Origin of the sequence: Microcoleus sp. Pol8_D6 (genome assembly GCF_036700965.1) — a bacterium.
Lineage (GTDB): Bacteria > Cyanobacteriota > Cyanobacteriia > Cyanobacteriales > Microcoleaceae > Microcoleus.
Genome location: NZ_JAUBPW010000037.1, coordinates 1 through 57671, shown reverse-complemented (window position 1 = coordinate 57671; position 57671 = coordinate 1). Strand labels below are relative to the sequence as shown.

Sequence of the window (57671 nt, the reverse complement as noted above, 5' to 3'; positions counted from 1 at the left end):
GACCAAAGAGGCAGATGATAACAGCCCAATCCCTACTATCACTATTTGCACGAAGTTACTCTCCGATTTTCTAGTGGGTATTTATATTACTGATAATGGGCCGGGCATAACCGAAGATATTCAACAACGCATATTTGAGCCATTTTTTACAACGAAGGAAGTAGGCAAAGGAAAGGGCTTGGGGTTATCGATTAGCTATGCTATTGTAGTGGACGACCACGGCGGGCAACTCCGTTGTTTTTCGATACCGGATCAAGGAGCGATATTAGCCATCGAAATTCCGATTCAATACTCTAAAAAATGTTTTGCTAAAGAAGATTGGGTCGGGTTATAAGCCACACTAAAATTCAAGTAGTTAAAAAGGGTGTAAAATTAGGAATCGTGTTTATTTATGAGTCAGTTTATTTGCAAGTTTTACACAAATTTCTATTAATCACAATTTGATACTCTTAGTCACAGAGTCCGAAACATTTTTCGGCAACGCTCCTTAAATTCCCAAAGCTCGCCGACTTGTTTTTTTTCCGTAGCTTATGCACGCACTCTCAAACCCAAAATAATGATGAATTTCTACCCTCATTGTTTTTCGGCAAAAACCCTAGCAATTGTTTGTGCAATTGCTGCGTTTGTTGTCCTTGCTAGCAAAGTCTTTGCCACAACAATCGATTATGCACCGCCATTTAAAGAAACTAGCTTTTACAGTACGACGATATCTGCTAATAACGATTTAGCTGACATTTATTATCCTAAACCATCGGATCTTAATTCGGGTAATTACTCTTTCCCCATTGTACTTTTATTGCAAGGTGCGCTTGTAGATAAATCATTTTATTCAGATTACGCTAGCCACGTGGCGCGGTACGGCTTTGTGGTAGTTGTTCCGAACCATTTGCGCCCTTCGCCCTTCAATCCCAGTTCACCCCCTAATTTGGCGTCTGAAACTTCGCAAATTGCGGCGGTTTTGTCGCAAATGGCGATCGAAAACACAAAGCCCACATCTCCGATCGCGTCTGTTATCGATACGCAGCGCCTTGGTTTATTAGGTCATTCTTTTGGTGGTGCAGTGGGGTTATCCGTGATTGCTAATAAATGCCTCCCAGAACTGTATTTGTGTCAAGAGCCATTTACGCGCCCGAAAGAATTATTAGCGGGTGCATTTTTTGGAGCTAACTTGCGGAATCCCATTGCTAATGAATTTGTACCCATCCCTAATGATGGCATTGCAGTGGCGTTGATTCAAGGCGATATCGATGGTGTCGCCCTGCCCGATCGATCTCAAAGCACCTTTGACCAAATTCAAACACCACCCAAAGCTTTGATTACTGTTATGGGTGCAAATCACTTCGGCATTACCAATGTTAATAACCCCCCTGGTGCGAACCTTGATCGCAATACTGCTACCTTAGAGCGATCCGTGGGTATTGAAACGATCGCCCGTTGGAGCGCGCTATTTTTGCGGGCAAATATGCTTAAAGATCGATCGGCATTTGATTATATTTACTCTCAAGGTGACGCCCTCGATCCGAATGTCCGTGTTACCACCGTTGCAGTTCCAAAACCATTTTCTAAGTAGCTCCACCTAAAAAAACGTAAGATAGATTAAGGCTAATAGATAGTGTGCCTACATTTTTATTATTTGGCATCACTTATCTGACAGATCGCGATCACTATATTGTTTTAAGCATCTATGTACAGTAATTCTATGTACACCTAAACGTTCAGCTACATCTGTAAGGCTTTGAATCGCTCAAGTTTTTAACCCATAAAGTGCCTAAATTTTTTCTTTATTAGGTAGAGTTAGCTGCTCTGAAAAAAATATTTTTAACTCGTCTGCTGTTAAATAAATTCTTTCTTAGTAGCTTACTTTTATAAAGAATTCCTCAAACTTGGTTCTTCATTTTAGGATTTCATTTGGTATAATATTATTATTAACTAAATTTCCCTTTTCAGTAACGTCAGCCTGCCGCTTAAAGACTAGCAACGTAATATCATCTAACACTTTCTGCTTACCAATATGTTGCCGCACATCTACAATCACCGCATCCTTAACTCCTGCTGCAGACTTGTGCCAATTTTGACTAATTACTTGACACAATTGCTTTAGTCCATACTGCTTTTTGCGGATGTTATAGGCTTCTGGAATCCCATCAGTATAAAGCACCACGCCATCTCCAGGTTCTAGCTCAATCAGGACGTGACTGATGAAGTCTGCGATATCATCATCTAAAGCGATCGGGAAGCCTAACTCCATCGTATCGATGCGCTCAACCTCTCCATTTTTTCGCACCACTAGCGTTTCTTCATGCTGACCGCTGATGCTGATCCGTCCTTCGGAGTAGTTCAAAATCGCCAGCGTCAGACTTTTCTCAGAATTCATGCGCTGCACGTTTTTGTAGAGGGTACGGTTGAGTACATCCAGGAATCGAACTGGATCTAGTCCACGAATCTCTTGCAGGGTGCGAACTGAGGTTTGCGCCATCAGCATGAGAATGCCGCTTTCGAGGCCGTGTCCGGTGACATCACCGATCGCCAGTGTGACAACACCATCGATCTGTAGCACGTCGTAGTAGTCCCCTCCTACTTCATCGGCGGGTTCCATGTATCCGGCGATATCTAGTCCGTCAATTTCCAGTTCATGAGGGTTGGGCAAAATCATTTGCTGGATCTGACGCGCCACATTCACTTCTGCACCTAAACGGAGGTTGTCTACTTTGAGTTTTTCGTTGAGGGTAATGATTTCCTGATTAGCATTAGCGAGTTCTGCTGTTCGTTCTTTAACTTTGTCTTCGAGGGTTTCAAAGGATTCTTGGATTTGCCTCGCCATGCTGTTGAAGGATCGTGCTAGCAGACCAATTTCGTCTCGCGATCGCATCTTCACACGCATATCTAAGTGACCCGCCGTAAACTGGGCAACCGCTTGGGTGAGGTAAATCAGAGGCTTGGTTAATAGTTGTGCGATCGCCAAAGCGATGATAGTTACAATTGTGGCGATGATTGCTAATAAAAGAAGTGCATCCTGTATTTGTTTTTCTACAGGTGCTAGGGCAACGGCAATGGGTTGTGCGAAAAGAACTGACCAAGGTTTATATTTCAGGCGGGCGATCGCTAAAAGGCTCAACTCATTATTACCCGTAGCTGACAATCGTGTGGTTAGATAGGGCTGCTTAGTGTCTAATACTTGCTTGAGGTCGGGCAAATTGATTGCAAGTTCTTTCGTTAAAGTCTTGGGCAAACGCCCTTCGCGTTGCAGTTTCGCTACAACATTGGGTGACAAAGGCACAATTGATTTGAAAAGAAGTTCATGTGTAGTGCTATGTGCCAGATAGATATAGTTCTCATCTAAAAGAACGGCTAACGATTTCGCACCTGCACGCTCAGTTTCCCGACTCACCAACTGCTGGACAGATGTGGCATTGTATGTCACCCGCAATACACCCAATATATTTCCCCTTGCATCGCGAACAGGACTGCTAAAGAAGAGCGTAACGAGGTTGGGAATTGTCGGCGATTGCCTAATACTAGAAACAAAAGATAGTTGAGTTTTGAGCGGTTCTTGGAAGTAATCTTGGTCGGATTCCTCTCGTCCAACATCCGGTGTATTCGTATCTAGTACATTCCGTCCATTTAAGTCGAGCAAGGCATAGGAGATAATATTAAGCATATCTTTGCGACTGAGCCTGGTTAAGGTTTCAGTCGCTAACCTCTCTTGGGGACTACCATTTCGCCGTTCTGGAGGTAGGCTCAGATAGGCGGCCAAACCTGGTAAAAGCGCTTCTACGCGCACGGCATTGAGATTCCCATCGATAAACCCATCTATTCTGTAAGCGGTTTCGTTAGCCGCCGCAGATAGGGCTTGTTGTGCGTTGTCGGTCAATGCCTTTTCAGTTGTCTGCTTGTTGATAAATGCTAACAACAGCAACGGAATCAGAGCAACGACGAGAAACGACACGATTAACTTTGTACGAATACTGTTGAAAAAGGAGCGCTTCATGGTTTCAGGCTAGCAGGGGGAGTTAAGAAAGAAGAATTGAACAAGGTTTCTAGATTGGGAAGGCGCGTCACATTGCCAGCGCGAATAAAAAAGTCCGCATATTTCTTGGCGTTTTTGTAGATATAATTAGGGTTGTCTGATTGAAATAAGTTTTGATTTTCTGCAAAGTCAGTGAGGTCTATTCCCTCGAAAGAAATTTTGTTGCTGGGAATATTCAACACTTTGCTCGCGATCTCGTTTCCTTCGGGAATATTTGTTTCCCAATAAGACAAGGCTTGAAGCCAGCCTCGCACAAAGGCGCGAATATCTTCGGGGCGATCACGTATCACCTCACCCCGAAACGCGACCAAATCCAAAATTAAGCCTGGGGTTTGTTTGCTTGTAAACAAAATTTTTGCTCCTAATTTTAATGATTCAGAAAGATACGGTTCCCAAGTGTGCCCTGCTTGGATAGCCTTGTTTTGTAGGCGATCTGGAACTTCTAAAGCATCGACTTTAACCAGGCTAACATCATCGCTCGTCAGCTTAGAGGTTTTCAACATCTCAGTAACGAAGACTTCGCTAAAGCTGCCTAGATTTGCACCAAGCTTTTTTCCTTTCAAGTTAAGAATTGTTTTAATATGCGATTCAGCGACTACCACATCTGCACCTGTCGATTCATCCACAACCATCACAGCTTGTATATCAGGATTTGTGGCACTCAATATAATCAAATTGCCCAAGGGCAATCCGATCCCATCGTACTTCCCTGCACTGAAATCCGCCTGTTGCATTGAGTAGTCTACATTGCTCAGTTCCACGTCTATCCCTTGCGCTTTGAAGAATCCTTTCTCTTGAGCAATGGTGACAGGTATATAGCCAATAAAAGGGACAAAACTTACTTTCAGGGGAGGACGTTTTACTTTTAGAGGTTCCGAAAAATGACAAGCAAACAGCAGCCAGCAGGTAATAATAAAGAGGCTGGTGAAAAAGGAGCGCTTCATGGTTTCAGACTAGGAGGGGGGGTTAAAAAAGAAGAATTGAACAAGGTTTCTAGATTGGGAAGGCGCGTCACATTGCCAGCGCTAATAAAAAAGTCCGCATATTTCTGGGCGGTTTTGTAGATATAATTAGGACTGTCTGATTGAAATAACTTTTGATTTTCTGCAATGTCAGTGAGGTCTATTCCCTCGAAAGAAATTGTCTTGATGGGAATATTCAACGCTTTACTCAGGATCTCGTTTCCTTCGGGAATATTTGCTTCCCAATATGACAAGCCTTGAAGCCAGCCTCGCACAAAGGCGCGAATATCTTCGGGGCGATCGCGTATGACCTCACCCCGAAACGCTACCAAATCCAAAATTAAGCCTGGGGTTTGTTTGCTTGTAAACAGGACATGCGCCCCTAATTTTAATGCTTCAGAAAGATACGGTTCCCAAGTGTGTCCTGCTTGGATAGCATTGTTTTGTAAGCGATTGGGAACTTCAAAAGCCTCGACTTTAACCAGTCTAACATCCTCGCTTGTCAGCTTAGAGGTTTTCAACATCTCAGTAACGAAAAACTCGCTAAAGTCGCCTAGATTTGCACCAAGCTTTTTTCCTTTCAAGTTAGGGATTGTTTTAATCTCTGATTGCGCGACTACCACATCTGCCCCTGTCGATTCATCCACAACCATCACAGCTTGCATATCAGGATCTGTGGCACTCAAAATCACAAAATCGCCCAAGGTCAATGCGATCGCATCATACTTCCCTGCACTGAAATCCGCGAAAAGCAATTGTGAGTCCTCTATATAGCTGAGTTCCACGTCTACCCCTTGCGCTTTGAAGAATCCTTTCTCTTGAGCAATGATGAGAGGTGTATAGCCAACAAAAGGAACACAAGATACTTTTAGGGGAGGAAGTTTTACTTTTAAAGGTTGCGAAGACTGACAAGCAAACAGCAGCCAGCAGGTAATAATAAATATACAGATGTAATTGAGTAGTTTATACATACTAGCTATAGCATTCCTGGTGTAGAAAAGGCGACTGATATTTTCTGGAACCCGATCGACCTAAGTGCATTCTCCGCAATCGCCGCTAAACCTGTTCCGGTGGCTATATCTAGAACTTGCTGGCCGTATCGCACTTTTGCCAATTTTACTAACCAAGTTGCAGCTTGGTTAGTAAAATTTAATCTCGTAGTCGAGGCGGTTGTTGAAGTCATTGAGAATCTGCGGTTTGTAGGCACTTAGCGACTCAGTCATGCCGAATTCTGGTTGAACTTTCTACATTGTGGCAGTTAAGGTCGATCGCGACTCTCGGCGCAGGTGACATCAGCCGGCAATCTCTACAATGCCCGCCCATGTATGCAAAACCGCTACCGAGTATCAACTCTTCGGCAACAAACACCCACCCAATTGGGATCGCGAAGCTGTAATCCGCTACAATCTGTGTTTGGTAAAGAATTTTTACAAGTTCACAGCCCATTACAGCCTTTGCGGCTTGTACTACCCAACCTGCCTGAAAATATGGATTTTGCTACTCTTGCTGCCCAGCTAAATGCTGGAACTATCTTGCCAGAGGGAATTGTCATCATCACCCTCTTGGTGGTTCTCGTCGGCGATTTAATCGTAGGCCGCAGTTCCTCGGGTTGGACTCCCTACGTTGCCGTTGCGGGTTTGTTGGCCGCCGTCGCTGCCTTGTGTTTGCAGTGGGATAACGTTGATACCATCTCGTTTCTAGGCGGTTTTAACAGCGATGCCTTGAGTTTAGTGTTTCGTGGCATTATCGCTTTGACTGCGGCTGTCACTATTTTGATATCCGTCCGCTATGTACTGCAAACTGGTACTGCTTTAGCGGAATTCATCGGCATTTTACTCACCGCTACTTTGGGGGGAATGTTCCTCAGCGGCGCTGATGAATTGGTGATGATTTTTATTTCGTTGGAAACTCTGAGTATCTCGTCTTATTTGCTGACGGGTTACACAAAACGCGACCCGCGTTCCAATGAAGCTGCTTTGAAATATTTGTTAATTGGGGCTTCTTCTTCGGCAGTGTTTCTCTACGGGCTTTCGCTGCTGTACGGGTTGTCGGGCGGCGAAACTCAGTTAAGTGCGATCGCGGCTAACCTTTCTACTGTGAATGAAGGTCAATCTCTCGGTTTGGTGATTGCTTTGGTTTTTGCGATCGCCGGCATCGCCTTCAAAATCTCTGCGGTTCCTTTCCACCAGTGGACTCCTGACGTTTACGAAGGTTCTCCTACACCCGTTGTTGCCTTTCTTTCTGTCGGTTCCAAAGCAGCAGGTTTTGCCCTAGCAATCCGCTTGTTAACAACTGCTTTCCCCGCACTTATCGAACAGTGGCACTTCGTATTCACGGCCTTAGCCATTCTCAGCATGGTGTTAGGAAATGTGGTTGCCCTCGCCCAGACTAGCATGAAGCGGCTTTTGGCTTATTCGTCGATCGCCCAAGCCGGTTTTGTGATGCTGGGTTTGATTGCAGGAACAGAAGCCGGTTACTCCAGCATGATATTTTATCTGTTGGTTTACCTGTTTATGAACTTGGGTGCTTTCGCCTGCATCATCCTGTTCTCGCTGCGGACTGGAACCGACCAAATTAGCGAATACTCAGGTTTGTACCAAAAAGACCCGCTGTTAACTTTGGCCTTAAGTATTTGCCTGCTTTCTCTCGGTGGAATTCCGCCCCTGGCTGGATTTTTCGGCAAAATCTATCTGTTCTGGGCCGGCTGGCAAGCAGGACTTTACGGCCTAGTTATTCTGGGATTAATTACCAGCGTAGTTTCGATTTACTACTACATCCGCGTTGTCAAGATGATGGTAGTAAAAGAACCTCAAGAAATGTCAGACGCGGTAAAAAATTATCCCGAAGTTCGCTGGAACCTTCAGGGAATGCGGCCTTTGCAAGTCAGCGTTGTACTCACTTTAATTGCGACAACTTTGGCGGGAGTTTTATCGAATCCTTTGTTTAATTTGGCAAATGATGCTATTACCAAAACTCCCATCTTGCAGTCGGCATTGAGTCATGTGCAACCTGTTGCGGGTGCGAAAATAGAATCGAATTTGGTGTCTCGCCGGGATTAATTTTTCCTGGTTTTGAAATAGTGGAAAACGCCTGACTCTTTGAAGTTGGGCGTTTCTTTTTTGTTGTGATATACTGTTAATTATGATTTTTAACCCAGATGTAGGCAGATTAACGCAGATTAACGCAGATAAAAGTTAGTACAGAGGCAACAATGTTAGTACAAAGTAAGGAAAAGTTTTATACTCCAGATGAGTACCGGGACTTAGAGGAAACTGCTGAGTTTAGAAATGAATACCGGGATGGAGAAATTGTACAAATGAGTGGTGGCAGTATTAATCACAGCCGGATTATCCGAAATTTGAGTAGAGTCTTGGGAAATTTGCTTGAGGGGCAGCCCTATGAGCTTTTTCACAACGATTTGCGGTTGTGGATTCCTCGGTATCGACGGGGAACTTACCCGGATGTGATGGTGATTGAAGGGGAGCCAGTTTTTACCGAGGGGCGCAGTGATGAGATCCTCAATCCGATGCTCATCGTGGAAGTGCTTTCTAAGTCTACCAAAGATTTTGATCGAGAGGATAAGTTTCGGTTTTATCGATCTATCCCTGAATTCTGTGAATATGTGTTAGTCAATCAATCTGAGTTTTTAGTGGCACAATATATTAAAACAGAATCGAATGAATGGTTATTTCGGGAATATGAGGGAGAGACAGCAACAGTTTCTTTTGCTTCCTTGGGAGTGCAAATGTCGATGAGCGAGATTTATGCCAAAGTGGTATTTGAAAGCCAGGAAACGGAAGTGCAGCAGTAAAATTCATGCTATGGGGTGATGCAATGTCTAGCTTGGTAACAGTAAAACAATAATAATTTGGTTGGTGGTAAGGACTTTAGTCTTCTAATTTTTATGAGGGAAGATATGGATAACTACCGAATTGTCGAAACTTTGACCGAAAGCCAGGTTTCCGACTTGATGGATTTGTACAAAAACGAGTTTTGGAGCGACAAGCGGACGCGGGAAGATGTGGTGAAAATGCTGGCTTCTACTGATGTTACCATTGGTTTTGTCGATGAGTGCGATCGACTAATTGGCATTTCCCGCGTCATTACCGATTTTGTCTACAGAGCCATGATTTTTGATGTCATCATCAAGCCGACACACAGAAAGATGGGACTGGGTGCGAAGTTGATGGATGCAGTTTTAAGTCATCCCCAACTGCAAGCTGTCGAGCATTTTTATCTTAATTGTTTGCCGAACATGATGCCGTTTTACGAGCGTTGGGGTTTCACTGATGATATGGGCGAACTTAAGTTTTTGCGGCGAACAACAGGCTGAACTCAGGTTGTTGAAAGCTCCAGTTTTTCTCTAATTGCGTCTTCTTTGAAACCTACTAAAACAGCCGTTCCATCTTTAACGAAAAGAGGACGTTTCAGCAGCATAGCATCCTTAGCAAAAGCCTCTACCCACTGTTCGCTAGTCCAATCTTTCTTGTCATCGCCCAAAGCGCGGTAAGATTGACCAGAAGTATTTCGCATGGGTTGAAAACCCAAAGCAGCTACCCAGCTTTGAATTGTTTCGCGAGTAGGTGGCTGTTCTTTAGTGTTAATGAACTCGTAATTAACATCGCTATCTTTGAGCCACTGGAAAGCTTTTTTGCAGGTTCCGCAATTGGGGATTCCGTAAACTTGAATTGACATAATGACTGTTGACTGCTGACTGTTGGCTAATAACAACTAACAACTGACTACTGACTACTGACTACTGACTACTGACTAATCTAGCTTGTTGAACCCATTTTTGCACGCGATCGACTGAAGGAGTCAAGTCATTGCGCTGCATTGTCGCTACGTGCAGCCTTAAAACTTGTTGGTGTAATCTCTCCACGGGCATTTGAGCCAATTGAGCCGGCGAAGCAACACCCGCGTGCAGTAACAGCCCGCAATACTGACAGCCTACACTCGGAATTCGAGCTAAATTTGCCATCGCTACCCATTTATTAACATATTGAATGTTAATCTGTAATTGATGGGCTAGCAACACTTTCGCCGCCTGCGTTTTCGTCATGCGAATTAGTTGTCCGGTTGTGGTGATGCTGCACTCTTCCAGTTGAGATTGGTTTTCCTTGCTCAATCCCGGTAAATGTGAGATCGGCCAGTCGCGTACTTGCACACAAGTTTGAGGAGCTTTATGAGAAATTTTCATGTTTTTTCAGTTAATTTTACTTATACTTTAAAGTCTCATATATCAAACAGTCAATAGAGGATGTCGCTCACGTCACCCAATCAACAAAAACCAGACCAAGGAATTTGACTAATTGCGGGTGTTGTGACATTTCTGCTAATTGCTTGCAGAGTAGCACTTTCAGCCTGTTTTTACTGAGTGAGGATCAGGCTTACTGCTTAACCAAATCAAATCATCCCGGCGATGACGAGAAATACTATAAAAAAGACAGCCTATAAATGCTAGCAAAAAAGAAGTGACCGATGAGGATTTTATCAAAAATGCCTGCCAAGTTGGCAGTCCGAATTTTAGTTCTTTAATGCTGAGAATGCAAAAACTTGTGGCTGACTGCAAACCCAACTCAAAATTATAGGTTTTTACCCATGAAAATTACACAAGGTGATGATTTGTTAACTAATACTTTACAGCAACGGCGGCAAAAACTGGCTAGTTTAATTAATTTTCCGGTAATTTTATGGTCGGGGCGCAGCATTCCTCGCAATTATCCGGCACTTACTTATCCATTTCGTGCCAGCAGTCACTTTTTATATTTTGCTGGTTTGCCCTTAGAAAATGCTGCCATTCGCTTAGAATCGGGCAAATTAGAATTGTTCTTAGATGACGCACCTGCTAGCAGCACGCTTTGGCACGGAGAAATGCCGAAAAGAGCAGAAATTGCCGAACTAATTGGGGCTGATGCTGCTTTCCCAATGGCCGCATTGAAATCGCGATCTACAAATGCAGCAACGATCGCAGTTCAGGATTCTTGGACTCAGTTGCAACAGTCTCAAATTCTAGATCGCCCTCTGGCACTGCCCAATTCGTCAACCGGAATCGACCTAGAATTAACCAAGGCGATCGTATCTCTGCGCCTGAGCCACGACGCAGCCAGTTTGGTCGAATTGCGTCAAGCTGCCGCTGTTACTGTAGAAGCTCATAAAGCGGGTATGGCGGCAACTCGAAATGCTCAAATTGAAGCAGGGGTGCGTGCTGCAATGGAAAGTGTCATCATCTCCAAAAATATGACCTATGCCTATCCCAGTATCGTTACAGTACATGGAGAAGTCCTGCACAGCGAACATTATCACAATCCCCTACAAACCGGAGATTTGCTGTTAGCAGATGTTGGTGCCGAAACATCAACGGGATGGGCGGCTGATGTGACTCGCACTTGGCCGGTTTCTGGCAAGTTTTCAGCTACTCAAAGAGCGATTTATGATGTAGTTTTGGCCGTTCATGATGCGTGTATTGATAAAATTAGTCCCGGTGTGGAATATCAAGATATTCACCTGTTAGCTGCTAGAATTATGGCGGAAGGATTAGTTGATTTGGGCATCTTGCGCGGCAATGTTGAAGATTTGGTAGAGATGGATGCTCACGCGCTGTTTTTTGTACATGGTATCGGACATTTAATCGGTTTGGATGTTCACGATATGGAAGATTTAGGCGATTTGGCTGGCTATGAAGAAGGAAGAACCAGAAGCAGTCGGTTTGGGTTGGGATTTTTGCGGTTGAATCGAGTTTTGCGTCCCGGAATGCTGGTCTCGATTGAACCGGGATTTTATCAAGTTCCGGCAATCTTAAATAACCCAGAAAACCTCGCCAAATATGAAGATTTTGTTAATTGGGAGGATTTGGAAAAATTTGCAGATGTGCGGGGGATACGCATAGAAGATGATATACTTGTCATCAATGACGGTAGAGAAGTATTGACAGGGAAATTGCCCACAAAAGCTCCGGAGATTGAGGAGTTAGTTGCGGTAAATACGTAAGTATAGCCTACTTAGATCACACATACGCAGTTCCATCAGGGGTGAAAAACAATAAATAAAGATGAATAAAGATTGGCCAACAAGTCTTTTGATATTAGTTAAAAAAGTGCTCTCGCAAGTCAGAAAAATCGCAGCAATAATACTTCCACGCAGTGTTCGTAAACCTATATCCTCGCGGCCTCCCATGCAAGCTGCACCTTTGCCCAGCAACGAAGAAGAGAGGCTAGAAGCACTTCACCGCTACAACATTCTCGACACAGAAGCCGAAGCCGCTTTTGATGATCTAACAGCTTTAGCATCTTATATTTGTGGCACTCCTATTGCTTTAGTAAGCTTAATAGATTCTAACCGACAGTGGTTTAAATCCAAAGTGGGTCTGGAAGCGCCCGAAACTCCGAGAGAGTCAGCTTTTTGCGCCCACGCTATTTTAAATCCCAACGAATTGCTAGTTGTACCCAATGCTCTAGATGACGATCGCTTTGCCGCCAATCCGCTAGTAACTTCCAATCCAAATATTCGGTTTTATGCTGGCGCGCCGCTAGTAACTCCTGATGGTTATCCGATTGGCACTTTGTGCGCGATAGATACAATCCCTCGTAATCTCGCCCCAGAACAGCTAGAAGCGCTGCGGACTTTAGGACGGCAAATTATCAACCACATGGAGTTGCGAATCAATCTGACTAAATTAAAGCGGGCACAGATCAGGAACAAACAAGTAGAAGAAAAACTCCGTTCTACCGACGAGCAAATTGTCAATTTTTTAGAAGGAATGAGCGATGCTTTTTTTGCTTTCGACACCCAGTGGCGATTTACTTACGTCAATTACAAAGGAGCACAATTTTTGAAGCGATCCCAGGAAGAACTTTATGGTAAAAATTTTTGGGAAGAGTTTCCCGAATTCGCAAATTCGGATTTTTATAAAGAGTATCATGAAGCTGTCGCTAAACAAATTGGAGTGGCTTTTGAAAAATATTATCGTCCCTTAAAAGTGTGGTTGGAAGTCCGGGTTTTTCCTTCTTACGACGGCATTTCTGTGTTTTTTCACGACATAACCAAGCGCAGGCAGATGGAATCTGCACTCAGAAAAGAACAGAAAACAACTGAAAGGTTACTGTTAAATATTTTGCCCGAACCGATCGCCCACAGGTTGAAGTATAAACCGGGGGTGATAGCTGACAAGTTTGAAAAAGCAACAATTCTTTTTGCTGACTTGGTGAATTTTACCCAAATTTCTACTACCATGTCCGCCACTAAATTAGTATACTTACTAAATGAAATTTTCTCAACTTTTGACCAACTGAGTGAGAAGCACGGCTTAGAAAAAATCAAGACGATCGGGGATGCTTACATGGTAGCAGCAGGTATTCCCATTGAACGTCCAGACCACGCAGAGGCGATCGCCGAAATGGCGCTGGATATGCTAGCAGCAATTAAGGAATTAAATGTGAAGCTAGATACGAAATTTGACCTCCGCATCGGGATTAATAGCGGGCCGGTGGTAGCGGGGGTAATCGGCACTAAAAAATTCATTTACGATTTGTGGGGAAATGCAGTGAATACAGCCAGCCGCATGGAATCTCACGGCATACCAGGTCGCATTCAAGTCAGCCACTATACTTATGAGTTGCTCGAGGATAAATATGAATTTGAAGATCGTGGCGAGATCCAGATTAAAGGTAAAGGGGAAATGCAGACTTATTTGCTGACAGGTAGAAAAATAGCAAGCGAGCTCAAAATCTCAGAGTAAATAAAACTAAGACTTGAAAGTACCTAATTGTTGAGGGAAACTCCGGAGGCTGCGATTAATCGCCTCTTCGGCGCGATCGCCCTGTGGCAGAACGGCTGCTGCAGATCAACCAAATAAGATTATGCTATAGACAGAGATATCGGAGCAATCCTAGGCGCGGTACTCGACGTTATAAAAATACTAAGTTGAAGTCGTCGGAGCCTTTAATAATGGTTCAATTTCATATTCAAACAGATAGCGATATTCCAGCATCCACCCAACTATTTAATCAAATCAGGTTTGCGATCGCCTCGCGACAATTTCCGCCCGGACACCGCTTGCCCAGCACCAGACAGCTAGCCATGCAGACGGGTTTGCACCGCAACACCATCAGCAAAGTATACCGCCAGCTCGAAAATACCGGACTCGTAGAAGCGCAAGCAGGATCGGGCATTTACGTCCGCGCCCTAGGCAACGAACACGGCAACAAACTCAAATCTCCGATCCTCGAAGAATATCCCCTTGCCAACAAAATAGTGCAAGGAAGTATCGATCAACTGCTGGGACAGGGCTGTACGCTCAACCAAGCGAGGGAATTATTTTTGGCCGAAATTGACTGGCGGCTCAGGTGCAGCGCCCGCGTCGTCGTCACAGCCCCCACAGAAGACATCGGCGTGGGTGAACTGATGGCGAAAGAACTCGAACAAGCTCTTCGCATTCCCATACAGTTAGTGCCGATGGAACAGCTAGGTACTTTTTTGGATCAAATCTCTTCAGGAACTGTGATCACGAGTCGATATTTTATCGGAGAAGCAGAATCGATTTCGGCACCGCGTTCTGTGCGAGTTATTCCCGTAGACATCTACGACTACAGCCAGGAAATCCAGCTAGTGGGGAGTTTGCCCAAAGACAGTTATTTGGGTCTCGTCAGCCTGAGTCCGGGAATGCTACGATCGACCGAAGTCATCATCCACAGCATCCGGGGAGAGGATTTGCTGGTGATGACGGCCTTGGTGTCAGACGAGTACAAGATTAACTCGATCGTGCGATCGGCCAGAACAATTTTTTGCGACCAACCGAGTTTTGCTACAGTAAAAGCTGCCATCAATGCGGCTAGAGAAGATATTATTCGTCCCCCGCAACTGATATGCTCCGAAAATTACATCGGCTCTAAGTCGATTAATTTGCTCAAGCGCGAGTTGGGCTTGGGATGACGAAGGCAGAAGGAAGAAGGCAGAAGGCAGAGGGAAGAAGGAAGAAGGAAGAAGGAAGAAAAACAATTCAACTTTTTTAAGTTACCAATCCCCATGCCCAATCCCAATGCCCAATGCCCAATGCCCAATGCCCAATGCCCAATTACCAATTACCCATTAGAATTATCCATGACAATTGAAATCCAACCTTCAATTAATGTTAAAACGGCGATCGAAAGCCGCCGCGCCGCCCGCAGCTTCAAACCCGATCCGATTCCCCCAGCCATATTGGCAGAGATTTTGCGGTTGGGAGTGCGATCGCCCTCTGGTTACAACTTGCAGCCTTGGCGGTTTATCGTACTTCAAGACCCAGCCAGCAAACAAAAATTAAAAGCTTGCGCCTTCGATCAGCGCCAAGTGGTAGAAGCCCCAACAGTATTAATTTGCTGTGGCGATCGACGCGCCGCCGGCCCCGAAAATACCGAAGCCGTCATCGAATTGGGCAAAGCAGCAGGCGCAATGAATGACAATTTAGCCGGTTATATGCGACAAGCAATCCCGCAATTATTCGAGAACCGTCCCTGCTTCGATTCCCTAGAAACTTGGACAAACAGACATACAATGCTCGCCGTAGCTCACTTAATGATTGCAGCTAAAAGTTTTGGGCTAGATAGTTGTCCGATGGAAGGTTTTGTCAGCGCTAAGGTGAAAGAAGCCTTTCAAATTCCGGAAGAAGTAGATGTTTGCTGTTTGCTGCCGCTTGGTTATGCAGCAGAACCTTTCAAACAATATGGCGGACGTTTTGACGTGACTCAAGTTTATTACAGCGAAAGTTATGGACAGGCTTTGCAAGCTGAGATTTGAGAGTTAAGATTTTGTTGCAACTTTAATTTTTAGAGTTAAGAATTGGAACGAATCGGTGCTCAAGTTCAAACAAATCAAAAAAGCCGACTGTTCTCCAATCTAATATCTAAAATTCCCAATCTAAAATCGCAAGTGGTGAGATCAGACAGAGGAAAAAATATGACAATAGCAACGCGACAAAGCAACGCACAAATTCTAGAAGTAAAATTGCAGCAACACTTGCAAGCAGCCGGATTTAAAAACTTACCGCTTTATATTAGTTGCGATTTTCGAGATGAATCTTTAACGGTTGTGGGAGAACACCCGCGCAGTTTAGTTCTCAAAGCCAAACCGACTTTTGCGGTGCTAGAAGCAGCAATTCTTGAAATAGAACCAGAATCTATTCAACAGATTGGACTTTGCCTAAAAATTACCGGGCAAAAACAGCCTTATGCTTTCCATTCTTTTACCATGCACAACCCTGTTTTGTCAAGACCAAAAACAGTGCAGTTGTTCAAAAAAACCGAGAATATCCCCGCAGAAGAAACCGGGATAGTCTTAACAGAAAATGTTGCCGAGACGGCAGATGTACAGGAGGAAATACCGTTAGAAACAGATGGGAAAGATGCGTGGGATGAAGAATATTTCCCCAATTTGTCTGAAAGTTCCAGCAATTCCGATCCGATCGCCTTTAGGGTAGCTGCAATCCCGGCAGATATTGGAGACAATCCCTTCAATCCGCTGGATATGGAAGCGGTAACAGTTGCCCAAAAACCCAAGCATTCACCGTTTGCGATGCTGGCTGCTGCAGGAATTATCAGTGTCGCCGCGCTAGTTTTGGCAGGCGGTTATTATATGCTGAGTCGGCCCTGCGTCATCGGAGGATGTAGTGCTTTAGCTAATGCCAAACAGTTGAGCGAGAATTCGACGAAGACTCTAAAAACGTCAAAAGTTGCCAACAGTCCCCAAGAAGCCCAGCGACAGTTAAAACAGGCGATCGCCCTTTTGGAACCGATTCCCTCCTGGTCAATTCATCGCGGTGAAGCTCAAAGCGCTCTGGAAAGCTATCGGAAGCAAAATCAGAATTTAAACTCTGCGATCGATGCAGCGCGCCTCGCACAGTCAGCAGCCCAAAAAACCCAAAATCCGCCTTATTCGGCTGAGAACGGGCAGGAAGCGCAAGCTCTGTGGCAAAGTGCGATCGCCGAACTCCGAGAAATCCCCACAGACAGTCCAGTTTATCCGTTTGCTCAGAGAAAAGCGAAGGAATACCGGAAGAATGTAGCAACTGGAAATCGGCAGTTAAGCACAGAGAAAAAAGCGGAAAAAACGCTGCTCGCCGCCAAAAGTAGAGCCCAAATAGCAGAAGCTCGCGAAGCCGTAGCTCAGACCGCCGAGACTTGGGATCAAGTGCAATCAGGTTGGGAAGAATCCCTCGAAATCCTATCAGAAATTCCCACGAATACGACATCTTACCAACAAGCTAAACTGCTAGTTCCCAAATACGAAACCAAACTTTCAGAAGCTCGCGAGCGCAAAAATGTCGAAGGAATTTCGGAAAATGCGTATACTCAAGCTGTGACTTTAGCAGCGGAAGCTCAAATTTTTGAGGGCAAAAACGCCTGGTTTAAAGCATCAGAATCCTGGCGAAGAGCTTTGAGTTACGCGGAGCAAGTGCCGGCAGCAACTGCATATTCCCAGAAAGTCCAACCGCTGATTGCTTCCTACAAAACTTCTTTGCAGCAAGCAGAAGTAAAGTTGCAGGAAGAAAGGAACCTGCAAAAAGCCCGCACCGATTTAGATAGAACTTGCAAAGGCAACCCCAAGATTTGCGACTATACTGTTAGCAAAGATTTGATTGCGGTGCAGATGACTCCCGGTTACGTGCAGAAATTGCAACAAACTTTCATTCAAGCAAACAACAACAATGCTGTGAAGTCTCGCCAAGCTGTAGAAAAGCACGTTCAAACGTTGCAAAAAGCTTTGGAGGCGATCGCCGAAAACGCCAAAATCCCGATGCAGGTGTACGATGGTGAAGGCAAGCGGATTGGGAGTCACGAACCAAAGTAGTTGTAGTTGTAGGGTGCGTGAGGGCAAAAAATCTGTCTGAACGATCAAAATATTTACACTCACGCATCGCCAGCAATTTCATCCGTAGTCAATCCAGCTTGAAAAACTTGTTGCGCCGTTAATTTCAACTCCGGAAAAGTGGGCGACTCGATTGTCTCATCTCCCCGAAATTGACTAACTTCATACTCACCATCAACCAACTGATAAATCGAAATAGTCGGTTGCTTGGGATTCCCGATAAACCTGCGGCCACCCAAACCGAGATAATCCACAATCCAATATTCGGGAATTCCGATTAGTTCATATTCGCCCACTTTCCTGATGTAGTCATTTTGCCAATTCGTGCTAACGACTTCAACAACGAGCGGAATTGATGCGCCTTGAGTCACAGTTGAGAACTTTTGCCACAGAGGTTCTGATGCTAAATTTGGGCGGTTTAATATCAAAATATCTGGAGAATAAGCAGAGAGGTTTTCGATATTTTTAACTAAGGCTTGTTTGGGGAAAATGTACGGAAGTTTTCGCCTTCTGGACTCAGCATTTAACTCTGAACCTAAAAAACTGATAACTTCTTCATGCTCTCCTAATAGCTGTGACATTTCAACAATCTCTCCATTGTGCAGTTCATAACGTGCATTTTCGGGCTTCCATTCCGCAAATTCTTCAAAAGTTAGCGGTTTACTTGCTATTTGAATCATGGCTATTCTCCTTAGTGATGACTGGGGCGGGCTATTCGGCTCACCCCACAAGATAACTCACTCTGTGCGGAACAGGCCGGAAAGCCTGTTCAATAAAATAAGGCTAAATGCAAATTCCTACCTACGTTATATTACCAATTATCAATGCCCAATGCCCAATTACCAATGCCCAATTACCAATGCCCAATTACCATTTGATCAATTGTGCATCTTGATTAAAAAACTTCCGGGACAATCCCTCAGTCAAAAGCAGAGTTGCAATTACAGTTGCCAGCGCTAACACAAACATAATCAAAATCTGGTAAGATGCTGCATCTAGAGGACGGACACCGCTCAGCATTTGACCTGTCATCATCCCTGGTAAAGTTACGATTCCTACCACTGTCATTGTATTTAAGAGCGGGATTAATCCAGCTTTGATCGCGTCTTTGCGGTACTGCTTTACTGCTTGCTGCGGCGTCGAACCTAAACTTAAATGGGTTTCTATTTCTAACTGGCTGCTATTAACTGTACTGACAAGTCTTTCCCCGGCGATCGCCCCGGAGTTCATCGCATTGCCCAAAATCATACCCGCTAAGGGAATCAGGTATTGCGGTTCGTACCAAGGGTCCGGCTGCAAAATTAGCAAGTTTGTATAGGCGAGAGTCAAGGCTGTACTGATAAAAATTGAACCCCAAACTAAGGGCAGTAAGTTCTTGATTTTTTTGCTGATGCGGTTGCTGGCAACCATGCTAGCTGTTGTCAGCATGATTGCTAAAACTGCTAAAACCAGCCAAGGATTTTTCCCCTCCGGGTCAAATACGACTGCGAGCACGTATCCGACTAAGATTAGCTGGATCAGGGTGCGCCCCGCCGCGATCGCGATCGCCCCCTCCAGCCCCAATCCCTGCCACGCCGAAAGCCCGATCGCGATCGCCACCATCCCCAAAGCCCAACCCAAATCTGTCAAATCTAGCAGAATTAACACCGGCCCACCCTTTCGATAATGTGATTGTTTGCCTGTCCAAATATAAGATATTGCAATAAAGGTTTCTGAGAAACAGTTTTGCTGCAAGAATTTGCTTTGATAATGCTTGAAATTTATGGTGTGAAGAGTGAATAATGTTCCCCCCCTCGACTTAACCCGCCAATACGCGCAGATTGGCGACGAGATAACCGCTGCAGTGCAAAAAGTGCTTGCCTCTGGCGGCTACGTAGGCGGCCCAGCCGTAAAGAGTTTTGAACGAGAGTTCGCCGACTACATCGGCGTTTCCGAGTGCGTGGGCTGCAACTCCGGCACCGATGCCCTGATTTTGGCTTTGCGAGCTCTCAAAATTGGCCCTGGCGATGAAGTGATTACCACTCCTTTTACCTTTTTTGCTTCCGCTGAGACAATTAGCGCCGTCGGTGCGACTCCAGTATTTGTCGATATTGACAGCGAGACTTTTAATCTGGATGTCGAACTCCTCGAAGCGGCAATTACCGACAAAACCAAGGCAATTATGCCAGTGCACATCTTCGGCCAACCGGTAGACATGACTCGGTTGATGGAAATTGCGACTCGGCACAATTTAGCCGTAATTGAAGATTGCGCCCAATCTGTCGGGGCCGAGTGGCAGTCTCGAAAAGTCGGCAGCATTGGTCATGTCGGCTGCTTCAGTTTTTATCCAACCAAAAACTTAGGCGCTTGCGGTGACGGTGGCGCGGTGACGACAAATGATCCTGCCCTGGCAGCTTCGATGCGAGTGCTCAAAGAACACGGACAGTCTTCTAGGTATTTCTACGAAGAAATCGGCTACAACAGCCGTTTAGATGCCCTGCAAGCGGTGATTCTCAGCATTAAATTGCGGTATCTCGACAGTTGGAACGCCCAGCGACGTTCTCACGCCACACTTTACAGCGAATTTCTCTCCCGCGTGCCCGGAGTTGCCGTCCCCAAAGAATTGCCATTCGCAAAAGGAGTTTGGAATCAATACACGATCCGGCTGACAAGTCCAGAAAACGCGCAAAATCCCTCTGGCGATTTTCGAGATTGGATGCGGGCTCAGTTGCAGGAAGCTGGCATCGGTTCGATGGTTTACTATCCGTTACCTTTGCACCTGCAACCTGTTTACAAATCTTTGGGCTATGCTGCCGGTCAATTGCCAAAGGCTGAGCAAGTTTGTCGCGAAGTCTTGTCTTTGCCGATGTTCCCGGAACTGTCGAGGGATCAACAAGAGCGGACGATTTATGGTCTGAAAGATTGCTTGGCAAAGGCCGATCGCATCCGGTAGCTTTGGCGCGATGGCATCAGCGAGGGAAATGCAGGAGGAGAAAAGAATTGCAGGGTTGCAGTGCTGTGAGAATGTGCAGGGTTGAGGGAGAGCTGTTAAGTATTTTGACCGATCACTTGTACTTTTATGTACTATATTTAATGAAAAGAAACAAATTTAGGCTAGCAATCCGCCTCGAACGGGTGCATTTTCCGCTCGCCTAAAACTTGCAGTGCGATCGGTCAATGATGAAGAAGGAAGAAGGAAGAGGGAAGAGGGAAGAACGAAGAAGGAAGAACGAAGAAGAAAGAATAAATAATATTTGAACTTTCGACTTCCATCCCCGATGCCCGATGCCCGATGCCCGATGCCCGATGCCCGATGCCCGATGCCCGATGCCCAATTCCCAATTCTCAATTTAACCTGTAATTTTCAGAAGATAAGAGGAAAATAAACGAGTGCCTCAGTATCAATTCACTCAGGCTAGACGCTACGATCCACAAGCGATCGCTCAGTATTACCGCAACCGTCCTTGGAAAGCAATTTGGCGCGCAATTACCGTTATTTGGTCTTTTGCGGGCTTTGTGCTGGGGATGCTGTGGGACAGTTGGCAGCACGAAGTCGCAGCACACCAGCCGGAACGGGCCGCCCACCTGCGACAAATACTCACTCGCTTGGGCCCCACTTTCATTAAAGTCGGTCAAGCCCTTTCTACCAGACCAGATTTGATCCGCAAAGACTTTCTCGAAGAATTGATCAAACTTCAGGATCAATTGCCACCGTTTGACTCGGTGCGCGCTTTCGAGATTATTGAAGCGGAACTCGATCGCAAAATTAGCGAAACCTATAGCGAAATCTCTCCCGAACCTGTCGCCGCGGCAAGTCTCGGTCAAGTCTACCGAGCTCGCCTCCTCACCGGGGAAGCAGTAGCAGTCAAGGTGCAGCGACCGAATTTGCTGCCAGTCTTGAGCCTTGACCTTTACTTAATGCGCTGGGCCGCTGGATGGTTGGGCCCCTTGTTGCCGCTGAATCTCGGTCACGACCTTTGTTTAATAGTCGATGAATTCGGTATCAAATTGTTCGAGGAAATTGATTATATCAATGAAGGACGCAACGCCGAGAAATTTGCTACAAATTTTGCCGACGACCCGACAGTAAAAGTTCCGAGCATTTACTGGCGTTATACTTCAAATTGCGTTCTGACTCTTGAATGGATTGACGGCATCAAGCTGACAGATATGGCAAGTGTTAAAGCCGCAGGTTTGGATACCGATAGTTTAATTGAAGTCGGAGTCCGCAGCGGTTTGCGACAGTTGCTGGAACATGGATTTTTTCATGCTGACCCCCATCCGGGAAATCTGTTTGCCTTAGCGGACGGCCGCATGGCTTACATTGATTTTGGGATGATGGATCAGATGGAAGAAACAACTAAAGAAACTTTGGTTGATTCTGTCGTTCATTTGATCAACAAAGATTACTTACAATTAGCCAAGGATTTTGTCAAACTTGGCTTTTTAACGCCAGATACAGATATTATGCCGATCGTCCCGGCGTTGGAATCTGTACTGGGTGATATCGTCGGGGAAAAGGTGTCAGATTTTAACTTCAAGACGATTACAGACCAGTTTTCGGAGTTGATGTACGATTATCCTTTCCGGGTGCCGGCGAAATTTGCCTTAATTATTCGCTCTCTGGTGACAGAAGAAGGTTTGGCCCTGACGCTGAATCCGAATTTCAAGATAGTCGAGGTAGCGTATCCTTATGTAGCGCGGCGTTTGTTGAATGGAGAATCTCCGGCACTGCGGCGGCGTCTGATTGAGGTATTATTCAAAGATGGCAAATTCCAGTGGAACAGGTTAGAGGACATGATCGCGATCGCCAGATCCGATCGTAGTTTCGACTTGCTCCCCACAGCACAACTAGGCTTGCAATTTTTGCTGTCAGAGGAAGGGTCGTTTTTGAGACGCCAGCTAATGTTAGCTTTGATTGAGGACGATCGAATCCACACCGAAGAAGTTCGCAGCCTGTGGAACTTAGTCAAGGAAGATTTGCAGCCCGGTCGCCTTTTCAACGTTGCTCTAGGCGCTTTGACGGAGTTTTCCACAGCAGGAGCAGCCGCGCTAACTCGATTTTAGTCATTAGTCATTGGTCATTAGTCATTAGTCATTGGTTATTTGTTGCTTGTTAGTTGTGGGTTCTAATAACTAATTCCCCATAGCCAATGCCCAATGCCCAATGCCCAATGCCCAATTTCCAATTCCCATTTCCAATTACCCAAATTAAGGAATTATTCGTGTATTATTTTCCAGAACCTCCCTATTTTTTAATGTCGGCTGGACTGCTAGCAGGGATGGCCTCCGGTGTAGCATTTGAAGCAACTCTCAAACAATCCGTACAACAGTGGTCTAAAAATCGTTCTACTCGCACCTTGGCTAACCTGCCAAGGCTGCAATTGGTCATACCTTTTCTGGGAATGGCTGGCGGTATTTGCGTATTTTTAGCTTCTGGAATGGAGATTTTTGGCTTCCCAAAACTACTGTGTTATGCCCTAGCTTTGCCACTGACGCTACTCACAGGCTGGCTAGTTTGGACTCAGTTAGGTAAGCTTTTGATCGAGTTAGAACGCGGAGGTTCCCAAGCACTGGATTTAGATTCTTTTGAACAATGAAAGTTAACTATCAACCTCTTTTGTGAGAAGCAAGGGGGTTGATAGTGATCGAGGATTATCCTAATTTGATGCTTTTTGAACCGCAGAGAACGCAGAGAACGCAGAGGAAGAGAAAGAAGAAGATGACAGCTTAGGCAATAATTTGTGTATTTTTTTTACAATCTAAAATCTAAAATCTAAAATCGAATGAGTATTTTAATTGTTACGGGCGCGGCGGGATTTATTGGATCTAACTTAGTAGAAACTCTTTTAAATAGAGGCGAGACGGTGATTGGTGTTGATGAGTTCAACGATTATTACGATCCGGCTCTCAAGCGAAAAAATATTGCACGATTTGAAAAGTATCCGGGTTTTGAATTGGTGGAAGGCGATATTTTGTCTCTAAATTGGCGATCGCTTTTATCCGATGCTAAGGTAATATTTCATCAGGCGGCGCAAGCAGGAGTTCGTGCTAGCTGGGGCGACGGTTTTCGCAGCTATACCGAACGCAATATTAACAGCACTCAAGTATTGTTAGAAGCGGCAAAAGATGCGCCCAGATTGAAAAAGTTTGTCTATGCTTCTTCTTCTTCAATTTACGGCAATGCTGAATCTTTTCCCACGAATGAAAACGCTTGTCCCCAGCCAGTTTCTCCCTACGGAATTACGAAATTAGCTGGTGAACGTTTGTGCGGGCTTTATTACAAAAATTTTGGTCTTCCGACTACTTCGCTGCGCTATTTTACCGTTTACGGGCCCAGACAGCGCCCCGATATGGCTTTTCACAAGTTTTTTAAGTCGATTTTGTTTGACGAGGCGATTTCAATTTTCGGCGACGGATTGCAAACGCGGGATTTTACGTTTATCAGCGATTGCGTGACGGCGAATTTAGCGGCGGCTGAGGTTGCGGAAGCTGCGGGGGAAGTTTTTAATATTGGTGGGGGAAGTCGGGTAGTTTTAAAAGAAGTTATTGATACAATACAAAGGATTGTCGATCGACCTATTCGGATAGATTTTACCGAAGCTGCGAGGGGAGACGCGCGGCACACTAGCGCGGATGTGTCTAAAGCCCAGAAAATCTTAGGTTATCAGCCACAGGTTGCTTTAGAAGAAGGTTTAAGGCGCGAATGGGAGTGGATTCAGTCTGTGTACAGTTAGAGTACAGTTAGATGCTATCTATCCCAGAAATTCCGCAACTTAAATTGAACATTGTTAATTTTTTGAATTACCCAACTTTTGAGGTTTCTCTGTAATTGAAATGCTGCGATTATACCATTAATTTTTAGAAAAAATCGCAGTTTTTGTGATTAGTAATGGCTTCGATAATTTTATTTAAAACTTTTTTAGAATCAGTCATTGTACTGAGCCAATAACTGCCTGAATGTTGCCGATGATAATAACTTAAATTACTCACCGCATACAAGCTGCCGCCACTTTTCAACCACAAATAATTGAAAGCGGCGACATCGGAAGCTTGCACGCAAATATCTTGATTATCCTCGGCACAATCCAGGTATTTCTGTACATTGACGAAGTAGTTGCCATCATTAATAAAATTGCGAAATAATTTAGGATTGGGATTATTTAGAATTAATTCTCGTGCTTTTTCAAGATTGATTTCTGTCTCAGAATATAATTTAAAATTAAAGTAGGGATTGGCGGATGTCGGACAGTAAATTAGTTTAGGATTCCATGCAGTTATGTGGTAGAGTCTATCGACATAAGTTTCGCTCAAGGCATTGTCAGAGTCAAGAATAATTGCCCACTCATTTTTGCAGTGGGAAATAGCCATAATTTTGCTTTTATACGCACCAAAATTTTGCTCACCTCTGCGGATAGAAATCTTAGGTGACAAGTTTGCTATATTTGCTTGCATCCTAGAAAACTCTTCGGGAGAGGAAGCATCATCGTAAATAATAATATCATCAATACGATCGTCATACAAAGCATTGCACAATGCACCTACAACCAAACTAGAACGGTTAAAATGGGTAATAGCTAGAGATATTTTACTTCTGTTAGCCACAGACGGACGCCGAATTGAAATTAAGCGAACGCCTAGAAGGCTTGTCCGCAAGTCCATCATAATTTTGTAATACTGTTGGTAAACTTTATTTTCGAGTTGTAAACTGCGAATTTTTCTGCCCGCTTTTCGCAAAATATTCATTTCTGTATTTGCCAATCTATACCTAAAGTTGATATTTTTTTGCCTGACAAAGGTTTTGGCATTTCTGTATCCGCGCACTAGCAAACTTGGGGATTTGAGTTTGGGGCATTTTTCCGGCAACTTCAAATAGCGGTAGTGCAGAAATACATCTCGGTAGGGAATTTCAACATCTTCACCAGCACACAATTGATTAATTTTTGCAGCCGCAATACTCATGTAATGCAAATAAGTAAGCCGCCGTCCTTTATCATATAAAACATTATCTATCACATCAAATTGAGAAGACCAATGATTTCCCGTTACCTGTTCGGGTTGAGCATATGCAAAGTTGTAAAAAGAGATTTTGCTGCGGGCGACTAAATAGTTAAGTAAAGATTGGTCAGATGCACTCAAGCACATAGTTTCCGCTTCTCCTGATATTAACTTATCTAACAGTTGGACTGAATTTTCTCTATTAAATATTTCTTTTTTTGAAGCAAACAAACCTGTACAAAAAGTATGAGATGGCAGTTGGTCTATATTAAAAATATGTGGCAATTTCTCTGAGGATAAGTCAAATACATAGTTGAGGTCTGATTTGTATTGAAAATCGTTTGCTACCCAATCAACTCGATCTAGTTTTTGATAAATATAATCCAGACAACCCATTAACAGAGTGTCCGCGTCAAAATATACAAATTTGTCAAAAGGCCCGTCAAAACAGCATAATTTCCGATGCCTGGTCAAACAGTGAACTGATTTCAAACCTTTAGCTTGCCAAACTTTTTGAGCTTTGGCGTGAGATGTCCAAGCTTGAGTTGCAAAGTCTTCCCAGAAATGAATTGAATCGGTGTTGTCAAAGAGGGTGACATTAGGACGAATTGCAATTTCTCCTCGCACTTTTTTCAGTCTATCATCATAGGGAATGATACAAACGGGAATATCTTTTGCCCCATTGACTTCGAGACTGTTTAACAAAGCGACTAAGTGGTCGAAAACCACATCGTTTGCTAGAATATAAATACCATTTGTCATAATTTTTAAGCTTTTTAAGTCCTTTGCCAAATATTCCGCTAGGGTGTGTTGGGCACTGGGGGATCATCTCGGCTTTATCGAATTTATCGAATATCAAAACAGCGCCCAATGCACCGAAATTCTCGCCCAAGGTGCCTGGACTCCTGGCAGATATCTCGGCTTTATCAAATATTATAACAGCGCCCAACACACCATACAATATCGCATATTATAACAGCGCTCAACACACCATGCAAAGAGCGAAATATTTTTTGCACTAAATTTGGTGGTTCCTCATTGAGATAACGATAATGTTTCCACAGGTTCCAATAAGGACTACCGGATTTAATTGGTATTCCAGCCCAGTGAATATATTTTAACCTTTTGCCTTTGTCATAAAGAACATAATCTATTTCTTGAAAATGCTTGGAACCAGCCCAGCTTCCTGGTTCGGTTGCTGAATCTTTAACAAGATTACAGCGCTTGGGAATCAGCTTAAGAATGATATAATTTAGTAGAGGTTGATCTGTGACATTTTGAGTAAAGTCAAAATATTCTCGATGCTGCGAACATTCTCGCAAAATCTCATACATTTGTGATTCTGTAATAGTTCCTTTTCTGGATGCCCAAAAACCGCTGTTGAATACATCTTGAAGCTGGGAGTCGGTAAAGATATTCTGTTGTTGTACAGCAGGTGAAAATACATTTCGCAGTTTTTCGCTGAGGTGGTGGTAGTCGCAGCAAAAAAAGTCTACTTCTGATAGTTTGTTTAAGTTGGCTGCGATGTCTTCAAAGACGATGATATCGGTATCGATGTACAGAAATTCGTCGAGGGGGCCAAACCAGGTGGCGAGTTTTCGTATTTTGTTGGGGAGGGCTAAAAAGTTGCGATCGAACGTTTGGCCAATTTCCCTGGTAAACTGTTCCACAAACTCCAGATTTGGGAACAATCGCACGTCGTGGAGACTGCTGAGTGCGGCTGCGACTTGCTGATAATTGTCGTCGAAGGGAATCATAAAAATTGGTACTTGACAATTGTACAGACGTATGCTATTTAAAAGGGCGATCGCACTTTCGATCACCTTATCATTCGCAACAATATAAATACCGCGATTCATAAAGTTATCCTCAACCTTCTCAATACCCTGGTTAACAAATTCGCCCCAGAAACCTCAGTATAAGACTTTGGCGCTTGGGCAAAAATCGGACGCTTGGAGGGTTCGCGGAGATAGCGGTAATGCAGAAACAAATCGCGATAGGGAAACTCAATATTTTCGCCCACACAAACTCTCCGAATTAAATCCGGCGGCACGCCAATATAATGAATGTAAGTAAGTCGGTTTCCCTTATCGTACAAAATCCAATCTTGCTCTTCAAAATGTTTGGAAGTGACGCTGCACCCAGTTTTTTCGCCATCCGGGAGACTGTAAGCAAAATTATAGCTATTCATCCCCGTTTTCATCACCATATAATTGAGCAACGGCTGTTCTCCCGCACCTTCATAGAGAATTTCCGCATCGCCCGATTGCAGTTGAGCTAACAGCCATTCTCTAGTATCTTGCTCAAACAATCCTTGCTTGCTGGCGTAAAATCCCGAACAAAATATTTCTGATTCGATGCGATTTGGCTCAAAAATTTCGAGCAGTTTTGCTGACTGAATATTGTATACTTTAGTGGGGTTGCAGAATTGAAAATCATAAACCACAAAATCCGCTTCTTCTAACTTCTGGAAAACCGCATCAAGGGAATTCATCACCAAAGTATCCGCATCCATATAGATAAACTTTTCAAACGGGCCCTCGAAAGCGCAAAAGCGCCGGTGTGCGCCGTAAAGCCGGAATTTTTTGCGGTTCAAACGCTCTGGTGCGGCTGTTTGCATGAAGTTGTCCCATCGTTGAATTGATGCGCTATCTTCATAAATAAAGACGTTGGGACGGTGAACAATTTCAGCTTTAATTTGCTCTATCTGCTCGTCGAAAGGATAAATACAGACAGGAGTATTTGAGCCTAAGATAACTTCAATACTGTTGAGCAAGGCAATTAGTTGATCGTAAACTGTATCGTTGGCTAGCGTGCAAATTCCATTCATATCTATAGTCTCGCGAAGGCGGACTTTGTTTGTGTCGTTGCGGTTTCAACCGCCGAATCATTTAAAGGGTAAAAAACAGTCATCGGGGGAAAACTAAGACGAGGGAGAAAGCGACGCCATCGCTACGCGAAAACCCCCAACACTAGACCTATCGCCCGCCGAGGAAGCGCCGCGAGAGGCAGAACGGCAACCGATATACTCACTGACCCAGCAACCGCCACGGAGCACCCGGTAATCATCTTTGCCAGTTTCCCAGGAACTTCCGTCAGTTGGTGCGCCGTTATAGTCTTGGTTCCACCTATCGCTGCACCACTCCGAAACATTGCCGTGCATATCGTACAATCCAAACGGATTCGGAGGAAAACTCCCTACATCTGTTGTTTCTTTGCGATAAAGTCCTCCGGGTGTATATCCGCAGGGGTCGCTTGCGTCATAGTTGGCTATTTCCGTGGTAATGTATTCCCCAAAATGAAATGCGGTTGTTGTATCGGCACGACAGGCGTATTCCCATTCTGCTTCACTCAGAAGGCGATATTTTCTCCCGGTTTTTTCCGACAGTTTGCCACAGAAGTCGACGGCATCATCCCACGATACAAATTCAACAGGACGTTTTTCACCTTTGAACTTCGATGGATTGTTTCCCATTACTGATTGCCACTGTGCTTGGGTGATAGGATATTTGGCTGCATAAAAAGCGGGTATGGTGACTCGATGCTGCGGACCTATGTAATAATATTGTCCTGTTTCGCTGCTGGGGAAACCCATCATAAATGTGCCGCCGGGAATCGATACCATTTCCAGTACAATTTCGTTCCCTAAGTCTTCGGGGAAGAAGTGAGCTGAATGACGGTGGCGACTGTTTTCTTGTGGTTCAAAATTTACTGTTATCACATCAAACTCAAAGGTAGGCAAATAGTTTTGTAGTTGATTTTGGTTTTCTGTCATGGCGCTATTTCCTAAGATGCAAAGTTAGACAGCCAATTGAGCAAGTTTAATTCGTGGAGAACTATTTGTCGGGCTTCGGCAATTTTTTCCCTCGCTTCATGCCAATAATCCGCACTCGCAGTAACCTCTTTAATAAATTCTACTCCTTTCTCATCCAAACTCGGCAGCCTCAGAAAACTCCCCGCCGGCAACAATTTATCCGCCGCCGAACCGCCGTAATAAATCGGCAAACACCAAGCTAACAAAGCATCCCAAAGCTTCTCGCTGACATACCAATCGTTTTCGGCATAATTTTCAATAGCTAAGTTGTAATAGTATGGTGCGACAGCGTGCCATTTATTGTTCATAGTGCCGTTGCCGTGCGCCCAAGTTGGCAAGTTTCGCCCGTAAAGGTCAAAATCCAATTCTTGTGATTGTAGCAATTTGATAAAATCTAATCTGTGGCGGTGATTGGCGCTGCGGCTAACACCTGAAGTAATCCAAGAACAGGATTTAGTTTTCGGCGGCGCAGGCATCTCATCGAGTTCTCGAAACGAGTTAGAGTGATACCAAATCGCGGGCATATAATCGGGTTTTGGGGCGAAATCGTCGGGCCCGGAAACGTAACCACAATAAAGTTTGGCTTGTTCGTAATTGGCTCTGGTAATTCCAATAACTTCTGGTAATGGCGGTTCGCGGATTAGGTAAATTATGCGTTCCTTGGGGACACCGCGCAATTTTTCTTGGATGTCATTTTCGGGATTTTGGGGGCTTAGACGGCGAATTTTGTCGATCCAGGATAGATTTTTGGAAGGTTTGGGAAAGTCGAATTGATACATGAGTAAAAAGTCTGGTTCTGGGTGGTTGGCGAGCATTTGAATCTTTCCCCATTTGCCGAAGTTGTGGGGGGTTTGTTGCCACAGCCAGTCGCTTTGGTCCATACCTGGGTAGGTGGTGATTGTGCCCATGATTTTTTGGTTCATATCTAATAATAAATCTGGTTTTTGCGTGTGGGCGGGGCGGGTTTATGAGATTATTAATTTGAGGCGATGATTGTTGGTAAAACCCGCCCCTACTAATAATAAATCTGGTTTGTGCGTTGGGCAGGGCGGGTTTATGAGATTGTTTATTTGAGGCGATGATTGTTGGTAAAACCCGCCCCTATGGAATTTTGAATTATCGGATATCGCACTTGCTCATCCACGTAACTTAAAATTCTCTCTATCCTATTTTCCCATGAGAATTGCTTGATAAAATTAAATGTTTCTGCATAACCTTCTATTTTTCTCGGATATTTGGTTAAACAAGCTTGAATGCTTTTTGCAAATTCATATGGCTGATCCGGTTCGCACCAAGTTGCTGCTATATTTCCCGATTTAAATTCCATTAAAGATGCAATCTCCGTCGCTACAATCGGAGTTCCCGATGCCATGTAATCAAAGAATTTTAAAGGAGATGTGAACGTCGCCGCCTCTGTCAAACAGTGTGGGTGAGTCAAAACATCGGCTGCTTGCAGCAAGCTAGCTAGTTGATTTTGAGGCAGGTAGCCGAGAAATTTAATGTTGTTAACTTGCTTGGATTTGGCTAACTGCTGGTAGGCTGTTACTTGGGATGAATCGCCACCGGCGATCGCAAATTGAACCAGCGGCAATTCCTGAGCCACATCCACCAACATATCCACACCTTTAAACGGGTAAAGTCCGCCCGCATAAACTGCTAAATGCTGTCTGTCATCTGTTAATAACTGCTGTCGCCAATTCTGAGCTGCTTCTGTTTGTCTCGCGAGAAACAAAAGGTTAAAACCGTTGTGCAGCGTAATTACTTTTTCCGGTGGCATCCCATTCTTAATCATGCTTTCTCGGACAGTATCGGCAACAGTTACAGCAATTTGAAACAGAGGATGGCAAACGATTTCTGGTTCAAAAATTTTTTCGTCGTGGTGGTGCTGTTCGTAGATAGCGGGAATTCCATTTTTAACTGCTGCTTTGACAAAGTTCCAGTCGCGGGTGTGGACAATTTTAGTAGATTTAAGCAGGTGAATCGGTAAGTAGTATTTTGAGACGATCGTACTGGAACTCGTCCACTTGCTGTGCCAACGGTCGATCGGCCACGGCATCGGTAAATCTGCTACTTTTAATTTATCTTGAATATTGTAAATATTGGCAAGTTTGTCATCTGGTTTCCTGGGTTGAAAAGGAAAAAGCAAATCAACCGGATTCAAAGCACTCCAGCCTTTGCGGAGATATACCAAAACTGCTGGTAAACCGAGATTTGCTGCGGCATTTGCAGAGTGTGCAACTTGAACTAAGCTCGCTACATTGGGTTGCGGTAAGATATTTCTGGTAAAAAATACATAATATTTAGACATCGTAATTGGTAGTTGGTAATTGGTAAGGGGAGGCAGAGCCTCCACATATGTATTCCTGGAGCCTGGGAACCAAGGTAAATCAACCCGACATGATACGACTTATGGCTTCTTCCTCCTTCATTCTTCCTTCTTCCTCCTTCCTTCCTTCTGACTACTTTTTAACAGCCTGACGCTTAATAGTATTTTCTATAAATTCTAAAGTAGTGAAAATATTAGCAGCAGAGTGAAATGATTCTCTGATTAACTCGTCTCTTTCTTCGGGAGAGTCTACCATTTCATCTACTAGCATTTTGAGGTAAGCTATCATGGGAGTCAGGCGAGTGCGAATTTCGTAAGAACCTCTAATGAGAGCTTCATCGCGAGCGGTTTCTTCGGCAAATTGCACTGAATACAAGCGAGTGTAGTAACCTCCTTTTGCTAGCAATTCTTCGTGGGAACCCATTTCTACTACTTGCCCGCGATCGATCACGGCGATTTTGTTGGCTTTTTGGACTGTGGAGAGGCGGTGGGCGATTACCAACGTTGTGCGATCGCAACTCAATTTCTCGATCGCCGCTTGCACGTACCTTTCCGAAACCGTATCCAGCGAACTCGTTGCCTCATCTAAAATTAAGATTTCCGGGTTTTGCAGCAGGGCTCTAGCAATTGAAATTCTCTGACGCTGCCCTCCCGATAATATCACCCCCCGATCGCCAATTTGAGTATCCAACCCCTCCGGCAACAGTTGGATAAACTCATAAGCATTCGCCCCCTTCGCCGCTTCCACAATTTCTTCCTCAGTCGCTTGGGGTCTAGCATAAGCAATATTTTCGCGCACTGAAGCATTAAACAAAAACGTATCTTGGCTAACAATACCCATCGCTTGTCTCAGACTTTTCAAGTCAAATTCGCGCAAATCCCTGCCATCGATCGAGATATTACCTTCAGTAGGATCGTAAAATCTCGGCAGTAAGTCTGCCAAAGTTGACTTACCAGAACCCGAAGTTCCTACCAAAGCCAAAGTAGTGCCATGAGGTAGAAATAAATCAATTCCTTGCAAAACTAAATTTTTGTGGTTAGGATAACTAAAAGATATTTTATTAAAATGAATTCCCGATCGCAAATGAGTGTAAGGCACAGAACCGTTCAGCATAAATGGCTTGTCCTCGCAGCTCAAAAAATCATTAACCACCTCTACACTAGCCGACGTATTAGCAAATTGACTGCGGCCGCTATTCAACTGTGAAATCAAAGGGATTAATCGAAATAGTACCAATAAATAGGTTAATAAAATTGTAGCAATAGACTCTATCTCATTCGCAAATATTGTGCGACCTATAAATACAATCAAAATTATAACTATCAAATTAACAACTTCGTTAATTGGGGCGATCGCGGCATAATTTACCTGAGCCTGAAAATCCGCTTGTTCTCGCCTTTGAATTAAATGCTTGATCCGCTGATACTCTCTTTCCTCGTTCCCCGTTGACTTGACCAGCCGAATCCCACTAATCGTTTCCAGTACCCTAACCGAATAATCTTTCGACATTTCAGAAAGCAGGTGACCAAAATGCTTGGAACGGTTAATAATATATTGATTTGTCCAAGCAACTAACGACAGCAAAACTGTAGCTGTCACCGTCAGTTTCCACGAGATAGAAAGTAGCAAACCCACAAAAACCAAAACCGTGATTGAGGTAGTAAACATTCCGATGGCCGTACCAACTGCACTAGCGGTCCGACCAATCTCTCCGCCCAATCTATTAATTAAATCCCCGACTTTAGTTTTAGAGTAAAAATCTAAATCTACTTCTAACAACAAACGCAAACCTGCTTCTCGCAAATCAAAAGTCAGAGATCGCGTCAGAGAAGTAGCTACTAAAGTATTGATATAACTCGCAACATTTTTAAAAAAAATTGCCAGCACAATCGCCCCTGTCATCAACATTAAACGCTGATTTCCGGGCATTCCCTCAAAAGGATACATCAAAGTTTTAATTAGAGGTGGAGCACCACGCAGCTCGATAGTTTCCTCTAAAAAACTTAAAAGCACTGGTACAATCAGAGTAGTGCTGATACCGTTGAATAAAGCGCCAGAAAAGCCCAGCATCACAGTTAAGAAAATCCTGCCGGGATATCGTCTGGCAAATTTTAGGAGTAGCTTATTGGCAGACATGAAGCATTCCCAGCTAAACAGTACGGCATCTCAAAATATTCTTTAATAACAGCCAGCTTTTCTTCCTCCCTTGAGTAGTTTTAAAATAACATTTACATACCTGCGATTATCTCTGAAAGTATCGGTTTCATTGCTTGAATACTATATTTTTTCACACATCTTTTCCGAGCTTTCATTCCTTGTAAATTAGCCGCTGTCAAATTTTGAAATATCCATTGAATTTTTTGTGAAATTTGAGCGGGAGAACTCGGATCGACTAAATAACCCGTTCCCCCTAAAATTGCTGGAATATCCCCCACTCGCGTAGACAAAACAGGCTTAGCCATTGCCATACCATCTGTCAGCTTGAGCGGAAACTGAGCCACGGCTGCGAGAGTTTCTCGCTGAGGAACAACGACAACATGAGCCGCCGCTACAACGGACGGCATCGTCTCCACTGGAAACCTTGGCAGTTTAATAATCCAACGCCCCCATTGTTTCACAAGTTTATCATCATAATCATCATAAGGACTGCCGCCGACGATCGCTAATTTTAAATCCGGCTCATTTAACAGTTCGAGGGCCATCAAAACATCCTCCACGCCTTTATGAGGTCGCGGTGCCCCCGGAAACATCAGAACTCTATACCCGGACAAGCCGTAACGCTGTCTGCTCAATTCAGGATTGTATTTAGCAGGGTCGAACATTGCAGTATCCTTACCATTAGGCAAATATACACCACCAAAACGCTGTTTTAAAAACTCAGTATCAATGGTGACTGCATCAGCACGGTGAATTAGACTTTCCATCCACTTGAGATAGAGCGGATTATCTGGTTCTCTTAATTGACCGTTGTGTTTAAAAATATCTCGATAAAGTTGTTTAAAAGAGGGACGGTATTTCCATTCATCTCCGCCGTACCAGCTCAGTTCCCAGTCGTCTATATCTAAAATTATAAAGTGGCGATTTGCCAGTTTTTTTAGCAGTGATAACCCAAAGCTTGTAGGTTTAGGTTTGACTGCATAAATAATATCCCCATCTATTTTTTTCCAAAGTTTTTGAGCATCCATCAAAAACCCCGGATAATTTTTACCCGGTATCGCACATACCGGGATTTCTCTGGGAGGAGTAGCGTACAATTCCTTGCCAAACTGAAATCCAACAACTTCTACATCACATTTAAGCTCTATCAAGACTTGAGCTAATAAAAAAGCACGAATTGCACCTCCTCCTGACAAATCGCTCACTACTAATGAAACTTTCACTGAGTATTTTGTTTAAAACATTTTTTTAATTTTCCTGCTTAACCGAGCTTTTGTCAAGGCGATTCGGACTCACGCACTCCCGACCAAAGCAACCGGGTTTTTAACCAGGGCAAAGGGCAGCAACGCGTCTTTTGGTAAAAACAAACCAGTGATGCACCCAAGACTGTTATTCCAGCCAGCAATAATTCTTCTAGGTAAATTTTCGGGTATGTTGAGGCTAATTTTTTTTATTTTGGGCTGAATTTTGTTGTTTTTGATGCAGTTTGCCAACAAACTTTAATTATTTTAAACGCCAGGGATTGTTAAGTTGATTTGGTAAAAATATTGTAGCCGTGCGATCGACTATTCTAGTAAAGAGCGAGCGCGTCACGTTCTTCGCGTACTGAGGGCGGTAAGGATAAGTGCAGTGCATTACTTTAATCGGTTTGTCGATCGTATAAACATCTTTCCACTTATCCAAGTAGTTGTAAACGGTGGACAAAGTTGTCATTTTCGGTTTCACTGATTCAACAGCCGCCGCAAAAGCGCCTTGAATCTTTCAAGATTAGCACATTTTGATGCGCCACTACCCTATCGAAATATTTCTTAAAGTGTCTAAACAATTCCTGAGTTTTACTGCTTTTCGTAAAAGCGATAAATCCGCCATTGTATTGAATGCTATTTGCATTTAGCGGCAACCCGACAGACTGCAAAGTTGACAGAATATCCTGCTTAACTCTTAATAAATTTTCCGCTTTAGCAATCGCAGGCTGCCCGTCTTCTGTTATCAGCAAATCTACTTCATCAAGATAGTCAAAAACTTCATAATATTGGCGATAGCAAACAAATATCGCAGTCCAGATAAATAGTTTTCTCAAAAGGAGATTGTTGATACAAAGCCAGCTTAGCTTGTCGCGATGCTAAAACAGGATTTTCGGGTTTCGGTGCGGCCTGCAATCTCACATTTCCCAACACCAAAAGTAAGGGATATAAAAATCGAGGGACTCTATCTATTAAAATAATAATTATTTCGCGGTGAAACTTCCTGACTGAAGCTAGAAAATGTATGCAGTCTTGAAATGATTACAATCCAATTAAAATGGTGATAAATCCTCTATCCATATCTTTTCTCTAACGATAGTAAAAATTGAAATTTAATAAGGCAATTAACTGTGTTTTTAATAACCGATAGAGATATTGCCAATGCTCAAACTGCAATTTATCCCAAACCTTATCCCAAAAGGTTCTTACTTGATTTTTTTGCCAGTCCCAATGAGCCAAAGAATGCTCCCTAATTTGAGCGAGTTCCTGCCACCCGTCATTACGAATATTCCACCCAACTTTAGCAGTTGCTAACCCAATGGGATTACCGTCTTTTGTTTTGACTTTTTGCACTTCAAAAAATCTTCCAATCTTTCCCCATTCTTGAATAAACTGAATTTCTTTCCCATTGTCTCTCGCAATTACGAACAAATTTTCTGGAACAAAACTTACATTTTTTAATGGGATTTCTAGCTTTTTTGCTAATTTATGAATTGCCTCTTTTCTCCCCGGCAGTGATTGATTTGGTGGATGTTCTAGAATGGGAATAAACCCTTTACAAGTAATTCCTGGCATCCATTCTCTCTCCGGCACTTTTCCTATGATTCTTGTATCTGCATCCACAAAAATTGTCACTCGGCATAATTCTAAGGCTTTTTTTAGTGCAAATCGTTTATCATTATAACAATAATCTACACCTTCGCGAGTTTTTTTAAAGGCGAAAACATTCGTCAAATCCTGAAAGTCATTTGGGTTGTCAGTACAAACAACTAGCATCGTCCCTAGAGAATGAGTTTCTAAGTCTGCTGCTAGTTGTTTGGCTAATTCGCGATACTTTTTCCCAAAAGCTAAGGTGCAAAAACAAAAATCTTTGTGACTGTTTAACATTATTTAAGACTCTATTTTTGCACTTTTTTTATTTGAGTTTATGCTAACTGTGACGCTTTTGATGCCACTGCCAAGCATGGGATATAATATTCTTGATGTCTGGATATTCTGGAGACCAGCCCAAGGTTTCGATCGCCTTTTTGCTGCTGCCAACCAAAGCAGGCGGGTCGCCCGGACGCCGATCGCACTCAACAGCCTTAATCTCTTTTCCCGTCACTTGGCGAGCCGTTTCTATCACCTCTTTCACCGAAAAGCCGCCACCATTGCCCAAATTAAAGAAATCAGATTTGCCACCATTTAACAAATATTCTAATCCCAAAATGTGAGCCGATGCCAAATCGTTAACGTGAATGTAATCCCGAATGCAAGTACCGTCATGAGTATCGTAATCCGTGCCAAAAATCGCGATCGAATCTCGTTTACCCAAAGCCGCGAACAACACCAGTGGGATCAGGTGAGTTTCTGGATTGTGATCCTCTCCTAACAACCCGTTAGGATCGGCCCCAGCCGCGTTAAAATAGCGGAAACAAACAGACTTGAAATCGTACGCAGCGTCAAAATCCGACAAAATCCTTTCTACCATTAACTTAGTAGCACCGTAGGGATTGATCGGATTTTGTGGGTGGTCTTCTGTGAGCGGAATTTTGTGCGGTACACCGTAAGTCGCGCAAGTAGAAGAAAATACAAATTTCTTCACCCCAGCAGCGATCATTGCTTCCAAAAGGGTAATAGTGCCGATGACATTGTTACGATAATATTTAGCGGGATCGGTAACAGATTCGCCCACGTAAGCGTAAGCAGAAAAGTGCATTACAGCATCAATCTTGTGCGTAGCAAACAAGTTGTCTAAAAGAGTGCGATCGTTCGTGTCGCCAACTACTAACTCCACCTGCAAAGCCTGATCTACTATATCTCTGTGACCGTAAACTAAATTATCCAAAATCACCACACCGTAACCGGCGTTTTTCAGCGCTAATACCGCGTGAGAGCCAATATATCCCGCTCCGCCCGTCACCAAAATAGTTGGTTTGTCTGCACTCATTTTATTCTGCCTGTTTTTGTACCTGGGATTGCCAAGAGCCTTGTTAATTTGAGACTTCCACATCTGAGGCTTTCACACTCGGCGTCAGCGGGAGAATTCAAGCTAAATATCTAGGCTTTGCTGTGCCCGACGGGACGATCGCACTCCTAAAAAATGCTTTTTAAACTCCAGACCGATGCTGAGGGAGCAAGTCTTTCTGTTCAATCGATAAACTTGAGGCGACCAATTTGGATATAATCAAATATCCGATTAATCTGATGTCGATCCTCTTCTGAAATTTTATCATCTGATAGGATAGCCGAAGTCAAAACTAAGTGTTCCCTGCGACTGATCTTGCCAGAGGCTACAATCCGATCGACTTTTTGAGAAATTGTTAAGTTCGATTTGTTGTGAGATGTTCGCATTTATTTGATCGCTTGTATGCTAAAATAATTAAAGCCGATTGCACTTATTGACCCAAAAATCGTGCGTACCCGACCTTAAATCACTTTGCTCAACAGCAGAAATAACGTATCAGAGTTTTACTTCCCAAGATAGATACGCGGACTTAATAAATCTGCAATCAGCCTTCGGATAGGGTTCAGAACTAACTTAATTATATAATATTTTTCCTAGAGAGGCACTTTTCTATGCAGGTTTATCGGCTTCCGGTACTGTCCGACAATTACATTTTCTTGCTGCACGACCCCGATCGCCACACAGCAGCCGTCGTCGATCCAGCACGATCGCAGCCAGTATTAGAGCAACTCCAAGCACTCGGAGCCGAATTAACCGCAATTTTCAATACCCACCACCACCGCGACCACATAGGTGGCAATCAGGAACTGATCGATCGCTTTCCCCATATTAAAGTTTACGGTGGCGCAGAAGACCGAGGCAGAATACCCGGACAGCAAGTGTTTTTACAAGCGGGCGATCGAGTTTCTTTCGCCAACAGAACCGCCGAAGTCTTCTTCCTACCCGGCCACACAAAAGCTCACATCGCCTACTATTTCCCCCCCAGCAATCCCAGCGAAACCGGCGAGTTGTTTTGCGGCGACACCTTATTTGCTGGAGGCTGTGGCCGGCTCAAAGAAGGCACTCCCGCCCAAATGTTAGCCTCTCTGGGGCAACTGCGAAATTTGCCCGATCGTACGAGAGTCTGGTGCGCCCACGAATACACGCTGAACAACCTGCAATTTGCCTTGAGAGTGGATGGCGACAATCCCGATTTACAGCAGCGCTTCGCCGAAGTCAAGGAAGCGCGCAGTCGATCGCAACCTACAATACCATCATCGATCGGCCTAGAAAAAAGGACAAACCCATTTTTGCGCTGGGATTTTCCCAACATCCAATCAGCCGCCAACACCTCCGATCCAGTGCAAACCTTCGCTCGATTGCGCGGCATGAAAGACCAATTTTGACCCAAAGCATCCAGGATACAAGCCCCCGGATTCATCCGTGGGGTCAATGTTTCAATTTTTTAATCTAAAGTCTAAAATCTAAAATCTATTGACCTTAACGTTTTTGTTTTTTCAGGTAGCTCTTAAACTTGAGTATCGGTTCGCTCAACCACCTGTCAAGTCTTGTGTATTTTACGTGAAAGCTCGATAGCCCCTTCAACTTATTTGGAATTTTTTCCAGTTCGTCCTTAAACGGTGTCTGAGACAACATATCAAGCCATAATTGATTAGGGGCGGAGCTTTCCCACGGTTTCGGTCTTGACATAAAGTGCATCACTTTACTTGACATATCATCAGTCTTGTGGTTGTTCCATATTTGGTCTAGTTGCTTCCACCTTCCCACTAAAACTGAATTTAATGCACCTTGATCGCGATCGCCCCAAACGTGGGTTCTAGCATTTTGGAGCAACTTTTCCGACAGTTGCTCTTCCTCCCAAAGCTTCATGTTGTAAACTAAAACACCACTATTGAAATAAGGGTTTCGAGCTTGATAATTGTTGGGATTTCCCCAAGTGTTTGCTGCGGCTGCTATCGGCAGAGTTTGAAAATCTAGGTTCCACAGCGGCTTTAAGCTGCCCATAACGATCGTATCGCTGTCGAGCCAAATCAGCTTTTTTGTTTCTTTAGTATATTTTCGTGGCTCCAATTTAACGTAAGGCAGTTTAGAACCAGATACCGAAAGAAGTTGGTCGTAATTAGATTGCAATTCTTGCCATTCAATCTGGTATTTGCAGCAATTCTGTAACTGTTCCTTTTGCGGTGAATATATCCTGGTAGATACAACGGTAATTTTGACCTGCTCCTCCCCAGATTCGCTAACATTTAGATCTAGAGACTTGAGAAGTGCTGCTAACCCCAGAATATAGGTGCGATCGGCGGCTGTGAATATGTGCATAGGATTAAGTTTGTGAGATGAACGGCAAACGTGACACAAACGTTGGGACTGGAGGAAGCAGGCGACCCTGTATTGAGGTAAATACGATCGCCCGTTTACCGTTGAGACGAACATTATCTTGCCTAAATTTCCGGTTAGATTTACACCAAGAAACGGGGTTTCTAAGTAGGTAGGCGCAAATAAAGTTTACTATGTAACAGAATGTAAGGCGGGCAGAACAAGAGCGATTGCTTAGTTTCACTCGCTGCGAGAGAGGGGTTATGTACTTTCAAGCTTCATCTACTTATTTATCTGTGTGCAAGTGCCATCTGTTCGCACCCGAAAACGAGTACCAGCCATGGGTAATATGCAGCAACCCGAAAAATAATGAGAGGGACTGACCTAGCATTTGAAACAGCCAGAAAATTCCCCGTCGCCTGTGCTGAATCCCGCAACTGGTTCAGACGTGGGACTCTACGATAAAATAAATTGTCTAGATATCGATATTACCGCAGAACGATCGACATCCATCTTAGGTTTGAAGTGTCACCCTGCTCAAGTCAAAAGTTCCTCTGGTTATTTCCCTATTATTGAACGCGATTTGCTTTGCCAAAAGTAAAATGAGCGTTGTTAGAAACCGATGCAAAACCCACGCAATACTGAACCCCAAGCAAAAATCGACCCCTCTGTTTCAACGGATTCTAACAAAGCGTTCTACCCAGTCGCGCCTTTGCCCACAGATGTCGGGATGGTTCTGCAATTGGCAGATGGTAGCATTCACGGGTGCAATTCTCACGCCCAGGAGCTGTTGGGGATGACAGCAGAACAGATGCTCTTATGCACTTCAATCAACAGTCGCTGGCAGACTCTGCGTGAAGATGGCTCGGATTTTCCTGGTGAAACACATCCGGCGATGGTGGCGCTGCAAACCGGGCAACCATGCTCAAATGTCATCATGGGCTTTTATCGGCCACAGGGAGAATTGATTTGGTTGACGCTCAATTCTCAACCTTTATTTCAGGGAGATCGATCGACTCCCTATGCGGTAGTTACAACCTTCACGGAGATCGCTCAACCTCAGCCCGAACCAGTCTGTAACGCGCCCGCGCCACAACTGTCAGACACCCTCGAAAGTATTTCGGACGGGTTCTTTGCTTTGGATCGAGACTGGCGATTTACCTACCTCAATTCGCAAGCAGCGCGGTGGCTAAATCGACCCTCGAAAGATTTGATTGGCAACAGCATTTGGGAAGAGTTTCCCGAAGCTGTGGGCAGTTTGTTTGAACAGGAATATCGCCACGCCGCCACCTTCCAAGTTACCGTTAGTTTTGAATCTTTTTATCCGCCACTCAATGCTTGGTATGCGGTACGAGCCTATCCGATCCCATCGGGGCTGGCCGTTTATTTTCAAGATGTGACCGAGGAGAAAGCGCCTCAGGCTATTTTTATTCAACAAGCGCAAACGGCACACCAGCAACTAGCAGAAATTGAGGCGATTTATGCTAGTGCGCCGATCGGACTTTGCTTCCTCGATACTGAGTTGCGCTTTGTCCGCATCAACGATTGGCTAGCAGAAATTAACGGAGTGCCAGCCGCTGCTCATATCGGCAAAACATTGCGCGAAATCTTGCCAGAAATGGCAGATGATTTAGAGCCACTTTACCGAAAAGTTATTGAAACTAAAGTTCCACTCAAACAGCTCGAAATTCGCAGGACGAACTCAGCACAGCCGGGAGTCGAACAGGATTGGCTATTGAGTCTTTATCCCCTGAAAGCCGAGGACGAGCGCGTCCTGGGAGTGAATGTGACGGTGCATGAAATTACCGATCGCAAAGCTACCAAAAAAGAAATTGAACGGCTCAACCAAGAATTAGAGCGACGAGTCAATGAACTCGAATCGATACTTGATGCTGTACCCGTCGGTATTACGATCGCAGACGACCCACAGTGTAAAGTAATTCGCGCTAATCGGTTTGCCCTGTCGATGTTGCAAGTGCCGGCCGATACCAATGTTTCGGGAACCGGAGAGCAAGCGGCAGTCCTTCCGTTTAGGCGACTCCGCAACGGAGAAGAAATTCCGGGAGAACAACTCCCCATGCAACTGGCCGTGGCTTCCGGCGTCCCAGTGCGAGATATGGAAATTCAAATGGTGCGCGAGGACGGAGTGGCCTTTGATTGGTTGGTGAATGCGGTGCCGTTATTTGACGAACAAGGCGCAGTTCGTGGCTGTGTGGCAGCCTTTATGGATATTAGCGAGCGCAAACAAGCTATTGCTGCTTTGCGCCGTTCCGAGGAACGCTATCGCACTTTGTTTGAGTCCCTAGACGAAGGTTTTTGCGTCATCGAAATGCTGTTTGACGCCAACGAAAAGCCGATCGATTACCGCTTTTTGGAAGTCAATCCGGCCTTCTTGAAACAAACCGGACTCGAACAACCTGCGGGTAAAACGGCGCGGCAGCTCGTTCCGGCTCTCGAAGATTATTGGTTTGAGATGTACGGCAAAGTCGCGCTGACGGGGGAGTCCTTGCGCTTCGAGCACGGCTCGGAAGTCATGAACCGCTGGTTCGAGGTTTTGGCGTTCCGCACTCCTGAGCCACACAGCCGAAAAGTCGCCTTACTTTTCAAAGAAATCAGCGATCGCAAACAGTCGGAGAATCGGCTGCGGCAACAGGAAGAACAACTGCGGCTGTTCGTTAAACATTCGCCTGCGGGGGTGGCGATGTTTGACCGCCAGATGCGGTATATGCTGGTGAGCGACCGCTGGCTATCAAGTTACGGGCTCGGCGATCGAAACATTGTGGGTCGATCACACTACGACATCTTTCCCAATTTGCCCGATCGTTTCAAACAAATCCACCAACGCTGTCTGGCGGGATCAGTCGAAATCTGCAAAGAAGATCAGTTTCCCCGCCCTGATGGCTCGATCGACTGGGTGCAGTGGGAAATTCACCCTTGGCGAACCAACACCAATGAGATTGGCGGCATCCTGATTTTTTGCGAAATCATCACCGAGCGCAAAAACGCTGAAATCGCGGTGCAAGCGACCTCCCAGCAAATCAGCAATATTCTAGAAAGTATTACCGATGCCTTTATGGCGATCGATGCACAATGGCGCTATACCTACGTTAATGCCACAGCAGAAAAACTGCTTTCTCGATCCAGAAACGACTTACTAGGTCGATCAATCTGGGAGGTATTCCCTGCCGAGAAAGAATCCAATTCAAGGGCATATCAAGAATTTCATCGAGTTGTTTCCGAACAAGTTTCTGTCAAGTTTGAAGAGTTCTCGCCTTCGCTCCAGATCTATATAGAAGTGAGCGCCTATCCTGCAGCCGAAGGACTTACCGTTTATTGGAGCGATATTAGCGATCGCAAACGCACTGAAGAAGAACTGCGCCAAAAGAATGCGATTTTGAACGTAATTAACGAGTCAGCCCCCACGCCAATTTTTGTCAAAAATCGAGAAGGACAGATTATTTATGCAAATCCAGCCACGCTGGAAATAATGGGCAAATCTGCTTCTGAAGTAATTGGTGGTCGCGATATCGATTTATACCCAGTAACAGAACTTGCAGTCACAGTCACGGAAAACGATCGGCGCATTATGGAGTCTGGACAAACAGAAGTCCTCGAAGAATCTCACGATGGCATTCGGACATTTCTGGTAATGAAAGCTCCATACCGCAATCAAGCGGGAGAAGTCATCGGCCTGATTGGCATCTCTAGCGAAATCACAAATCGCAAACGAGCAGAAGTCGCCATGCAAGAACAAACTAAGTTACTGCAAGTCATCATTGACAGCATTGGCGATGGTTTAATTTTGGCAAATCAACAAGGGGAGTTTGTGTTGTTTAACCAAGCCGCAGTGGGGGTATTCGGTCAGCTATCGAATGAAAAATCTTGTGAGGAATGGTCGAGCACTTACGGACTATTTTTGGCAGATAAAAAAACCCTCTTCCCCGCCGCTGAACTACCTCTAGTCCGAGCAATCAAAGGTGAATATGTCAATGATGTAGAGGTATTTGTGCGCCGCGAAGATTCCGAAGGTCGCTGGATCAGTATCAGCGGTTATCCAGTAGTTGATACTAGCAACGAAATCAAAGGCGGAGTGATTGTCTGTCGGGATATCACAGAACGCAAACAAGCAGAAGCAGCGCTGCAAGAAAGCGAAGAACGATTCCGCACTATGGCTAACAACGCTCCTTTTATGGTCTGGGTAACAGACTCCACAGGCTATTGCACTTTCTTGAGCGAAACCTGGTATGAATTCACAGGTCAAACTGAGGAAACAGGTTTGGGATTGGGTTGGATAAACGCGCTGCATCCAGAAGACCGAGAACAGGTAAAGAAGGCATTTTTGACCGCCAAGGAACGCCAGGAACGGTACAGCGTGGAATATCGCGTCGGGCGCAAGGATGGCGGATATTCTTGGGCGATAGATGCTGCAGCTCCCAGATTTTCCGAAAGCGGACAATTTGAGGGTTATATCGGCTCTGTAATCGACATTACAGAACGCAAACAAGTGGAAACCGAGCGTGATATAGTTCTCCAATTAGAACAAACTGCCCGCACGGAAGCCGAGCGAGCTAACCGCATTAAAGACGAGTTTCTGGCTGTGCTTTCTCACGAGTTGCGATCGCCCCTGAATCCGATTTTAGGCTGGTCGCAACTTCTCGTCGGTGGCAAACTGAACGCGAGTCAAAGTGCCAAGGCTTTTGAGACGATCGAGCGCAACGCCAGACTGCAATCTCAATTAATCGAAGATTTGCTTGACGTGTCTCGGATTCTGCAAGGAAAACTCAGATTGAATGTTGCTCCGATGAATCTGGCAACCATTATTCCGTCTGCTGTGGAAACCGTGCAATTAGCAGCCGAAGCTAAAAAAATTCAAATTCAAACAATTTTAAATCCCGATGTCGGGCAAGTTCTCGGCGATACAAGTCGCTTGCAACAAATTGTGTGGAATTTGTTATCAAATGCTGTGAAATTTACGCCCGAAGGCGGTCGAGTAGAAGTTCGATTAGTGCAAATCGCACGCCAAGCTCAAATTCAAGTCATAGACACTGGTAAAGGCATTCTTCCTGATTTCTTGCCTTATGTTTTTGACCATTTCCGACAAGAAGACGGCGCAACAACTCGCAAATTTGGCGGCTTGGGATTGGGATTGGCGATCGTTCGCCAACTGATCGAACTTCACGGCGGAACGGTGTTTGCAGAAAGCGCAGGAGAAGGTCAAGGAGCGACGTTTACGGTGAGATTACCGCTATTAAATGATGATTCTAGAAGGCAGGAGGACGAAGAATGTCATGGGGCTGCTTGTCCCGATATGTCATCCTTGCCGCTAGCTGGGTTGAGAATTTTGGTGGTAGATGATGAACTCGACTCGCGAGATTTTGTCGCTTTTGTGCTTGAGGAAGCGGGTGCAGAGGTGATTTCTCTGTCATCTGCTGCTGAGGCGCTAGAGTCGATAGAACAAACTGCACCGGATTTGCTCGTCAGCGACATTGGAATGCCCCAGATGGACGGGTATATGTTGATAAATCGCATCCGCACTCAGCTTGCGCCTGAGTATCGGCAGTTGTTGGCGATCGCCTTAACCGCCTATGCTGGAGAAGGGAACGAGCGTCAAGTTTTACAAGCCGGATTTGATCAACACTTAGCCAAGCCGATCAATTCGACCCAGTTAGTTACTACTGTAGCGCGATCGATCGTCGCCCAGCGCCTTGAAAATAAACCCTGAGTTCTCGGTAAGACATTGCACTGTAGTTGATTTGGCTCATTACAGCACCCCCGTTTTGCGTAATTTCAAACTGAATTTGCCCGTTAAAAATATTATCCCTGTTTCTTCCCTCGAACCTGGAATCTCGAACCTCGAATCTCAAATCCGTTACATCCGTTACATCCGTTACATCCGCTACCAAATCCGTTGCCGAACTTCCTTGCGATCGCCCCTCAAACTTCGCTATTATAAAAAGTTGCAGTTAAAACCCCACAATCCACGATCATGGCCAAGCGCGTCCAATTAGTTTTAAATAAAGATGTCAGCAAACTCGGCAAAGCTGGCGACGTAGTAGAAGTAGCCCCAGGCTACGCCCGCAACTACCTAGTACCCCAAGGAATGGGATTTAGAGCCACTCCCGGCATTCTCAAGCAAGCAGAGCGCCGCCGTGAAGAAGAAAGACTGCGCCAGCTAGAGCTCAAGCAGCAAGCTGAAGTCCGCAAAACCGCCCTCCAATCGGCTGGGCCTTTCATCATCTCCAAGCAAGTTGGCGAAGCAGACGCGATTTTTGGTACTGTTACCAACCAAGAAGTAGCAGAACTGATTTTCAACTCTACCAGTCAAGAAGTCGATCGGCGCGGCATCACCCTACCCGAAATTCGCCAAACTGGTACATACAAAGCTGAAATCAAACTACACGCAGAAGTTACCGCCGAAGTTGATATTCAAGTTGTTCCGATGTAATTAAGAGTTATCAGTCGTCAGTCATCAGTCATTAGTTGTTAGTCATTAGTCATTAGCTAACAACTAAGCACTGCTAACTTGCGAAGTGAGTAACGCCTTCCTGACAGATTGAGAACAGACGACTAATAACTGGCAAGTAATAACTAATGACTGAGAAATATTGACTAATGAGCGATTTGATGCCGACAAATATAGAGGCAGAAGAAGCAATTTTGGGCGGGATTTTAATTGACCCCGAAGCTATTTCCCGAATTGCCGAACTGCTGCGACCGGAGTTTTTTGCCATCACCGCTCATCAAGTCATTTATCGATCGGCATTAGGGCTATTTTTACAGGGTCAACCTACCGATTTAATGACGGTAACAACGGCGCTAACTGACCGCAACCAGTTAGAGCAAGTAGGAGGACTAACTAAATTAGCACAATTAGTCGATCGCACAGTTTCCGCAGTCAACATCGACCAATATGCAGTTTTAGTTGAAGACAAATATCAGCGCCGCAAATTAATCGAAGCTGGCAACAACATAGTACAACTAGGTTACGAGACGGCAACACCACTAGAAACAGTCTTAGACCGCGCCGAACAAGAAATTTTCAGCATAACTCAAGAACGTCCGCAACAAGATTTAGTATCGATCGGCGAAACACTAAACCAAACATTTCAAGACCTAGAAAATCGCAATGAAGGCCTGACACTTCCCGGTATTCCCTGCGGTTTCTATGACTTAGATGCTATGACAGGAGGCTTTCAGCGATCGGATTTAATCATCGTTGCTGCTAGACCGGCGATGGGCAAAACGGCTTTTTGTACCAATATCGCCCACCACATCGCCGCCGGACAGCAGAAATTGCCAGTTGCCGTTTTCAGCTTAGAAATGTCGAAAGAACAGCTAGTGCAGCGTATCCTGTCCAGCGAAGCCAAAATAGAAAGTAACAGGTTGCGATCGGGTAGAATCAGTCAAAACGAATGGGAACCCATCAGTACAGCCATTGGCAATTTATCAGAACTGCCACTATTTATTGACGATACTCCCAATATTACCGTCACAGAAATACGATCGAAAGTCCGCCGCCTCCAAGCAGAACAAGGCGGAACCCTAGGATTAGTTTTGCTAGATTACCTGCAATTAATGGAAGGTACCAGCGACAACCGCGTCCAAGAATTATCTCGAATTACCAGAAGTCTTAAAGGTTTAGCCCGCGAACTCAACGTGCCGATTATTGCCTTATCTCAGTTGAGTCGGGGTGTGGAAGCGAGGACAAACAAGCGACCGATGATGTCAGATTTGAGAGAAAGTGGATGTCTTGGTGGCGATAGTTTAGTTACCCTGGCGGATAGTGGATTAGAAGTCCCGATCCGTGATTTAGTCGGCAAATCTGGCTTTGCTGTTTGGGGATTAAATTCAGATACCCTGAAACAGGAGAAAGCGATGGTGACTAATGCTTTTTGTACGGGAGTCAAGCCCGTGTGGGAGATGACGACTTGCTTGGGAAATTCGATTATAGCAACAGGCAATCATAAGTTCTTTACATCAGATGGTTGGAAGCGTTTAGATGAATTAAAAATAGGCGATCGAATTGCTACACCTCGCTCAATTCCTTGTACTGAAGTGCAGACGATGGGTAATGCTGAATTAGCTTTACTAGGACATTTAATTGGTGATGGTTGTACTTTACCCCGACATACCATTCAGTACACGACGCGAGAATTAGATTTAGCTGAATTAGTTGCACATTTGGCTAGAGAAGTATTTGGTGATAAAATTAATCCCCGCATTAAACAGGAACACGATTGGTATCAAGTTTATCTCCCCGCTAGTTATAGTCTCGCTCCCAATATCAAAAATCAGATTACTAAATGGCTCGAACAATTAGAAATATTTGGTTTACGTTCCTATGAAAAATTTATTCCCAGTTTAGTATTTACCCAACCGCAAGAATCGATCGCTCTTTTCCTTCGACACCTATGGGCCACGGATGGTTGTATTCGCACGAGTAAAGACAATTCCCACTATCCCAGTGTTTACTATGGATCTAGTAGCGAAAAACTAGCGCGGGGAGTTCGATCGTTATTATTAAAATTAAATATTAATGCGTCTTTGAAATCCGTTTTCCAAGAAAATAAAGGACGAACTCAATATCAAGTATGGGTAGGTGGGAAGCCAAATCTAGAAAAATTTGTACATCGGATTGGTGCGGTTGGCAATTATAAACAAGAAAGTTTAGCGGCGGTCAAAATATCTCTAGAAAATTCTGGACGGGCTAATACCAACCGAGATTTAATTCCCAACCAAGTTTGGCGAACCCAAGTTAATATGGCCAGAGAACGTTTGGGTTTAACAACTAAACAAATTCAAGCCGGTTTGGGCGTGCGCTATTGTGGCGACAGTTCCTATCAATGTGATATCAGTAGAGAACGAGCTATGCAGTTAGCTACTCTTCTAGAATCTGAAGAAATCCTGAAAATTGCTGTTAGCGATATCTATTGGGATAAAATAAAAAAAATTGATTTCATCGGCGAAGAAATGGTTTACGATCTAACGGTAGAGAAAGTTGAAAACTTTGTTACACAAGGATTGTACGCTCATAATAGTATCGAGCAAGACGCGGATTTAGTAATTATGCTCTACCGCGATGAATACTATAACCCTGATTCGCCCGATCGCGGAATTGCAGAAGTAATTATTACCAAACACAGAAACGGGCCCACAGGAATCATCAAACTATTATTTGACGCCCAATATACCTGCTTTCGCAATCTCGCATCTCCGAAGCGATCGTAAATCAACCAGAACATACACAGAAACCCGGTTTCTTAAAAAAAACCGGGTTTCTAAACACCGTAAAAGTTTTACGTTGAATTAGATTGAGCTACCTAGCCAGCGATTCTCAACAATTCCACATCAAAAATCAGCGTAGCATTAGGAGGAATCACCCCGCCCGCACCGCGAGCACCGTAACCGAGTTCAGGGGGAATAATCAACTGGCGGCGGTCTCCAACTTTCATCGTACCGACACCTTCATCCCAACCCTTAATTACTTGACCCACGCCAATGTTGAACTCAAAAGGAGAATTGCGATCGCGCGAACTGTCAAACTTCGTGCCATCCTCCAAAGTTCCAGTGTAGTGCACCACCACCTTCTGCCCGGTTTTTGGAGTCGCCCCATTACCCTCTTTTAATTCAACATATTTCAGACCGGAATCTGTGGTGACAGTTTTCTCAGTATTATCAGTCATGTCATTGCCAGCGATAGTAGCTGGTACCTCTGGTAAAGTAGCATCAGCTACTAGCAAGCTATTTTCATTCAAAGACTGCGCTGACAACTCCTCAATAGCAGTCTCGGGTAAAAGATTGTTCAATTCGGCTGCAACTGCTTGGGACCCAGAACCGCCCATTTGAGCGACTATCAAAAACAAAAAGCAAACCAGCATTACTCCCAAGCTGACTAGAACTCCTCGCAAAATTAATCCTCCTAATACTTTTAACCGCGATATCTCAGATATCTAAGACATCTAGTACAACAAGAACTACCAAATTTTATCTGAACTTTTCCACCAAACAACGGCAGGTACCAGATAATTTTCCAGGCCAAAGTATGAAGTCAAAATGTTTGTTATTCTACATAAATGGCTTCTACATAAGTGCCTTTTTTTAGCCTTCTGCCTTCGGGTGACAATCTTATCACAAGATAGCAGCGAACTTCTCCCGGGCGTTAGCGAAGCTTGCAGAAGAGGATCGAACTCAGCGCCAGTTACGGTTTTCTAAATCCCGCATCTGACGTTCCAAACGATCGAGCCTTCCCCGCAACTCATCCATTTCGGACTGTCGGGGAACTCCCATATCTTGCAGCATATTCCGTAGTTGCCGCTGCAACTGCGTCTCCCAATTGCCCTGTTCAGACTTGATATGCTCCGTCATGTCATCGACAAAGGTTTTGGCTTGCTCAGGATTGATTTTGCCATCTTTGACCCATTGCTCGCTTACTTCCTGCAATTTCTCTGCCACCAGGGAGGTAGTACCAATGCCCAGCATTACCAGTTGTTTGAGTAAGTTGCTATTGTTATCCATAGATTTTTCCTAATGTTTGCCCTTTCATACCCGATCGGCTCAGGTCGCCTGCTGTCGCTGCGAAACCATCTGTAAACTTAAAGTTACATCAGCGCACAACTACCTTTCTATTTTGGAGCATCCAGCCGCCTGATGGCGAGCCGATCGCGCATTCTCGGCGTTCGGAAAACCCGCTAATGAGCCTACCCACCACATTACCCCATCACCCTGCTGTCTATGCCTGATTGCCCCCGCTGTCACCAAACTGTAGACGCCCAAGCGCTCGCCTGTCCACACTGCAAAATCCCCCTCAAAGCTTTCGGTCATCCGGGTATCCCTCTTTATAGATCAAAACCCGAAGAATTTCTGTGCACTACCTGTATTTATCATGCAGACGACACTTGCAACTACCCGCAGCGTCCCTTTGCAAAAGAATGCACGCTTTATCACAATCAAGCTGAGCCGCTTGTACCACAGACGAGCCGTTACATCAGCGGCGGCTGGATGCAATCAATCAAAAATTGGTGTCAGCGCCATCTGGTTTGGTTAGCATTATTAGGTTTAATTATTATTAGCATTGCTCTGTCGATTTAATCGGATTGTACAAAGCGTAGAATAGAGATATCTCTGTTAATCTGGGTTGCTCTATTATTCTCTAAATTATTCATGAGCTACGTATTCGGCATCGACGGTGGCGGCACTAAAACTATCTGCCTTTTAATGGATGACAACCACCTTGTTTTAGGACGGGGTGAAGCAGGGCCGTCAAATTATCAAACCCTGGGAATTGAGACAGCAAAACAATCCATCCAATTGGCGATCGAACGAGCAGTTCTGTCCGCTAAAATCGAGACGAATAGCAATCTCAACATAGAAGCAATTGGTCTGGGACTAGCAGGAGTTGGGCGTCCCAAAGATCGTGAAATAGTGCAATTTGTAGTGCAGAACTTGCAGTTGACGAATACTTTACCAGTAACCAGATCGTTCCTGCCCAGGAATATCGTAATTTGCAGCGACTGCGCGATCGCACTTGCTGGCGGTACAGGTCATCCAGTGGGTATCGCCGTTATTTCAGGAACCGGTTCCATTGTTTTCGGGCAAAATCGTCAAGGGAAAACTAAACGAGTCGGCGGTTGGGGATATATTTTAGGCGATGAAGGCAGCGGATATAACATCGCCCTTCAGGGTTTGCAAGCTGCTTTGAAGTTCTATGACGGACGCGAAGACTTTACCACGCTTGCGGAAAAACTTCAAACGCATTTAGGCCTCAATAACCTAGAAGAATTAGTAGAAGTTGTTTACGGGCGCGGTTGGGGAGTCAAAGAAATTGCAGCTTTAGCGCCGATTGTCGATCGAGCCGCAGCAGAGGGCGATCGAGTCGCTGACAGCATTATCAATAATGCTGTAGCAGAATTAACCTATTCAACCAAAATAGCCATTTCAGCGCTATTTAACCAAACAGAAGAATTTGAAATTGTGATTGTAGGAGGTGTGTGGGGTGGAGAGGCAAATTGCCGAGGTCGGTTTGAAGCAGCCATAAGTGCGATCGCCCCAAAAGCTCAGGTTATTTCGCCCCGATACGAACCAGCTTTCGGTGCTGGATTATTAGCCTTAAACGCTCTCAACAATTAATTGTTGACTGTTGACTGTTGATTGTTGACTGTTGACTATCTTCCTTATCTTCCCGATCGCCCCTGTCTTGCGGATTTTCTCAATTTTTCCAAATTTTCAACTTCTGGATTATCAACCTTATCTTCCCAACTGGTAGAATTCCAGCCTGCCATAATCAAAACATCAGATGAATGCGAAACAAGAAACAAATTTAGCAGTAGTGCGTTCCTAAGTAAACAAAAACCGAAGCAAGGAGACAATTTATATGATTACTTCTCAAAAATGGCGTTCAGCAACAGCAGCAGTCCTCGCACTGGGCATTACCGTTGGAACCAGCGCGCCGCTGGTGGTAGCTACTCCCGCAGAAGCTCAACAACGAATTTCCCAATTTGATAGCATCCGAATTCCGTCGGGCAGTGTAATTCCAGTTAGCTATGAAAAAGACAAAATAGTTGTCACCCGCGAAGAAACTGCACCTTTAACTTTAACTGTAGCGCAAGACATCCGCACACCTCAAGGCAGAGTATTAATCCCCAGAGGCAGCCAGATAGTCGGGGCACTGCAACCTGTCAGAAGAGGCAATCAAAGTGGTACTCAATTTGTTGCCAGAGAGTTAATTATCAGCCGCCGCCAACGCTATCGGATTGACGGAAATTCAGGAATTATTACCCGAACCGAAAGAGTCCAAAAAGGTGCTGGCACAGGTTCAGTAGCCCAAGGTGCAGCCTTGGGTGCAGCAGCCGCAGCCGCACTCGCAGGCATTACCGGCGACAAAGCGATCGCGACTGAAGAAGTATTGGGAGGCGTTGGGATCGGCGCTTTAGCTGGAGTATTGTTGGGGCGGCGCAGCGTTGACGTGCTCGTGATTCGCCCGGAACAAGATTTGGCAGTGAGATTGCGATCGGACATCGTACTCCGCTAATATTGGAATCTTCGGATTAATTATTTGCAGTAAAACATTGTCGATCGCTAACTTGTGGTCTCCCGATCATTGGCTAGGCATACTGTTAAGGTTGTGCCTAGCCATGTTTGTTGGCGGAATTATTGGATGGGAGCGCCAACTCAGAAACAAACCAGCGGGATTGAGAACTCATATGCTAGTTAGCATGGGTTGTGCACTGTTTGTTTTAATGCCGCTAGCAATGGGGAAAAATGAAAACGGAGGAGATGCTGTAGCGCGGGTAATTCAAGGCATTGCTGCCGGGATTGGGTTTTTGGGAGGCGGAGAAATCCTGCGGCAAAATCACCAGGAAAGAGGTAAAGTTGAAGTTCACGGACTCACATCTGCCGCCGCTATTTGGGTGTCAGCAGCTTTAGGAACTGCTGCCGGATGCGGGTTGTGGCAACTAGCATTAATTGGCGCTTTAATGTCGCTGTTTGTTCTGAGAGTAATTAAAGAGTTAGAGCGTCGGAGTCGTAGGAAATAGTCTCAGTGATGATATAAAAGCGGGTATTATAACCCTTATTACTTTTGTAGTAACAGCGGAAGCACGAGCGAGCTTTATGAGGGTTACAGTCCTCACTACTAACTAATTTTATTGCGGTCGATGGAGGGGAAATAATATTAGCTGTTTCATGCCAACTCCAGTTAATCATTGATCATAAGCTGTCGCGCATTTAAATTATATATTCGGGGCGGGCGATAAGCCCATCCCACAAGAGTTTGATTGTTTTTTGACACATAATTTAAATGCCGCAACAGCTTACATAATTTTTCAAGCAGAATGCTCAACTGTTACGAAGCAAACACTTTGACTACACCTTGACAGGTCTAGTCATCCAAGCCTGACCTTTGACGAGTCAAGTCCTCACTCTCCACTTAAATATTCATTTTAATATTTATTTCAATTTTATTTAATTTGCTCAATATCCATTGAACCAAAATACCAATATTTTTTTATTTAATTAGTAGAGAAGTCATCCAAATAATTATAGCTTTTCCGCGTTTATTTAGGCAAAAAATTAATACTTATATTGCTAGATAATTGTATAAAAAATTAATTTCTATCCGCAAAATTTGGCATTTTTATTAATTCCAAAGACTCTTGCCTCACCCGACCAGCCATCGCAGCTAATTGCAAGCTCATAAAAGCATTCAAATCTTCCAAATCGCACTTGGCTGAGGAAAAAATCTTCTGCATTTCATTTTCGGCTTCCAAACTCAGATATCCAGCGGCAATAGCTTGTTTTACAACTTCACGAACCTGCACAGTAGAAATGTCCCTTACTAAATTTTAACGAATCAAAAGCCAACTAATTACTAACAAGAAGTTTCGGAAGCCGTCTCGCCAAAGATTTCAAACTTTTTTAGCTCGCGAGACTCTTGTTTCACTCCTCCGGACATAGCGGCTAGTTGCAAAGCCATAAAAGCATTTAAGTCTTCCAAGTCATACTGAGTGGTAGTTAACATCCGCCGCAGTTGATTTTCGGCTTCAAGGGTTAGATAGCCTAGAGCCAGAGCTTGCTGGGCGAGGTCGCGAATTAGTACCATAACACTTCGGGATTTTATTGGTTCAAGCCTAAGTATCAACTGTTTTCACAGAATCAGCAGTGACGGCTATTGCTCGATAGGTGTGACATTGTTACGGGCCACTCGTGACAGCCGGAGTCGCAGAGTGTGACTAAGTATTTGCACGGTTGTGACGGCGATCACGCGGGGGATGCCAAAGGATGAGTCGGAGAGTGGGGAGTCGGAGAGTGTCCGGGTGTATGGGTGGGGGAGTCGCAGAGTGTCCGAGTAGAGGAGTCGGAGAGGGGGAGCATTTTTCTTTTTCCCAGAGACTAATGACTGATGACTACTGCCTTCTACCTTCAGAAGACGCTCAACGTCTATAATCAGCAAGTTAAATATTTACGGCAAGACATATGGAACTAGCTCATAAAGATTTGCTACAACAAATAGCCCGACTATCGGAAACTTATGCTAATTTGGCCGATCGCCTGTTAATGGCAGCAAAACAACTGCAAGAGTCCGGCCTTCCTCCTTCTGACAGCTTGCTGCAGGAAGTAGCAGCCTACAGCCGCAACTTTGCCGCAGTCCAAAAACAAGCTCTCGAACTCAACAAATCCGCGATCGCACCGGGGGAAATTGCTTCCCTCAAAGACATTCAAAACTTAGTCGAGACTGCCGCAGCTTCTGAAGGTAAAGCAGAAATTCGTGATGCAGCATTGAAAGTGATCGATCGAGTATTGGCGATCGCCCACCGCGAACAAAGCGACTTCGCACCCTTACAATCAGTTCATGCCAAAGCCCGCGAACTGCAACGCGCGATTTCCGAATCAACCCCAACTCAACTGCATTCTGACGCAGAATCCTTAGTCAGCGGCAAACACCCAGTTTCAGCAGTGCTCGCCCTGGTGGAACAGCAAGACAAATTAGATGACGAACAGTGGGTCATTCTCGAAGAAACAGTCAGCGCCGCTTTTGGCAAACAAATAGCCGTAGCCATTTCCAGAGGCAAATTAACCATTGCTGAGATGGTAAAAGCAGCACCTGCAAAAGTCGAACCCGCATTTAAAGCAGCGCCAGAACAAAAAATCAGCGCCGAACCTTTGCCAGAAGTGATTGTCATCCCGTCAGGAAATGTGGCACCGAAACAAGTTACAGTTGCGCCACAGATCCAGATTTTGGAATCCCCCGCACCTTCTGCCCCGATGCACGAGGTAATTATTGTTCCCAGCGTGGAAGTACCTAAGTCTCTTCAGACAACCGGTTCCGGGAACATTGTTTTTGGGGCACCCCGGAATATTCAACAAGCTCCTGTAGAGGGCGGTTTGGGAATCAAAGTTTTGGTGCACATTCAGGGAATTGGCGATCGAACTTTCGGTTCTCAAGAATACGCGGGTTCTAAGGGTCAAGGGCGGCGCGTCGAAGGATTTGCGATTAATATCGATCCGCCAATTCCCGGCTTAAATGTCGAGTACATGGCTCACGTCGAAGGTGTTGGCGATACTCCTTGGCTTAGCGAAGGAGAATTAGCAGGTTTTCGGGGTCAAGCGAAACGAATTGAGGGATTTGCGGTGCGGTTGAGCGGGCCGCAAGCTGATAAGTACGACGTATTTTATAGCGCTCACATTCAGAATATCGGCGACACCGACGTGTCCTCCAACGGCGAATATTGCGGCACTCGTGGCAAAGCTTTGAGAATAGAGGGCATCAAAGTTTGGATCGCGCAGTCTGCGAGTTCCCAAACAGTGGCGCCTGTGGGTTTAAAAGTGTTGGCGCACATTCAAGGAATTGGCGATCGAACTTTTAGCGATCGAGAATATGCGGGTACTAAAGCTCAAGGCCGCCGCGTGGAAGGATTTCAAATTAAAATAGAGCCTCCCGTTGCCGGTTTAAATTTGCAGTACATGGCTCACGTTGAAGGAGTTGGCGATACTGCTTGGATCTCAGAAGGGGAGTTGGCCGGTTTCCGGGGCAAAGCCAAGCGCATTGAGGGATTTGCCGCCCGCCTGACAGGGCCGCAAGCTGATAAATACGACGTATTTTATACGGCTCACATCCAGAATGTGGGCGATACTCCTGTTACTGCTAACGGTCAATATTGCGGCACTCGTGGCAAAGGTTTGAGGGTTGAGGGAATGACGGTTTGGGTTGAGCCGAAAGCATAAAAATTGAGAATGAATGGAAAATTGGCAGTTGCATTTTTCATTCATTTAACACCGGGTTTTTTAACCAAAATATGCCATGACAGTCAGGGTATTAGGTGAAAAAATCCGGTTTATCGCCACCCAACGACAGGAATTAGAGCGCACGCTAATCTCAGAAACCGGGTTTCTGAGTGTATTTTTCGTACTCAACAGAAATTTGTCGCAGAAACCCGGTTTCTCGTCACCTGCAAAGTCTTGGCCCACGCTAATCTCACTACTATTTGTTACTGTAGTTTAGACTAACCAAAGATGAGAACGGTGGCAAAAGAAGAACTAGAGCCACCGCGCCAGGAGAGAATGAG

At 44.7% G+C, this 57671-nt stretch carries 52 protein-coding genes (1 of these 52 running past the window's edge); 24 read left to right on the top strand and 28 right to left on the bottom strand.

Annotated elements, in window-relative coordinates; genetic code table 11:
* Together QUA10_RS16310 and QUA10_RS16305 are read left to right on the top strand one after the other, a co-directional pair.
* Window positions 1-334 carry the end of a response regulator gene (locus QUA10_RS16310; protein WP_333084816.1) on the top strand. 1043 nt of this gene lie to the left of the window's left edge, so only the last 334 of its 1377 coding nucleotides appear in the window; its start codon lies off the left edge, out of view; its stop codon occupies window positions 332-334.
* A gap of 222 nt (window positions 335-556) precedes the next feature.
* On the top strand, window positions 557-1570 hold the full coding sequence (locus QUA10_RS16305; protein ID WP_333084817.1) for a poly(ethylene terephthalate) hydrolase family protein: 1014 nt from the start codon (window positions 557-559) through the stop codon (window positions 1568-1570).
* A 321-nt stretch (window positions 1571-1891) separates the two neighbouring features.
* On the opposite strand, the gene QUA10_RS16300 is transcribed toward QUA10_RS16305, so the two are convergent.
* From QUA10_RS16300 to QUA10_RS16280, 5 genes are read right to left on the bottom strand one after another with little or no spacing between them, the layout of a single operon-like run.
* Window positions 1892-3988 (bottom strand): SpoIIE family protein phosphatase, encoded by a 2097-nt coding sequence (locus QUA10_RS16300; protein ID WP_333084818.1) that lies wholly within the window; start codon window positions 3986-3988, stop codon window positions 1892-1894.
* A complete protein-coding gene (locus QUA10_RS16295) occupies window positions 3985-4971 on the bottom strand; it encodes an ABC transporter substrate-binding protein (protein ID WP_333084819.1) in 987 nt (328 codons plus the stop codon). The genes QUA10_RS16300 and QUA10_RS16295 overlap by 4 nt, the downstream gene beginning before the upstream one ends.
* Window positions 4968-5960: an ABC transporter substrate-binding protein gene (locus QUA10_RS16290; protein WP_333084820.1), complete on the bottom strand. Its 993-nt coding sequence runs from the start codon at window positions 5958-5960 to the stop codon at window positions 4968-4970. The genes QUA10_RS16295 and QUA10_RS16290 overlap by 4 nt, the downstream gene beginning before the upstream one ends.
* 5 nt (window positions 5961-5965) lie before the next feature.
* Entirely contained in the window at window positions 5966-6172 is a 207-nt protein-coding gene (locus tag QUA10_RS16285) for a hypothetical protein (protein ID WP_333084821.1), read from the bottom strand.
* A 32-nt stretch (window positions 6173-6204) separates the two neighbouring features.
* Window positions 6205-6435, bottom strand: a complete 231-nt coding sequence (locus tag QUA10_RS16280) for a hypothetical protein (RefSeq protein ID WP_333084822.1) — start codon at window positions 6433-6435, stop codon at window positions 6205-6207.
* A 41-nt stretch (window positions 6436-6476) separates the two neighbouring features.
* Here QUA10_RS16280 and QUA10_RS16275 point away from each other — a divergent pair, with 41 nt between their 5' ends.
* From QUA10_RS16275 to QUA10_RS16265, 3 genes are all read left to right on the top strand, one after another.
* Complete coding sequence (locus QUA10_RS16275; RefSeq protein ID WP_333084823.1) at window positions 6477-8048, top strand: NAD(P)H-quinone oxidoreductase subunit N; 1572 nt, start codon at window positions 6477-6479, stop codon at window positions 8046-8048.
* Between the two features lie 152 nt (window positions 8049-8200).
* Window positions 8201-8800 carry a Uma2 family endonuclease gene (locus QUA10_RS16270; protein ID WP_333084824.1) on the top strand — a complete coding sequence of 200 codons (600 nt, stop codon included), beginning with the start codon at window positions 8201-8203 and terminating at the stop codon, window positions 8798-8800.
* Between the two features lie 105 nt (window positions 8801-8905).
* Window positions 8906-9322 (top strand): GNAT family N-acetyltransferase, encoded by a 417-nt coding sequence (locus QUA10_RS16265; RefSeq protein ID WP_333084825.1) that lies wholly within the window; start codon window positions 8906-8908, stop codon window positions 9320-9322.
* A 2-nt stretch (window positions 9323-9324) separates the two neighbouring features.
* On the opposite strand, the gene QUA10_RS16260 is transcribed toward QUA10_RS16265, so the two are convergent.
* Entirely contained in the window at window positions 9325-9684 is a 360-nt protein-coding gene (locus QUA10_RS16260; protein WP_333084826.1) for a Spx/MgsR family RNA polymerase-binding regulatory protein, read from the bottom strand.
* 61 nt (window positions 9685-9745) lie between these two features.
* Window positions 9746-10189, bottom strand: a complete 444-nt coding sequence (locus QUA10_RS16255; protein ID WP_333084827.1) for a DUF4332 domain-containing protein — start codon at window positions 10187-10189, stop codon at window positions 9746-9748.
* Between the two features lie 401 nt (window positions 10190-10590).
* Here QUA10_RS16255 and QUA10_RS16250 point away from each other — a divergent pair, with 401 nt between their 5' ends.
* The 5 genes from QUA10_RS16250 to QUA10_RS16230 all read left to right on the top strand — a co-directional run bounded on the left by QUA10_RS16250 (window position 10591) and on the right by QUA10_RS16230 (window position 17811).
* On the top strand, window positions 10591-11979 hold the full coding sequence (locus QUA10_RS16250; RefSeq protein WP_333084828.1) for an aminopeptidase P family protein: 1389 nt from the start codon (window positions 10591-10593) through the stop codon (window positions 11977-11979).
* A gap of 184 nt (window positions 11980-12163) precedes the next feature.
* Window positions 12164-13726, top strand: coding sequence for an adenylate/guanylate cyclase domain-containing protein (locus QUA10_RS16245; protein ID WP_333084829.1), 1563 nt, complete (start codon window positions 12164-12166; stop codon window positions 13724-13726).
* A gap of 209 nt (window positions 13727-13935) precedes the next feature.
* Window positions 13936-14919: a GntR family transcriptional regulator gene (locus tag QUA10_RS16240; protein WP_333084831.1), complete on the top strand. Its 984-nt coding sequence runs from the start codon at window positions 13936-13938 to the stop codon at window positions 14917-14919.
* A gap of 168 nt (window positions 14920-15087) precedes the next feature.
* The gene (locus QUA10_RS16235) at window positions 15088-15762 is read left to right on the top strand and encodes a nitroreductase family protein (protein WP_333084832.1); all 675 of its coding nucleotides are present in this window, start codon (window positions 15088-15090) and stop codon (window positions 15760-15762) included.
* A gap of 159 nt (window positions 15763-15921) precedes the next feature.
* Entirely contained in the window at window positions 15922-17811 is a 1890-nt protein-coding gene (locus QUA10_RS16230; protein ID WP_333084833.1) for a hypothetical protein, read from the top strand.
* A 59-nt stretch (window positions 17812-17870) separates the two neighbouring features.
* Here QUA10_RS16230 and QUA10_RS16225 read toward each other — a convergent pair whose 3' ends face one another.
* Window positions 17871-18509, bottom strand: a complete 639-nt coding sequence (locus tag QUA10_RS16225) for a Uma2 family endonuclease (protein ID WP_333084834.1) — start codon at window positions 18507-18509, stop codon at window positions 17871-17873.
* A gap of 187 nt (window positions 18510-18696) precedes the next feature.
* On the bottom strand, window positions 18697-19476 hold the full coding sequence (locus tag QUA10_RS16220) for an ABC transporter permease (protein WP_333084835.1): 780 nt from the start codon (window positions 19474-19476) through the stop codon (window positions 18697-18699).
* A gap of 127 nt (window positions 19477-19603) precedes the next feature.
* On the opposite strand from QUA10_RS16220, the gene QUA10_RS16215 reads away from it, so the two are divergent.
* From QUA10_RS16215 to QUA10_RS16200, 4 genes are all read left to right on the top strand, one after another.
* Entirely contained in the window at window positions 19604-20761 is a 1158-nt protein-coding gene (locus QUA10_RS16215) for a DegT/DnrJ/EryC1/StrS family aminotransferase (protein WP_333084836.1), read from the top strand.
* A gap of 437 nt (window positions 20762-21198) precedes the next feature.
* Window positions 21199-22875 carry an AarF/ABC1/UbiB kinase family protein gene (locus QUA10_RS16210; protein ID WP_333084837.1) on the top strand — a complete coding sequence of 559 codons (1677 nt, stop codon included), beginning with the start codon at window positions 21199-21201 and terminating at the stop codon, window positions 22873-22875.
* 86 nt (window positions 22876-22961) lie between these two features.
* Entirely contained in the window at window positions 22962-23408 is a 447-nt protein-coding gene (locus QUA10_RS16205; protein ID WP_445304825.1) for a hypothetical protein, read from the top strand.
* Window positions 23409-23594: 186 nt separating this feature from the next.
* Window positions 23595-24545: an NAD-dependent epimerase/dehydratase family protein gene (locus QUA10_RS16200; RefSeq protein ID WP_333084838.1), complete on the top strand. Its 951-nt coding sequence runs from the start codon at window positions 23595-23597 to the stop codon at window positions 24543-24545.
* A 124-nt stretch (window positions 24546-24669) separates the two neighbouring features.
* Here the strand turns inward: QUA10_RS16200 and QUA10_RS16195 are convergent, their stop codons facing one another.
* The 13 genes from QUA10_RS16195 to galE form a co-directional block, all read right to left on the bottom strand.
* The gene (locus tag QUA10_RS16195) at window positions 24670-26568 is read right to left on the bottom strand and encodes an Npun_R2821/Npun_R2822 family protein (protein WP_333084839.1); all 1899 of its coding nucleotides are present in this window, start codon (window positions 26566-26568) and stop codon (window positions 24670-24672) included.
* A 164-nt stretch (window positions 26569-26732) separates the two neighbouring features.
* On the bottom strand, window positions 26733-27665 hold the full coding sequence (locus QUA10_RS16190; RefSeq protein ID WP_333084840.1) for an Npun_R2821/Npun_R2822 family protein: 933 nt from the start codon (window positions 27663-27665) through the stop codon (window positions 26733-26735).
* Window positions 27662-28636 (bottom strand): Npun_R2821/Npun_R2822 family protein, encoded by a 975-nt coding sequence (locus tag QUA10_RS16185; protein WP_333084841.1) that lies wholly within the window; start codon window positions 28634-28636, stop codon window positions 27662-27664. The genes QUA10_RS16190 and QUA10_RS16185 overlap by 4 nt, the downstream gene beginning before the upstream one ends.
* A 93-nt stretch (window positions 28637-28729) precedes the next feature.
* On the bottom strand, window positions 28730-29581 hold the full coding sequence (locus QUA10_RS16180; protein WP_333084842.1) for a formylglycine-generating enzyme family protein: 852 nt from the start codon (window positions 29579-29581) through the stop codon (window positions 28730-28732).
* Between the two features lie 11 nt (window positions 29582-29592).
* On the bottom strand, window positions 29593-30543 hold the full coding sequence (locus tag QUA10_RS16175) for a glycosyltransferase family 10 domain-containing protein (protein WP_333084843.1): 951 nt from the start codon (window positions 30541-30543) through the stop codon (window positions 29593-29595).
* 143 nt (window positions 30544-30686) lie between these two features.
* The gene (locus QUA10_RS16170) at window positions 30687-31928 is read right to left on the bottom strand and encodes a glycosyltransferase (RefSeq protein ID WP_333084845.1); all 1242 of its coding nucleotides are present in this window, start codon (window positions 31926-31928) and stop codon (window positions 30687-30689) included.
* A gap of 151 nt (window positions 31929-32079) precedes the next feature.
* Window positions 32080-34083: an ABC transporter ATP-binding protein gene (locus QUA10_RS16165; protein WP_333084846.1), complete on the bottom strand. Its 2004-nt coding sequence runs from the start codon at window positions 34081-34083 to the stop codon at window positions 32080-32082.
* A 92-nt stretch (window positions 34084-34175) separates the two neighbouring features.
* Window positions 34176-35327, bottom strand: a complete 1152-nt coding sequence (locus tag QUA10_RS16160) for a glycosyltransferase family 4 protein (protein WP_333084847.1) — start codon at window positions 35325-35327, stop codon at window positions 34176-34178.
* A 69-nt stretch (window positions 35328-35396) separates the two neighbouring features.
* Window positions 35397-35597, bottom strand: coding sequence for a hypothetical protein (locus QUA10_RS16155; RefSeq protein WP_333086308.1), 201 nt, complete (start codon window positions 35595-35597; stop codon window positions 35397-35399).
* A 10-nt stretch (window positions 35598-35607) separates the two neighbouring features.
* Complete coding sequence (locus QUA10_RS16150; protein WP_333086307.1) at window positions 35608-35817, bottom strand: hypothetical protein; 210 nt, start codon at window positions 35815-35817, stop codon at window positions 35608-35610.
* A 16-nt stretch (window positions 35818-35833) separates the two neighbouring features.
* Entirely contained in the window at window positions 35834-36184 is a 351-nt protein-coding gene (locus QUA10_RS16145; RefSeq protein ID WP_333085405.1) for a hypothetical protein, read from the bottom strand.
* 253 nt (window positions 36185-36437) lie between these two features.
* Window positions 36438-37124: a hypothetical protein gene (locus QUA10_RS16140; RefSeq protein WP_333086306.1), complete on the bottom strand. Its 687-nt coding sequence runs from the start codon at window positions 37122-37124 to the stop codon at window positions 36438-36440.
* A gap of 154 nt (window positions 37125-37278) precedes the next feature.
* Complete coding sequence (gene galE, locus QUA10_RS16135; RefSeq protein WP_333085407.1) at window positions 37279-38277, bottom strand: UDP-glucose 4-epimerase GalE; 999 nt, start codon at window positions 38275-38277, stop codon at window positions 37279-37281.
* Between the two features lie 629 nt (window positions 38278-38906).
* Between galE and gloB the strand changes: the two genes are divergently transcribed.
* Window positions 38907-39680, top strand: coding sequence for a hydroxyacylglutathione hydrolase (gloB, locus tag QUA10_RS16130; protein ID WP_333085408.1), 774 nt, complete (start codon window positions 38907-38909; stop codon window positions 39678-39680).
* A gap of 94 nt (window positions 39681-39774) precedes the next feature.
* Here gloB and QUA10_RS16125 read toward each other — a convergent pair whose 3' ends face one another.
* The gene (locus QUA10_RS16125) at window positions 39775-40614 is read right to left on the bottom strand and encodes a glycosyltransferase (protein WP_333085410.1); all 840 of its coding nucleotides are present in this window, start codon (window positions 40612-40614) and stop codon (window positions 39775-39777) included.
* A 388-nt stretch (window positions 40615-41002) separates the two neighbouring features.
* On the opposite strand from QUA10_RS16125, the gene QUA10_RS16120 reads away from it, so the two are divergent.
* From QUA10_RS16120 to QUA10_RS16105, 4 genes are all read left to right on the top strand, one after another.
* Entirely contained in the window at window positions 41003-41212 is a 210-nt protein-coding gene (locus QUA10_RS16120) for a hypothetical protein (protein WP_333085411.1), read from the top strand.
* A 21-nt stretch (window positions 41213-41233) separates the two neighbouring features.
* Window positions 41234-46333 carry a PAS domain-containing protein gene (locus QUA10_RS16115; protein ID WP_333085412.1) on the top strand — a complete coding sequence of 1700 codons (5100 nt, stop codon included), beginning with the start codon at window positions 41234-41236 and terminating at the stop codon, window positions 46331-46333.
* Between the two features lie 264 nt (window positions 46334-46597).
* Window positions 46598-47056: a 50S ribosomal protein L9 gene (rplI, locus tag QUA10_RS16110; RefSeq protein ID WP_006634794.1), complete on the top strand. Its 459-nt coding sequence runs from the start codon at window positions 46598-46600 to the stop codon at window positions 47054-47056.
* A gap of 167 nt (window positions 47057-47223) precedes the next feature.
* Complete coding sequence (locus tag QUA10_RS16105; protein ID WP_333085413.1) at window positions 47224-49839, top strand: replicative DNA helicase; 2616 nt, start codon at window positions 47224-47226, stop codon at window positions 49837-49839.
* Between the two features lie 92 nt (window positions 49840-49931).
* Here QUA10_RS16105 and QUA10_RS16100 read toward each other — a convergent pair whose 3' ends face one another.
* The 3 genes from QUA10_RS16100 to QUA10_RS16090 all read right to left on the bottom strand — a co-directional run bounded on the left by QUA10_RS16100 (window position 49932) and on the right by QUA10_RS16090 (window position 51432).
* Window positions 49932-50519: an FKBP-type peptidyl-prolyl cis-trans isomerase gene (locus QUA10_RS16100; RefSeq protein ID WP_333085414.1), complete on the bottom strand. Its 588-nt coding sequence runs from the start codon at window positions 50517-50519 to the stop codon at window positions 49932-49934.
* 280 nt (window positions 50520-50799) lie between these two features.
* The gene (locus QUA10_RS16095) at window positions 50800-51126 is read right to left on the bottom strand and encodes a phasin family protein (RefSeq protein ID WP_333053835.1); all 327 of its coding nucleotides are present in this window, start codon (window positions 51124-51126) and stop codon (window positions 50800-50802) included.
* A 99-nt stretch (window positions 51127-51225) separates the two neighbouring features.
* Complete coding sequence (locus QUA10_RS16090; protein WP_333085421.1) at window positions 51226-51432, bottom strand: hypothetical protein; 207 nt, start codon at window positions 51430-51432, stop codon at window positions 51226-51228.
* Here QUA10_RS16090 and QUA10_RS16085 point away from each other — a divergent pair.
* From QUA10_RS16085 to QUA10_RS16070, 4 genes are all read left to right on the top strand, one after another.
* A complete protein-coding gene (locus QUA10_RS16085) occupies window positions 51343-51699 on the top strand; it encodes a zinc ribbon domain-containing protein (protein ID WP_333085415.1) in 357 nt (118 codons plus the stop codon). The genes QUA10_RS16090 and QUA10_RS16085 overlap by 90 nt on opposite strands.
* A gap of 72 nt (window positions 51700-51771) precedes the next feature.
* Window positions 51772-52737, top strand: coding sequence for a BadF/BadG/BcrA/BcrD ATPase family protein (locus tag QUA10_RS16080; RefSeq protein WP_333085416.1), 966 nt, complete (start codon window positions 51772-51774; stop codon window positions 52735-52737).
* A gap of 244 nt (window positions 52738-52981) precedes the next feature.
* Entirely contained in the window at window positions 52982-53638 is a 657-nt protein-coding gene (locus QUA10_RS16075; RefSeq protein ID WP_333085417.1) for a hypothetical protein, read from the top strand.
* 103 nt (window positions 53639-53741) lie between these two features.
* Window positions 53742-54143, top strand: coding sequence for an MgtC/SapB family protein (locus QUA10_RS16070; RefSeq protein ID WP_333085418.1), 402 nt, complete (start codon window positions 53742-53744; stop codon window positions 54141-54143).
* A gap of 570 nt (window positions 54144-54713) precedes the next feature.
* On the opposite strand, the gene QUA10_RS16065 is transcribed toward QUA10_RS16070, so the two are convergent.
* Window positions 54714-54926 (bottom strand): hypothetical protein, encoded by a 213-nt coding sequence (locus QUA10_RS16065; protein ID WP_333085419.1) that lies wholly within the window; start codon window positions 54924-54926, stop codon window positions 54714-54716.
* A gap of 50 nt (window positions 54927-54976) precedes the next feature.
* Window positions 54977-55207 (bottom strand): hypothetical protein, encoded by a 231-nt coding sequence (locus QUA10_RS16060; RefSeq protein WP_242723336.1) that lies wholly within the window; start codon window positions 55205-55207, stop codon window positions 54977-54979.
* Between the two features lie 374 nt (window positions 55208-55581).
* Between QUA10_RS16060 and QUA10_RS16055 the strand changes: the two genes are divergently transcribed.
* Window positions 55582-57330, top strand: a complete 1749-nt coding sequence (locus QUA10_RS16055; protein ID WP_333085420.1) for a hypothetical protein — start codon at window positions 55582-55584, stop codon at window positions 57328-57330.
* Window positions 57331-57671: the final 341 nt, after the last annotated feature.

Bases quoted from the DNA above. Each gene is read 5' to 3' on its own strand.
- QUA10_RS16270 (WP_333084824.1), top strand. From the start codon at position 8,201: ATGTTAGTACAAAGTAAGGAAAAGTTTTATACTCCAGATGAGTACCGG.
- QUA10_RS16060 (WP_242723336.1), bottom strand. From the start codon at position 55,207: ATGGTACTAATTCGCGACCTCGCCCAGCAAGCTCTGGCTCTAGGCTAT.
- QUA10_RS16305 (WP_333084817.1), top strand. From the start codon at position 557: ATGATGAATTTCTACCCTCATTGTTTTTCGGCAAAAACCCTAGCAATT.
- QUA10_RS16075 (WP_333085417.1), top strand. From the start codon at position 52,982: ATGATTACTTCTCAAAAATGGCGTTCAGCAACAGCAGCAGTCCTCGCA.
- QUA10_RS16285 (WP_333084821.1), bottom strand. From the start codon at position 6,172: ATGACTTCAACAACCGCCTCGACTACGAGATTAAATTTTACTAACCAA.
- QUA10_RS16280 (WP_333084822.1), bottom strand. From the start codon at position 6,435: ATGGGCTGTGAACTTGTAAAAATTCTTTACCAAACACAGATTGTAGCG.
- galE (WP_333085407.1), bottom strand. From the start codon at position 38,277: ATGAGTGCAGACAAACCAACTATTTTGGTGACGGGCGGAGCGGGATAT.
- QUA10_RS16265 (WP_333084825.1), top strand. From the start codon at position 8,906: ATGGATAACTACCGAATTGTCGAAACTTTGACCGAAAGCCAGGTTTCC.
- QUA10_RS16150 (WP_333086307.1), bottom strand. From the start codon at position 35,817: ATGACAACTTTGTCCACCGTTTACAACTACTTGGATAAGTGGAAAGAT.
- QUA10_RS16290 (WP_333084820.1), bottom strand. From the start codon at position 5,960: ATGTATAAACTACTCAATTACATCTGTATATTTATTATTACCTGCTGG.
- QUA10_RS16090 (WP_333085421.1), bottom strand. From the start codon at position 51,432: ATGACCGAAAGCTTTGAGGGGGATTTTGCAGTGTGGACAGGCGAGCGC.
- QUA10_RS16200 (WP_333084838.1), top strand. From the start codon at position 23,595: ATGAGTATTTTAATTGTTACGGGCGCGGCGGGATTTATTGGATCTAAC.
- QUA10_RS16205 (WP_445304825.1), top strand. From the start codon at position 22,962: ATGCCCAATGCCCAATGCCCAATGCCCAATTTCCAATTCCCATTTCCA.
- QUA10_RS16055 (WP_333085420.1), top strand. From the start codon at position 55,582: ATGGAACTAGCTCATAAAGATTTGCTACAACAAATAGCCCGACTATCG.
- QUA10_RS16175 (WP_333084843.1), bottom strand. From the start codon at position 30,543: ATGAACCAAAAAATCATGGGCACAATCACCACCTACCCAGGTATGGAC.
- QUA10_RS16085 (WP_333085415.1), top strand. From the start codon at position 51,343: ATGCCTGATTGCCCCCGCTGTCACCAAACTGTAGACGCCCAAGCGCTC.
- QUA10_RS16300 (WP_333084818.1), bottom strand. From the start codon at position 3,988: ATGAAGCGCTCCTTTTTCAACAGTATTCGTACAAAGTTAATCGTGTCG.
- QUA10_RS16230 (WP_333084833.1), top strand. From the start codon at position 15,922: ATGACAATAGCAACGCGACAAAGCAACGCACAAATTCTAGAAGTAAAA.
- QUA10_RS16140 (WP_333086306.1), bottom strand. From the start codon at position 37,124: ATGCTAGTTGTTTGTACTGACAACCCAAATGACTTTCAGGATTTGACG.
- QUA10_RS16080 (WP_333085416.1), top strand. From the start codon at position 51,772: ATGAGCTACGTATTCGGCATCGACGGTGGCGGCACTAAAACTATCTGC.
- QUA10_RS16165 (WP_333084846.1), bottom strand. From the start codon at position 34,083: ATGTCTGCCAATAAGCTACTCCTAAAATTTGCCAGACGATATCCCGGC.
- QUA10_RS16225 (WP_333084834.1), bottom strand. From the start codon at position 18,509: ATGATTCAAATAGCAAGTAAACCGCTAACTTTTGAAGAATTTGCGGAA.
- QUA10_RS16245 (WP_333084829.1), top strand. From the start codon at position 12,164: ATGCAAGCTGCACCTTTGCCCAGCAACGAAGAAGAGAGGCTAGAAGCA.
- QUA10_RS16105 (WP_333085413.1), top strand. From the start codon at position 47,224: ATGAGCGATTTGATGCCGACAAATATAGAGGCAGAAGAAGCAATTTTG.
- QUA10_RS16195 (WP_333084839.1), bottom strand. From the start codon at position 26,568: ATGACAAATGGTATTTATATTCTAGCAAACGATGTGGTTTTCGACCAC.
- QUA10_RS16170 (WP_333084845.1), bottom strand. From the start codon at position 31,928: ATGTCTAAATATTATGTATTTTTTACCAGAAATATCTTACCGCAACCC.
- QUA10_RS16125 (WP_333085410.1), bottom strand. From the start codon at position 40,614: ATGCACATATTCACAGCCGCCGATCGCACCTATATTCTGGGGTTAGCA.
- QUA10_RS16250 (WP_333084828.1), top strand. From the start codon at position 10,591: ATGAAAATTACACAAGGTGATGATTTGTTAACTAATACTTTACAGCAA.
- QUA10_RS16070 (WP_333085418.1), top strand. From the start codon at position 53,742: ATGTTTGTTGGCGGAATTATTGGATGGGAGCGCCAACTCAGAAACAAA.
- rplI (WP_006634794.1), top strand. From the start codon at position 46,598: ATGGCCAAGCGCGTCCAATTAGTTTTAAATAAAGATGTCAGCAAACTC.
- QUA10_RS16095 (WP_333053835.1), bottom strand. From the start codon at position 51,126: ATGGATAACAATAGCAACTTACTCAAACAACTGGTAATGCTGGGCATT.
- QUA10_RS16180 (WP_333084842.1), bottom strand. From the start codon at position 29,581: ATGACAGAAAACCAAAATCAACTACAAAACTATTTGCCTACCTTTGAG.
- QUA10_RS16260 (WP_333084826.1), bottom strand. From the start codon at position 9,684: ATGTCAATTCAAGTTTACGGAATCCCCAATTGCGGAACCTGCAAAAAA.
- QUA10_RS16275 (WP_333084823.1), top strand. From the start codon at position 6,477: ATGGATTTTGCTACTCTTGCTGCCCAGCTAAATGCTGGAACTATCTTG.
- QUA10_RS16255 (WP_333084827.1), bottom strand. From the start codon at position 10,189: ATGAAAATTTCTCATAAAGCTCCTCAAACTTGTGTGCAAGTACGCGAC.
- QUA10_RS16190 (WP_333084840.1), bottom strand. From the start codon at position 27,665: ATGAATCGCGGTATTTATATTGTTGCGAATGATAAGGTGATCGAAAGT.
- QUA10_RS16235 (WP_333084832.1), top strand. From the start codon at position 15,088: ATGACAATTGAAATCCAACCTTCAATTAATGTTAAAACGGCGATCGAA.
- gloB (WP_333085408.1), top strand. From the start codon at position 38,907: ATGCAGGTTTATCGGCTTCCGGTACTGTCCGACAATTACATTTTCTTG.
- QUA10_RS16240 (WP_333084831.1), top strand. From the start codon at position 13,936: ATGGTTCAATTTCATATTCAAACAGATAGCGATATTCCAGCATCCACC.
- QUA10_RS16115 (WP_333085412.1), top strand. From the start codon at position 41,234: ATGCAAAACCCACGCAATACTGAACCCCAAGCAAAAATCGACCCCTCT.
- QUA10_RS16185 (WP_333084841.1), bottom strand. From the start codon at position 28,636: ATGAATGGAATTTGCACGCTAGCCAACGATACAGTTTACGATCAACTA.
- QUA10_RS16295 (WP_333084819.1), bottom strand. From the start codon at position 4,971: ATGAAGCGCTCCTTTTTCACCAGCCTCTTTATTATTACCTGCTGGCTG.